This is a genomic window from Rickettsiales bacterium (genome assembly GCA_033762595.1).
Taxonomy (GTDB): domain Bacteria; phylum Pseudomonadota; class Alphaproteobacteria; order Rickettsiales; family UBA8987; genus JANPLD01.
Genome location: JANRLM010000003.1, coordinates 1 through 41,332 on the forward strand (window position 1 = coordinate 1; position 41,332 = coordinate 41,332).

General features: G+C 33.7%; 42 protein-coding genes, 1 tRNA gene and 2 other RNA genes. 11 read left to right on the forward strand and 34 right to left on the reverse strand.

All coding sequences use genetic code 11. The features are described from left to right. Both SFT90_00070 and SFT90_00075 read right to left on the reverse strand, forming a co-directional pair. The coding region (locus SFT90_00070) for a hypothetical protein (GenBank protein ID MDX1948881.1) at positions 1-393 on the reverse strand (393 nt) is incomplete at its 3' end. A gap of 11 nt (positions 394-404) precedes the next feature. Further along, a complete protein-coding gene (locus SFT90_00075) occupies positions 405-1,868 on the reverse strand; it encodes a YdiU family protein (protein MDX1948882.1) in 1,464 nt (487 codons plus the stop codon). Between the two features lie 55 nt (positions 1,869-1,923). Here SFT90_00075 and SFT90_00080 point away from each other — a divergent pair, with 55 nt between their 5' ends. Beyond that, on the forward strand, positions 1,924-3,213 hold the full coding sequence (locus tag SFT90_00080) for a M23 family metallopeptidase (protein MDX1948883.1): 1,290 nt from the start codon (positions 1,924-1,926) through the stop codon (positions 3,211-3,213). A gap of 162 nt (positions 3,214-3,375) precedes the next feature. Here SFT90_00080 and SFT90_00085 read toward each other — a convergent pair whose 3' ends face one another. Continuing rightward, the gene (locus tag SFT90_00085) at positions 3,376-4,308 is read right to left on the reverse strand and encodes a hypothetical protein (GenBank protein MDX1948884.1); all 933 of its coding nucleotides are present in this window, start codon (positions 4,306-4,308) and stop codon (positions 3,376-3,378) included. Further along, positions 4,305-6,575 (reverse strand): glycosyltransferase, encoded by a 2,271-nt coding sequence (locus SFT90_00090; GenBank protein ID MDX1948885.1) that lies wholly within the window; start codon positions 6,573-6,575, stop codon positions 4,305-4,307. Before SFT90_00090 ends, SFT90_00085 begins: the two co-directional genes overlap by 4 nt. Before the next feature lie 23 nt (positions 6,576-6,598). Between SFT90_00090 and SFT90_00095 the strand changes: the two genes are divergently transcribed. From SFT90_00095 to ubiG, 3 genes are all read left to right on the forward strand, one after another. Beyond that, positions 6,599-6,940 carry a DMT family protein gene (locus SFT90_00095; GenBank protein MDX1948886.1) on the forward strand — a complete coding sequence of 114 codons (342 nt, stop codon included), beginning with the start codon at positions 6,599-6,601 and terminating at the stop codon, positions 6,938-6,940. A 64-nt stretch (positions 6,941-7,004) separates the two neighbouring features. Further along, positions 7,005-7,101, forward strand: an RNA gene (ffs, locus tag SFT90_00100) — signal recognition particle sRNA small type. A 117-nt stretch (positions 7,102-7,218) separates the two neighbouring features. Continuing rightward, a complete protein-coding gene (gene ubiG / locus SFT90_00105; protein MDX1948887.1) occupies positions 7,219-7,932 on the forward strand; it encodes a bifunctional 2-polyprenyl-6-hydroxyphenol methylase/3-demethylubiquinol 3-O-methyltransferase UbiG in 714 nt (237 codons plus the stop codon). Here ubiG and SFT90_00110 read toward each other — a convergent pair. From SFT90_00110 to SFT90_00125, 4 genes are all read right to left on the reverse strand, one after another. After that, entirely contained in the window at positions 7,929-8,747 is an 819-nt protein-coding gene (locus SFT90_00110) for a DUF1365 domain-containing protein (protein MDX1948888.1), read from the reverse strand. The genes ubiG and SFT90_00110 overlap by 4 nt on opposite strands. Then, a complete protein-coding gene (obgE, locus tag SFT90_00115) occupies positions 8,716-9,744 on the reverse strand; it encodes a GTPase ObgE (protein ID MDX1948889.1) in 1,029 nt (342 codons plus the stop codon). Before obgE ends, SFT90_00110 begins: the two co-directional genes overlap by 32 nt. A gap of 62 nt (positions 9,745-9,806) precedes the next feature. Then, positions 9,807-11,669 carry a hypothetical protein gene (locus tag SFT90_00120; protein ID MDX1948890.1) on the reverse strand — a complete coding sequence of 621 codons (1,863 nt, stop codon included), beginning with the start codon at positions 11,667-11,669 and terminating at the stop codon, positions 9,807-9,809. A 68-nt stretch (positions 11,670-11,737) separates the two neighbouring features. Continuing rightward, a complete protein-coding gene (locus tag SFT90_00125) occupies positions 11,738-12,538 on the reverse strand; it encodes a prepilin peptidase (GenBank protein ID MDX1948891.1) in 801 nt (266 codons plus the stop codon). Here SFT90_00125 and SFT90_00130 point away from each other — a divergent pair, their 5' ends adjacent. Next, a complete protein-coding gene (locus tag SFT90_00130; GenBank protein MDX1948892.1) occupies positions 12,539-12,841 on the forward strand; it encodes a FliM/FliN family flagellar motor switch protein in 303 nt (100 codons plus the stop codon). 14 nt (positions 12,842-12,855) lie between these two features. On the opposite strand, the gene SFT90_00135 is transcribed toward SFT90_00130, so the two are convergent. From SFT90_00135 to SFT90_00160, 6 genes are all read right to left on the reverse strand, one after another. Next, positions 12,856-14,091 carry an FAD-dependent oxidoreductase gene (locus SFT90_00135; GenBank protein MDX1948893.1) on the reverse strand — a complete coding sequence of 412 codons (1,236 nt, stop codon included), beginning with the start codon at positions 14,089-14,091 and terminating at the stop codon, positions 12,856-12,858. 4 nt (positions 14,092-14,095) lie between these two features. Continuing rightward, positions 14,096-15,154 (reverse strand): HAMP domain-containing sensor histidine kinase, encoded by a 1,059-nt coding sequence (locus SFT90_00140; protein ID MDX1948894.1) that lies wholly within the window; start codon positions 15,152-15,154, stop codon positions 14,096-14,098. Positions 15,155-15,156: 2 nt separating this feature from the next. Next, a complete protein-coding gene (locus tag SFT90_00145) occupies positions 15,157-15,846 on the reverse strand; it encodes a response regulator transcription factor (GenBank protein ID MDX1948895.1) in 690 nt (229 codons plus the stop codon). A 260-nt stretch (positions 15,847-16,106) separates the two neighbouring features. Continuing rightward, the gene (locus SFT90_00150; GenBank protein MDX1948896.1) at positions 16,107-17,171 is read right to left on the reverse strand and encodes a saccharopine dehydrogenase C-terminal domain-containing protein; all 1,065 of its coding nucleotides are present in this window, start codon (positions 17,169-17,171) and stop codon (positions 16,107-16,109) included. Continuing rightward, positions 17,168-18,445 carry a DUF1338 family protein gene (locus SFT90_00155; protein MDX1948897.1) on the reverse strand — a complete coding sequence of 426 codons (1,278 nt, stop codon included), beginning with the start codon at positions 18,443-18,445 and terminating at the stop codon, positions 17,168-17,170. The genes SFT90_00150 and SFT90_00155 overlap by 4 nt, the downstream gene beginning before the upstream one ends. 1 nt (position 18,446) lies before the next feature. Then, positions 18,447-18,788 carry a hypothetical protein gene (locus tag SFT90_00160; protein ID MDX1948898.1) on the reverse strand — a complete coding sequence of 114 codons (342 nt, stop codon included), beginning with the start codon at positions 18,786-18,788 and terminating at the stop codon, positions 18,447-18,449. A 64-nt stretch (positions 18,789-18,852) separates the two neighbouring features. Here SFT90_00160 and SFT90_00165 point away from each other — a divergent pair, with 64 nt between their 5' ends. From SFT90_00165 to SFT90_00175, 3 genes are read left to right on the forward strand one after another with little or no spacing between them, the layout of a single operon-like run. Beyond that, on the forward strand, positions 18,853-19,818 hold the full coding sequence (locus SFT90_00165) for a cytochrome-c peroxidase (protein MDX1948899.1): 966 nt from the start codon (positions 18,853-18,855) through the stop codon (positions 19,816-19,818). Further along, positions 19,818-20,801 carry a porphobilinogen synthase gene (hemB, locus tag SFT90_00170; GenBank protein ID MDX1948900.1) on the forward strand — a complete coding sequence of 328 codons (984 nt, stop codon included), beginning with the start codon at positions 19,818-19,820 and terminating at the stop codon, positions 20,799-20,801. The genes SFT90_00165 and hemB overlap by 1 nt, the downstream gene beginning before the upstream one ends. Then, positions 20,794-21,972, forward strand: coding sequence for an SEL1-like repeat protein (locus tag SFT90_00175; protein ID MDX1948901.1), 1,179 nt, complete (start codon positions 20,794-20,796; stop codon positions 21,970-21,972). Before hemB ends, SFT90_00175 begins: the two co-directional genes overlap by 8 nt. A 97-nt stretch (positions 21,973-22,069) precedes the next feature. Here SFT90_00175 and ccoG read toward each other — a convergent pair whose 3' ends face one another. The 8 genes from ccoG to SFT90_00215 all read right to left on the reverse strand — a co-directional run bounded on the left by ccoG (position 22,070) and on the right by SFT90_00215 (position 29,914). After that, positions 22,070-23,494, reverse strand: a complete 1,425-nt coding sequence (ccoG, locus tag SFT90_00180; GenBank protein MDX1948902.1) for a cytochrome c oxidase accessory protein CcoG — start codon at positions 23,492-23,494, stop codon at positions 22,070-22,072. Positions 23,495-23,873: 379 nt separating this feature from the next. Further along, the gene (ccoP, locus tag SFT90_00185; protein MDX1948903.1) at positions 23,874-24,761 is read right to left on the reverse strand and encodes a cytochrome-c oxidase, cbb3-type subunit III; all 888 of its coding nucleotides are present in this window, start codon (positions 24,759-24,761) and stop codon (positions 23,874-23,876) included. Next, positions 24,758-24,904, reverse strand: a complete 147-nt coding sequence (locus tag SFT90_00190) for a cbb3-type cytochrome c oxidase subunit 3 (protein ID MDX1948904.1) — start codon at positions 24,902-24,904, stop codon at positions 24,758-24,760. Before SFT90_00190 ends, ccoP begins: the two co-directional genes overlap by 4 nt. Positions 24,905-24,946: 42 nt before the next feature. Then, positions 24,947-25,666, reverse strand: a complete 720-nt coding sequence (ccoO, locus tag SFT90_00195) for a cytochrome-c oxidase, cbb3-type subunit II (protein ID MDX1948905.1) — start codon at positions 25,664-25,666, stop codon at positions 24,947-24,949. A gap of 71 nt (positions 25,667-25,737) precedes the next feature. Then, entirely contained in the window at positions 25,738-27,147 is a 1,410-nt protein-coding gene (gene ccoN, locus SFT90_00200) for a cytochrome-c oxidase, cbb3-type subunit I (protein MDX1948906.1), read from the reverse strand. Positions 27,148-27,154: 7 nt separating this feature from the next. Continuing rightward, positions 27,155-27,895 (reverse strand): sulfite exporter TauE/SafE family protein, encoded by a 741-nt coding sequence (locus tag SFT90_00205; protein ID MDX1948907.1) that lies wholly within the window; start codon positions 27,893-27,895, stop codon positions 27,155-27,157. Positions 27,896-28,000: 105 nt separating this feature from the next. After that, on the reverse strand, positions 28,001-28,642 hold the full coding sequence (locus SFT90_00210) for an OmpW family outer membrane protein (protein ID MDX1948908.1): 642 nt from the start codon (positions 28,640-28,642) through the stop codon (positions 28,001-28,003). A 63-nt stretch (positions 28,643-28,705) separates the two neighbouring features. Next, entirely contained in the window at positions 28,706-29,914 is a 1,209-nt protein-coding gene (locus SFT90_00215) for a PAS domain-containing protein (GenBank protein ID MDX1948909.1), read from the reverse strand. A 107-nt stretch (positions 29,915-30,021) separates the two neighbouring features. On the opposite strand from SFT90_00215, the gene SFT90_00220 reads away from it, so the two are divergent. Beyond that, entirely contained in the window at positions 30,022-30,723 is a 702-nt protein-coding gene (locus tag SFT90_00220) for a Crp/Fnr family transcriptional regulator (GenBank protein ID MDX1948910.1), read from the forward strand. Positions 30,724-30,732: 9 nt separating this feature from the next. On the opposite strand, the gene SFT90_00225 is transcribed toward SFT90_00220, so the two are convergent. From SFT90_00225 to SFT90_00240, 4 genes are all read right to left on the reverse strand, one after another. Further along, positions 30,733-31,560 (reverse strand): universal stress protein, encoded by an 828-nt coding sequence (locus SFT90_00225; protein MDX1948911.1) that lies wholly within the window; start codon positions 31,558-31,560, stop codon positions 30,733-30,735. A 102-nt stretch (positions 31,561-31,662) separates the two neighbouring features. Then, positions 31,663-32,664, reverse strand: coding sequence for a pyruvate dehydrogenase complex E1 component subunit beta (locus tag SFT90_00230; protein MDX1948912.1), 1,002 nt, complete (start codon positions 32,662-32,664; stop codon positions 31,663-31,665). A gap of 63 nt (positions 32,665-32,727) precedes the next feature. After that, positions 32,728-33,513: a lysophospholipid acyltransferase family protein gene (locus tag SFT90_00235; protein ID MDX1948913.1), complete on the reverse strand. Its 786-nt coding sequence runs from the start codon at positions 33,511-33,513 to the stop codon at positions 32,728-32,730. 13 nt (positions 33,514-33,526) lie between these two features. Then, positions 33,527-34,339 (reverse strand): GNAT family N-acyltransferase, encoded by an 813-nt coding sequence (locus tag SFT90_00240; protein ID MDX1948914.1) that lies wholly within the window; start codon positions 34,337-34,339, stop codon positions 33,527-33,529. A gap of 121 nt (positions 34,340-34,460) precedes the next feature. Here SFT90_00240 and SFT90_00245 point away from each other — a divergent pair. Further along, positions 34,461-34,535: transfer RNA gene (locus tag SFT90_00245), tRNA-Met, on the forward strand. 2 nt (positions 34,536-34,537) lie between these two features. Here the strand turns inward: SFT90_00245 and greA are convergent. Then, the gene (gene greA / locus SFT90_00250; GenBank protein MDX1948915.1) at positions 34,538-35,011 is read right to left on the reverse strand and encodes a transcription elongation factor GreA; all 474 of its coding nucleotides are present in this window, start codon (positions 35,009-35,011) and stop codon (positions 34,538-34,540) included. Between the two features lie 68 nt (positions 35,012-35,079). On the opposite strand from greA, the gene yihA reads away from it, so the two are divergent. Next, positions 35,080-35,691: a ribosome biogenesis GTP-binding protein YihA/YsxC gene (gene yihA, locus SFT90_00255; protein MDX1948916.1), complete on the forward strand. Its 612-nt coding sequence runs from the start codon at positions 35,080-35,082 to the stop codon at positions 35,689-35,691. Here yihA and lpxK read toward each other — a convergent pair. The 7 genes from lpxK to SFT90_00290 all read right to left on the reverse strand — a co-directional run. Further along, a complete protein-coding gene (lpxK, locus tag SFT90_00260; GenBank protein ID MDX1948917.1) occupies positions 35,684-36,703 on the reverse strand; it encodes a tetraacyldisaccharide 4'-kinase in 1,020 nt (339 codons plus the stop codon). The two genes, yihA and lpxK, sit on opposite strands and share 8 nt — an antisense overlap. Beyond that, on the reverse strand, positions 36,696-37,961 hold the full coding sequence (locus SFT90_00265; protein ID MDX1948918.1) for a 3-deoxy-D-manno-octulosonic acid transferase: 1,266 nt from the start codon (positions 37,959-37,961) through the stop codon (positions 36,696-36,698). The genes lpxK and SFT90_00265 overlap by 8 nt, the downstream gene beginning before the upstream one ends. Then, the gene (locus tag SFT90_00270) at positions 37,961-38,653 is read right to left on the reverse strand and encodes a lysophospholipid acyltransferase family protein (protein MDX1948919.1); all 693 of its coding nucleotides are present in this window, start codon (positions 38,651-38,653) and stop codon (positions 37,961-37,963) included. The genes SFT90_00265 and SFT90_00270 overlap by 1 nt, the downstream gene beginning before the upstream one ends. A gap of 33 nt (positions 38,654-38,686) precedes the next feature. After that, positions 38,687-39,077, reverse strand: an RNA gene (rnpB, locus tag SFT90_00275) — RNase P RNA component class A. Between the two features lie 43 nt (positions 39,078-39,120). Beyond that, positions 39,121-39,999, reverse strand: a complete 879-nt coding sequence (locus SFT90_00280) for a fumarylacetoacetate hydrolase family protein (protein ID MDX1948920.1) — start codon at positions 39,997-39,999, stop codon at positions 39,121-39,123. Next, complete coding sequence (folD, locus tag SFT90_00285) at positions 39,996-40,856, reverse strand: bifunctional methylenetetrahydrofolate dehydrogenase/methenyltetrahydrofolate cyclohydrolase FolD (GenBank protein ID MDX1948921.1); 861 nt, start codon at positions 40,854-40,856, stop codon at positions 39,996-39,998. Before folD ends, SFT90_00280 begins: the two co-directional genes overlap by 4 nt. Next, positions 40,853-41,332 (reverse strand): tryptophan synthase subunit beta (locus tag SFT90_00290; protein MDX1948922.1); only part of this gene is annotated, 480 nt, incomplete at its 5' end. The genes SFT90_00290 and folD, both read right to left, overlap by 4 nt.

Below are 41,332 nucleotides of genomic sequence, written 5' to 3' on the forward strand. Positions count from 1 at the left end.
GATAAAATTTTCTAATTCTCCTCGCCAAATCTCCGCTTTTTTTATCGGCAATTTAATATCATTTAAGGCTGAAAAGTTAAGAGTTTCACAATTTTGTAGATTGATAGAAATTAATCTATCAAAATTATTCATATCTAAAACGGCTTCATTTAACGCCCTTTGAGATGAGACTAAACCAGTATTTCCAGCAAAAATAACTGCTGAAATTTTAAGCTGATTGAGAATTTTTATTGCAGATTGTAATTCATCTTTGTTGCTTGGAATTGTTGCAAATAAAGGCTTTGCAGACTCACCCCTTTCAATATTGATATATTTTTCAATAGAGTTTTCTTCCGCTGAAATTACTTTAAGCGAAGGGTTTATTTTCAAAATTTGTTCCTTAAAATTAGTCATAAGATTTACCCCTAACTACTACACGAAATGCAAATATCCTTTGACCAATCAGGCGGTGGGGCAGCATAAACTTCAAACTCCGCTTGTTCATCAAATGGTTTTTTTAGGATTTGCCTTAGTTTTTTAACCTCAGAATAATCTTCCGCGTATGTTGCTTGTCTGATTGCAGTTTCCGCAAGGTAATTTCGTAAAATAAACTTAGGGTTGATTTTCTTCATTTCTAATTCTCTTTCTTTTTCAAGCTTAGAGGGGTTTTTGTTATAATCCGCCCAGTTTTCAAGCATTATACGCTTTTTATATTTTTCTTCCCACTCTATAAAATATTCTGGCTTCTTAAACATTTTATGAAGGTTGGAATTTATTTCATTGATTTTAAGCTCACATAAATGTCTAAAGAAAATTGTGTAATCAACTTCAAAATCATTAAGTAATTGCATCAAGCCTTGAATGAGTTGTAAATCCTCAGGTTTTTTCTGTTTTAACCCAAGTTTTTGACGCATAATATCAATATATTCCCTAGAGAAAATATCAGAATATAAACTCAAAATTTCCTTCGCAAGATTAAGCGGAAGCACTGGCTCTAAACCATAAGAGAGTGCAAATAAATTCCAATGTGCAATTTGCGGTTGGTTCATATAGCTATATCGCCCAGTGTGATCAGAATGGTTTGGCACATAGCCATAATCAAAGCCATCAACAAAGCCATAAGGGCCATAATCAATACTTATGCCAAGAATGCTCATATTATCAGTATTCATAACGCCGTGAGTGAAGCCAAAAGCCTGCCATTTTGCCATTAATTTTGCGGTTTTATTCATCACTAAATAGAAAAATTTTTCATATTTATTTTGAAATGAAAGTGCATCTGGATAAAATTTTTCAATAATATAATCCGCTAAAATTCTAGTATTTTCTGGTTGCTTATTATGAGTGAAAAATTCAAAATGCCCAAACCGCACAAAACTTGGCGAAACACGCGTTACCATAGCAGCTTTTTCAACGCCTTCACGCATAACATTTTCATCACTGCCGATTAAACATAAGGCTCTAGTAGTTGGAATTCCAAGATAATGAAGGGCTTCACTGGCTAAATATTCCCTGATAGATGAACGCAAAACAGCTTTGCCATCACCAAATCTTGAGTAAGGGGTTTTGCCACTTCCTTTTAATTGAATTTCATATGAGGAATGATTTTTGGCGTCAATTTCACCAAGTAAATGAGCTCTGCCATCACCTAATTGTGGCACAAATGAGCCGAATTGATGTCCTGCATAAACTGAAGAAATAATTTCACTGCCACTAAATAATTTTTGCCCGCTGAAATATTCTTTTACCTCATTTTCATTAAGGTTTAAGCCTAATTCTTCGGCAAGCTCTGTGTTGTAATCAATCAAAATGGGGTTTTCAAAGGCTTCAATTTCAGTTTTACTAAAAAAATCCTTACCTAGTTTTGAATATGTATTTATAAACTTCATTTATATCTTATACTTTTTTTATAATATCATACACACAAATCTGGCAAATATGAAAATGTATTTTACTATAATATTTTTAATTTTATTTGCGTTTGATGCGAATTCTCAAACCTCAAGCAACCCAAATATCAGTAACATTAGAATTGATGGGAATTTTAACCCGGGCGGGTTGGGCGGAGAGCCAAATTTTGATGATAGAAGAAGGCCAAGTGCTAACCCAGAGAAAGCTCAGGATAAAAGTGAAATTATCAATCTTGAGAAGCAAAATGATGGCAACCAAGTAAAAATTATTCAAGCCGATAACCCCTTTGAGATTAAGCTCGGAAGCCAAAATTCTAACCAGCCTGAAGTTATTAATGTTGATGAGAATGGTAATAGCCAAGTTAATCAAACGGAGAATTTTAAGCCGTTTAATAATTATGAATTTACTAAGGAAAACTTAGCAAAACCAGCCAATACTTACGGCACAGATAATTATAATAATCCGCAAAGTGAGTTATATCAAAGGGCTAAGAACCCTAATTTTATTGATGCACAGCAACCCTCGCAAAAGTTTGAGGAGGTTAAGGAATCTTGCGATGACAGAAAGGAAATTTGTATAAAATATTTTATCTCGCCAGAGATTATTGTTTTTGAAGCAGCAAATAAATCGCCTACCACTAAAACAATTTCAATGATGATTTGGAATAGTAATTCTGTGCTGAAATATATGGTGAGAAGCCCAGAGAAAATTATTTTGCGAGGTAAAGAAAATATAAAAATCGCTGAAATCTATGTTAATCAAAATGGTGAGGAAGCTAGCTTCAACTTCAATTTCAAGGCTACAGATGGGTTTATTGATGCTATTCACGATAATTCTTATGTTTATGCTTTACCGTTTGAGCCGGGCAAAACTTTTAAGATGATTCAAGGTTATGGTGGAAAGTTTTCGCACACTGATGAAGAAAATTATTTTTCTTACGATTTCAGAATGCCAACCGGAACTCCTGTTTTCTCAGCTCGTGAAGGGGTGGTGGTGAAGGTGCGGGAATATTACGCAGATGGTGGGCTTGATGCAAGGCTTAGGGAGAAATCTAATTTCGTTCACATTGAGCATGAAGATGGAACTATCGGAATTTACGCTCACTTGGCAAGGGGCGGTGCGAGTGTGAATATAGGTGATTATGTTCAGAAGGGGCAGATGATTGGTTTTTCGGGCAATACTGGCTATAGTGGCTCACCGCATTTGCATTTTGCGGTCGCAAAGGTGAAGAAGAACGGCAAGATGCAATCTCTACCGATAAGAATGCAAACCCAAACCGGTGTTTTTGATAGATTAAAGGAAGGCGAGTATTTGGTTAGGTAGTTGGTTGATGGTTGATGGTTGATGGTCTTTGGAAAATATTCCTCCCCCTGTTTACGGGGGGAGGTTAGGTGGGGGGCTTGATTGGTTGATGGTTGATAGTTGATGGTTGATTGGTTTGCGATAAGCTTAAATCTTCTCCCTTAACCAGTTTATGTTTTATCATTAATTAAAAAAAGGGAAAATATTATTACTTGGTTGCAAATATATTATATTTTTCATACTCTTAATTTGCTCAATATCCTGTTTATATCTTAAAGAAAGTAGATCATATTCTTGATTGGAAAATAGGCTAGGTTTATTATAGCCTTGCTTGGTTGAAAAGTTTTTGGTTAAGAAGGCTCTAACTTTATTCTTGTCTTCTTTTTTTGATAAAATGCTATTTGCTGCTATAGCTATTTTTAGGGCTTCTTCTGAGTATGAAGGATTTATTTTTTTGTCTTGTATTAAATAGAATGATTTAGGATCAATATTAAATGCTATTTTTGATATAATTTTTTTCTTAAAATTATCATCGCTACTAAAGCTTTCATAATCCCATACTACAAGCTCTACATTTTTTGAGCTGTCTAAAATATTTTGCAAAATGCTTAACCAGCTTAAATTTTCTAAGACTTCTTTAGAAATAAAACTCTTAAAGCTATAAGAAACTCCCATCTTAACAAGCTGTAAATAGGCAGATTCAATAAAGCTTGCATAATTTCTAATACAAAAAAATATTTTTATTTTATAATTCTTTAACTCAGTATTGATAAAATTGAGGTACTTACCAACATCATTGTAAAGATATTTAGTTACTTTTAAGTTTAGTGAACCTGAAATTTCTTCATCAGAAATAATTATCTTATTTTTTAACAAATATTCATTTTCAAAACTTTTTAATTCCTTTCTAAGTTGGGTTGAATCTAGTTTTTGTAAATTTCCAGTTACCCCTTCAATTCTTCTTAAAATATTCCAGTTTAACTTTTTGGTATATTTAAGTCTTGAACAATAAAATATATTTTTATTTTCTAATAATGAAATATTTTTTTCTAAAGTTTCTTGAATGAAAGTGGTAGCTGTTTTATGAGCACCTATGTGTAAATTAATTTCTTTCATTTCGGATTACCTAATATTGGTTTAACTAGTTTAGAATCTCTAAAAAACTTAATCGGAGACTTCATTAGCTTTCGCAATTTTCTTCTTCTAATACTTAACTTATTATCATCATTTGTATTGCTTACTTTATTATTTTCTGCGATATTTTTTAATATTTTCTTTTTAGAAATTGATAAAAGTTCTTCGTTTGTAATCTGGTTTAATCTTCCCCAGAAATAAGAATTTTTTGAATTATTCAATAATAAATTAGAATATAAGTTTACTGACTTTCCATCAAAAGATATTCTTGGTAATTTTATATCGCTATAATCGTGAGCAGCTCTATCAGAGAATTTTTTTATTACATCGACTCCACTAAAAAATGAATATTTTTCAGTAATAATCCAGTTCAAGTAATTTATTACTTTTTCTGATAAATTATCTATTTTGTATCTTTTTTTTAAGAAATCCTTGATATCATCGATTGACTTAATGCTTTTTGCTAAACCAGCTTTTGAGTAAAATGAGTTTCCTAGAGTATAAACTGGCTTGTTATGTATTGCAGATAATAACCCAACGCCTGAATTATAACATAAAGTTGCATCTGAAATATCGATTAACTTATGGACATTAATATCATCTACAATAATAATATTTTTTCCTTTCTCATTAATTTTAAGATTTGTGAGGGGGTGATTTTTAATTAAAAATAAAATATTCTCGTTTAACTTTGCAAATTCTAATAGTTTTTTAGTAAATTCTTCATACTTTATGTAGCCATAATTATAATATGTAACTGCCATATCATTATGCAACTGAAGAGGAATAAAAATTTTCTTACCTTCAAAGCTGTGAATTTTATTTATTTTACTATTTTCATCATTAGCCTTTGGGTTTTTTTCAAGTGTTACTTCTCCTTTTTTAATTTCTTCAATATACTCTTGAATTATTTGTCTATTTTGTAAATTAGGTGAATACTTGTCTAAGTTAATATTTATGTAATCTTTATCGTTGTAAGCTACCGTGTTTGAATAATATATTGTATTTGGTAACGCCCCTCTTTCAATTACAAGAGGTTTGATTTTAAGGCTGATTCCATAATCAAAAATTTTTCTTATATCTTTATGAGATTTCATGTAGGGGTTGAATATGCTAATAAAATCTATTTTGTTTTCTTTTATAAGTTTTTTGGCTCTGTTTTCTTCGTTCTGAGAATATTTATAAATCGGCATTAATTTATATCCAAGCGATCTTAGAAAAATAAAATATTTCCAGTTATTAAAATGTTCAATTAGACAAATAATATTTTTTTCTTTATGAATAAAATCTATTGAAAGCAATTTTTCGTTATTTTCTATATATTCGTTAAGTTCTTTATAGAACTTAGATCTTTTCCAGTCATTTGATTTTACCCAAGCTAAATTATTTGGTTTATCGTGATGAAGGTGAAAAGTTGCATACCCATTTATTTCAGCGTGGAAAGAAATAAGCGAGAAAAGTTGTCTAAAGCCTTCGTAGGTTTTTAAGCTATAAAAAGAAGATTTGAGTGGACCATAAAAGTCTTTATCAATTTTTTCTGGTTTTTTCCATATATCAGAAATTATTGCATATCTAATTAAAAACTCAAAATCTTCTGAGCCGTGTCCTCTAAAATTTTCATTATAACCGCCAACTACTTCAAATAATGTTTTATGGCAGAAAAAAATATTTGAATAAGGTGCAACAAAGTCAACAAGCTTATTTGAAAAATCTAAGGTTGCCTGAGTTTTTATTTTTATAAATTCTTGAGATTTTTTACTATTATCATTGTAATTATTAATAATATCAGTTGATTTTTTGCTAAGATGGTAAACTGGAAAATTCAACATCATCATTCTATTATTATGTAAGTCTAATGCGTTAGCATCTTTTACTAAGCGAGCAAATACATCCTTTTCAAAAAAACAATCTGCATCATTAAATAACACTAAATCTGTTTTTATATTTTCAAATCCTCTATTTTTTGCAATACTTGGGGAAAAAACTCCTTTATCATCTATGTAATGATATGTTATTCCCTTTTTTTTACATAAATTTTTTAATCTAATTTGATAATCGTCATTTGATCCAAAATCTACTAATAAAATTTGAGGTTTAGGTTCATAATAATCTGCTGTAAGCTCAATTCTATCAAATAGATATTCATTGAATTCGTGGATTCTAACTGCAATTAAAAGCGTGATATCATCTACTGAATAAATTTTGCTTTTATTGTATAACTTAGAAGCTATTTCTAATAAATTATTCATTACTAACCCCAAAATTAAAATTTATGCCGATACAAATAACAACAATTTTGCTTCTTGTCGCCTCAAATATATTCATGACTTTCGCTTGGTATGGGCATTTGAAATATAAATCTGCCCCCCTCCTATTAGTCATTTTTATAAGCTGGGCAATAGCTTTTTTTGAATATTGCTTGCAAGTACCTGCAAATAGGCTTGGTTCTAGCGTTTTTTCAGCAGTTCAGCTCAAAACCATACAAGAAATTATTACCCTGATTGTTTTTGCGGTTTTCTCAGTTTACTATCTGGGGCAGGAAATTAAGTGGAATCACCTGCTTGGCTTTCTTTTCCTTGTTCTTGCTGGGTTTTTCATCTTCAAAAAATGGTGATTTGGGTGGTGAAATATATTAAAACAATTTATATTGAATAATTTACAATTTGGCTTAATTATCCAGTTGGTCGTAGGTGGACGGAAAACCCGCTAACCCGGACAGATTCGAAAGAAAGCACCCGTAACGGAATTTTTTCGGGTCATCTACGGCTAACTAGTTATTTGGGCTTAGGGTTTGTCATTCTGAGTGTTAGCGAAGAATCTAGATCTTTCGCTTTGCTCAAGATGACAATATTTCAAAATCTAACCCCTTAGCCCTAACCCCCCAATCTCTCTATGAAATCAATAAACCCCCAAGAAATTGAGAAATTCTCTCGTATAGCTGATGAATGGTGGAATCCCAACGGCAAATTTAAGCCTCTGCACAAATTTAACCCCACTAGGCTAGAATATATTGTTAAAGTAATCTTTGAAAAACCATCAACCATCAACCATCAACCATTAACCATATTAGATATCGGCTGCGGTGGTGGGTTGCTTTCAGTGCCTCTTGCAAGGCTTGGGGCGAAGGTTACGGGCATTGATGCTTCTGAAAAGAATATTCAAGTTGCCTCACTTTATGCGGAGAGAGAAGAGATTGAGATTGAGTATCTCTGTACCTCTGCGGAAGAATTATCCGCCCAAAATCGCAAATTTGATGTTGTGCTTAATATGGAAGTGATTGAGCATGTGGCAGATGTAGAATCTTTTATGCAAGCTAGTTGTAACCTTGTTAAAGAGGGTGGTTTGATTTTAATCGCGACGCTAAATAGAAATTTGAAATCCCTCGCTTTTGCAAAAATCGGGGCGGAATATATCTTAAATTGGTTGCCAAAAGGAACTCACGATTGGAATAAATTCTTAAAACCTTCTGAAATTCATAATCTATTGGAAACTAATAATTGCAAGCCTCTTGAAGCAAAAGGTGTAACTTACAAGCCATTCAAAGATAAATTTGAACTCTCAGATGATTTATCTGTAAATTATATGATTCTAGCAAGGAAGGGTTAGTCTTGTGCCATACTAATTTTTTCTTCAATCTGCTTGGGTTTTCTAATATATTTTATACCCTTAAAAATTAATTTTATAGCTTGGTAGTGAATCAAAAAAATAGTTTTGAAGGTAATAAGAGGGTTTGAAATAATAGTTTTTCTAAGGTTTTTCTTATTTAGTGGAATAATTTTTCCATTCAGAGAAGTTATAAGATTTGCTTGGCTTTCATCATTAAAATAATCAATAATTATTGAAATTTTATCATCAATAATCTTAAAGCAAAATTTATAATAGCCCTCCCTTGTAAAAAAAGGTGAGACGAAAAAAAGTTTTTTGGCAGAGATAAAATCATCAGGCTTTATTTCAGAAAAATCTTCTTTGGTGCAAATATATGAGTGCGTTTCACCGAAGGTATTATTTACCTCAGAAATAACACATTTTAATTTTTCATCTTCATCAAAACACAAGAAAAAACTCACCGGATTAAACACAAAGCCGAGAATTCTTGGGTGAGTAACTAAAATTATTTTTGGATTTTTTATCTCAATATTATTTTCGCTAAGAATTTTGATAACCCAATTTTTGATGGGTTTTCCATCTCTTTCAGCGTGATCTTTATCATAAAAGCTTAAAAAACCAAATTTATTATATGGCAGAAAATCTTTTAGATTTTCAATTTCATCTAAAGGAATTGTTAAATAATAAACATTATAGACAAAGCTATTTACCCTAGGTGCAAACCTTTTATGCATTACCTTTGCATTGTAAATATTAAAATTATTTATCAGGTTATTTTGCAATTTATTCTTCAGCAACTGGTTTTTGTTCTTCAATTACAGCTTTATATTTATCAACCACTTCTAATAATTTCCTTTGAACATCAATAACGCCTTTTCCAGTTATGCCAGATATTGCAAAAACTTTACTTCCGCATTTTCTTTGCAAAGATTTTTGCATTTTAGAAATTTCATTTTCAGGGATTGCATCAATTTTATTTATGCAAACTACTTCCTCTTTCTCCGCAAGATTTTCACTATAATTTTTTAGTTCATTTCTAATAATTGTATAGTTTTTTAGGAAGTTTTCATCAGTGCCATCAACTAGATGTAGGATAACTCGGCTTCTTTCAACATGTTTCAAAAAGCGATGTCCAAGACCATGACCTTCTGAAGCACCTTCTATTAAACCCGGAATATCAGATATTACAAATTCTCTATTATCAACATAAGAAACGCCAAGTTGCGGTTTTAGCGTTGTGAAAGGATAATCAGCAATCTTTGGTTTTGCACGAGTGGTTGCTGCCAAAAAGGTTGATTTTCCAGCGTTTGGAAGCCCAACAAGCCCAACATCAGAAATTAATTTTAGCTTAAGCCAAACCCACATTTCCTGCCCTTTCCAACCCGGTGTTGCTTTTCTTGGTGCGCGATTAGTTGAAGATTTGAAATGCACATTTCCGAAACCGCCATCACCACCTTTTAGGAAAACCCCATCAAAAGATTCATCTAAAATATCCATTAGAAGGGTTTTTCCATCTTCCATAAATATTTGCGTTCCGATTGGGACATTCAAGATGATATCCTTGCCATCTTTACCATTTTTAATATTTCCTTTGCCATGTTCGCCATTATTAGCCCTAAAATGTTGTGTGTAGCGATAATCAATAAGTGTGTTTAAGTCTTTATTAATTTTGATGATGATATCACCGCCTCTGCCACCATCGCCACCATTGGGGCCACCAAATGGAACGTTAGCCTCTCTTCTAAAGGCAACACAACCATTTCCACCATCACCGCTTTTTACAAATATTTTTGCTTCATCAATAAAGTGCATATGCGGAAATATTTAGTATTTGTTCGTTAGTTTTTAGGTAATAGAAAATAGAACTATCTTAATTACTCATCATTAAAAAATTTTCTTTTGGTTTTACCAAATTTATCATAAAATTCCCTATCTTCAACGGTAATGCCTTGTCCTGGAACTATAGTTGGCTTGATTAAAATAACAGTTTCAGTAAGGTTAGTCTTCTTAATTACGCTTTTGAAAGCATTGCCAAATAGAGGAATTGAGCTAATACCTGGAACGCCTTGATCAGTGTTTTCGCCTTTATCTTCAAGTAAGCCACCAATCATCATGACATCGCCACTTTTAGTGCGAAGAACTGTATCAAGCTCTTTCACTTCAACTACTGGAATCCTAGAGTTAATTGCTGTTGAGCTATCTAGCCTATCTTTGATAAGAATTATACTTGGGTCATCAACTCTATCAGAAACTTTGGTAAGGGTAGGGCGAACATGCATTGTAATTTCATTTCTTTGCAGATCAATTGAAGGCTGGATTGTAAGAATCATACCGATTGGAACAGTTTTAATTTCACTTGAAATTGAAACATTTCTATTATCAACGCCACCAATGCCAGAATTTGTTTGTTGATCACCAAGGGAAACAGTAAAGTAAACTTCGTTCTTAGAAAAATTTAGAACAGCAGTTTGGTTATTAAGGGTGCTTATTCTAGGGTTTGAAAGGGATCTTGTAACGCCAAAAAGCTGAAGTAAATTTACAGAGTTTTGTAGAGTATTTCCCTCATTTCCAAATAACTCAGAAGGTAAAACAGAAAACTTAAATATATCAGATGTAGCATTGCTTACATTATAATTTAAGTTTAGAGTACCTCCGTCAACAAAATTTCCCCCTGCTGTAACTAATGACCAATTTATACCTGATGAATATTCATCTTTAAGGCTTACTTCTACAACTTTAGCTTCAATTAAAACTTGGGAGGTCATTGAAATGTGAATGCTATCTAAAAATTCCTTTATAGCATCATGTTGTTTTTGATTTGCAAGAATTGTAACTATTCCTGCGTTTCTATTAGCTGAAAGAATTGATGCACCATTTGGAGCAACCATTCCAGCCATACTCATTCCCATTCCTCCTGCACCACCCTGACCGCCTTGCATTCCACCACCCTGCATTCCACCACCCATCATACCGCCCTGCATTCCGCCTGCTCCAGCTTGTTGTTGTATTCTTTTACCTTTTTCATCTCTTTGAACTTCTTGGCCATAAACATTGAGTATTTGGAAAATACCCATTTCTAAATTGCCCCAAAAATTACCATCACCGCCAGTGATAGTTAAATTGTTAGATGAACCACTATTTACTGATGCATTAGCACCGCCAGTTGCACCACTGCCACCAACTGAAATACTTGCATTAACATTTGAGTTTGCGGTTCTGGTTATATCCAACATATTAAAACGATATGTTCTTACAAAAGGATAATCTTTAGTGATTTTTAGAACGCCATTCTCAAATTTATAGTTCAAATCAGCCATTTTTGCGATTCTTTCAATAACCTCAGAAAATGGTTTTTCGTGAGCGATAAATATAATTTTACCATCAATATCTTGATCTATTTCAACATCAACCTCAGCTTTTCTGCATATTTCAAGCAGAACTTCTTTTAACGGAACATTTTCATTAACAGAAACAGAAACTAATTTGTTATTTTCTAATTCAAATTTCTTAGGGCTGGTTGTTAGATTTTTAATATCAGGTAACTTTAGAGTTGGCGATAATAAAGGCGGTAAATTTTTTTCTTTTTCGTTATCATTTTTAGGGCGTGTAATTTTCATATAATCTTCCCTGTCCAACTTGCGATAAGGGTCAATATAATCGCCCTTGTTTCTATCAAAATGCTTGCAAGAAGTTAAGAGGAGTGAGGCAAATAAGATATTTATTAATAATCTTTTCATCAAATTTTTTTTCATTAAAGATTAATACAGATTAATACTTTTTTATACTGAAGTGCAATAATTATTTATCAATTTAGATTTTGTATTAAAAAATAATTTAACCAATTTGTAATTTGAGGAAAAATAACACACAATAATAATGCAAATGATAGACAAGGGCCAAAAGGAAAAATTTCAGATTTCTTAAATAATCGCCAGAAAATTGCGAGAATTAACCCTGAAAAACCAGAAAGAAATAGATAAATTGGAAGTAATTCAATTGACAAAAAAGCCCCGCTAGCAAGGAATAATTTAACATCACCTAAGCCAAGCCCCTCTCGCTTTTTCCATAAAAAAACACTCCATCTTAGCAACAAAGAAATTCCCAAATAAGTAAAGCAATTAATTGCAAAATCTGAAATTTCTAAATTATTTACATATGAATTTATTGCACCTAGAACGAATATAAAAATATTAACCTCATCTGGGATAATATAATGTTCAAAATCAATTGCTGATAAAATGATTATTGCAAATGCGAGAAAGCCTGTAATTAAAGCTTCAGGAATTGTTAAAAAGTAAAAAGAAATGAAAAAACTTATCGCAACTAATGCTTCAATAATAAAATAGGTAAAGCCATATTTAGTGCCGCAATACCTGCATTTTCCACGGCTTATTATATATGAAAAAATCGGGATTAAATCTAAAACTCCAAGTTTATGATTGCAAATTGTGCATTCTGATCTTTTTGAAACCCAATTTATATCTCTTGGTAATCTATAAATTAAAGCAGTTGCAAAACTGCCCATTATAGCACCAAAAATGGTTATAATGCCCAGAAATAAAAATCTCTCTTGAGTTAAAAATTCTGTAAAATAAGATATATTCATATGTCAGAAAATAATACAGAAAATCCTCAAGCTGAAAATAATTCTGAAGAAAATCTTGCTCAAAAATTGAAAGGTTTTTCAGATTTGATGCTTAATTGCCAAGTTCTTCTTGGGAAGATTAGGATTCCCGTTGCACAATTTTTAAGGCTTAGTAGGGGGAGTATTATTGAGCTTCCTATGAAAAAAGCTGATTCCGTTTCAGTTCTCGTAAATAATAAAAAAGTTGCTGATGCAGATATTGTAATAAAAGGAGATAATATTGCAGTTGAAGTAATTAAAGCATACAAAAAACCTAGGGTTTAGATAATTTGACGACACTATCTAATAATCTTCTTACAAACATTAACCGCTGAGGAATAACCATCTTCGTGGAAGCCATATTTTAAGTATGCACCACAATAATAGCTATTGTTTTTCCCTTGTATTTCCTCAATTTTCTCTTGTGCTTGTATGGCTTTTTCATCAAATACTGGGTGTTCAAAAATATATTCATCATAAATTTTATTTTCTGCTGGCCTAATTTTTGAGTTAAGAGTAATAATAATTGGAGTTTTAGTTTTAAGGTTTTGCAATCTGTTCATCCAGTAACTAAGCGAAACATTTTTTTCATTATCACATTTTTCTTGGCTTAGATAAACCCAGCTACTCCAAGCGTTTTTATTTTTAGGCATAAAATTTTCATCAGAATGAACGATAATTTTATTAGGTTGATATTTTATCGCACCGATTAAATTTACTTCATCTTCGCTTGGGTTTTCAAGCATTTTAATAGCTTGATCAGAATGGCAGGCAAAAATTACTTTATCAAAAATATATTCATTATTTTGAGTATCAATAATTTTTATTTTTTCTCCACGAATAACTTTTTTAACACCGCAAGAAATTTTTATTTTATCAGAAAAACCAGCAGTTAATTTCTTTACATATTCACGGCTTCCGCCAGTAACTGTGAACCATTGTGGTTGATCATTAATGGTTAGCAAGCCATGATTTTCAAAGAACCTAATAAAGCTTTTAGCTGGATAATCTAGCATTGCTGAAATAGGTGTACTCCAAATTGCACCTCCCATTGCGAGTAAATAATAATCTCTAAACCATTTGCCAAGTTTGAGTTCAGAAAGGCATTCACCAAGTGATAAATTGGAGTTTAAGTAGTTTTTTGCTTTGCGATTAAACTTCAAAATATCGTAAAGCATTTTATAAAATTGCAGGCGGAAAAAATTTTTTTTCTGTGCGAAAATCGCTTTTGGCTTTGGCGTTCCATATTCTAAAAAACCATTCGCGATAGAAACTCCAAAAGACATATCGGTTTTTTCAACCGCTACATTTAGCTCGTCAAATAATTTAGTTAGGTTAGGATAATTTCTATAGTTGAAAACTATAAAACCAGTATCAACAGGGGTTTTTACGCTGTCAATATCAAGTTCAATAGTTCTGCTGTGGCCACCAATATAATCATTTTTTTCAAAAATAGTGATGTCATAACCATTTTTATTTAAGAGGTATCCAGCACCCAAGCCGGAAATTCCAGCCCCAATTATCGCAATTTTCATATAGTTAATTTTTAGGAAGTTGAATTTTTGTAACTAGTCCATTTGGAATATTATCCGCAACAGAAATTTTGCCTTTATGCAAATTTATAACTGCTTTAACAAGGCTTAATCCGAGGCCGTTTCCCTTAGAGGTTCTGCTGGCTTCGGTGCGGTAAAACCTATCAAATATTTTCTCTTTTTCAAAATCATTTACACCAATTCCAGTATCAGAAATTGCGATATAAATATTAGTTTTATCATGCGAAAGATTAATTCCAATAACACCATTTTCTGGTGTAAATTTTATGGAATTATCAATAATATTGGCAAGGGCTTGAAATAGCAAATCTTTATCAGCTAAAAAATTTATGCTCAGTAAATTTGAGTTTATTTTGATGCTTTTTTCTTGTGCAATAGGTTCGTAAAGTTCAATCACATCATAGATTAAATTTTCTAAATTAGTTAACTCAAAATTACTAAGTCTTTTGCCCTTTTCAATGTTACTAATTCTTAAAATTGCGTTGAAGGTTTGAAGTAAATTATCAGCTTCTTTAATTAATTTATTTGCGAGTTTTGGGTTTTCGGTGGTGAGCTTAAAATTCTCCAAATCGTTTCTAAGCCTTGCTAATGGAGTTCTTAAATCATGAGCAATATTATCAGAAACTTGCTTCACATCGCTTACAAGGTTTTCAATTGTTTCAAGCATCTCATTAAGAACAAAGGAGAGATTACTTAAATCATCCCATTTATTATCAATAGAAATTCTGCCAGATAAATCGCCAGTTACCATAATTTTTCCGGCAGTTTTAGCGATTATATTTATTCTATTAACAACGAAAACGCTTAAGAAAAAACTTATAACTGCAACTAAAAACATTAGGAAAATACTAACACCACCAAGGCATAAAATTTGGTTATAAATTTCTGCACTTATCGCAACTTTATCCTCTGAAATATATTCACCTTTAGAATAACTATAGATAAAATATCCAAGAATTATAGCGGAAAGCCCCAATATTATGGTAAACAAAACCGCCATTTTGAAGCTGGAGCTGTGATAATATTTTCTATTAGAATATGGCACGATTAGGCGACAATTTCATCATCAATTTTGAAGCCAACGCCACGAATAGTTTTTATTAGAGGCTTTGCAAAGCCTGCGTCTATCTTATTTCTAAGGCGGCTCATATGAACATCAATTATATTTGTTTGTGGATCAAAATTATATTCCCAAACATTTTCAAGAAGCATTGTTCTTGTAACAATTTGCCCTTTATTTTTTAGAAGATACTCAAGAAGCTTGAATTCTCTAGCTTGTAAGTCAATCGCTTTGCCAGCACGAATTACATTTCTTGAGATTAAATCAACTGATAAATCATCAAGTGTTAGATTAGTTTGCCTTTCTTTTGTGAAATTATTATTTCTTCTATTAAGGCTTTCTACCCTTGCCAGAAGCTCATCAAAAGAGAATGGTTTTGCAAGATAATCATCGCCGCCAGCACGAAGCCCAGTAACTTTTGCATCAATATCCCCCAATGCACTAAGTATCAAAATTGGGGTGGAAACATTATTTTCTCTAAGGTTTTTGATTATAGAAAGCCCATCTAACTCAGGCAACATTCTATCAGTGATTATAACATCATATTTATCGGATTTTCCTTTTTCAAGGCCGGTTTTGCCATTGTCGCAAATATCAATTTTGTGACCAAAGTCATTGAAGCCTTTTTTGATAAAGCTACAGATATTTTTATCATCTTCAATTAAAAGTAACTTCATTTTCTGCCTATATTTAAGTTTTAATAACTTATATAATATATTGAATTTTCAGCAAATTTATTTTTTGTAATGAAAATAAGAAGATGATTATAATTATAGATTTTATAGCCTTTATGCCGATTTCCACTAAATTTCACCCCGCATTTATTGCGGGGTTAATGGTTGAAAGTTTTTCTAAGGCTCAAGTTAAGAGCTTGTTTTTATGGTTAACCCCGTGACAAGCACGGGGTGACAATTTTTGAATAATTAACTGATATTGCTTAACTATAATAACTCCCACTCTTAGTTTTTAAGAATTCTTGAAGGTCAATTTCCTCTTGTTTTATAAAGCCTTTTTTAGCAAGTTTACCTTTTGCAACCATTTCTATCACGGAAACTATAGAGCAAGCGGTTGTCCAAGAGATTGCTCGCCATTCTTTGCCTGCAATAAATTTTGGATAATAAGCCCGCACAAATTCATCACGATATAATTCTTTCTTCTGCGATTTATTTTTATAACCTTCAACAGAGGCGTGAACATAAACCACATCATCATTTACAGGCGGTTTGGCATTGACCAAAATTTCGCCAGCGAGTTTGCGATTTTCCTTCATTAGTAATTCGTGAAAGTAAAATTTCATCAATTTCATATGGTCGGGGTATCGCATAGTTTTATAGTTTAGGCTTTTAACCTTGCCTTTGAAGGTTTCGCACATTGTGCCAAGGCCGCCTGAAGTTGTAAAGGCTTCTAATATTTTGCCATCAATTACGATTTTTTCTTTATCTTGCATCGCTGGAACATTTTTGATTTCGCCATCTTGAATGACTTGGCAATCATTGAGATATTCATTCACAACGCCTTCCGCTGACCAATTAAAAGCATAGCCCAAATCACCCTTTGGGGATTGCGGTAATGCACCAACACGAAGTTCTATTGAACGAATTTCAGAAAAGTTTTTAGCAAGTGATGCCCCTACAATACCAATAAATCCAGGGGCTAGGCCACATTGCGGGGCAACTACTGAATTTGCATTTTTCGCAAGTTTTATAGCGTGATTTGTAGTTGGAACATCTTCCGTTAAATCAAAATAATGGATTTTATTTGCAACTGCAAAATCAATAACTTTCTTATTGAGATTATAAGGCAAGCAAGAAACTATCGCATCAAAGCCTTTAAGATTTTTGGCGATTTCTGATTGGTTTGAAACATCAAGGGGCTTAGTTTGAAATTGCAAATCATCTCGCTTTGCACGATCAAAGCCAGTAACTTGAAACCCAACTTTCTTGGTAAGCTCTGCAACTAAAGTTCCAACTTTTCCTAAACCTAAAACTGCTATTTTTTTCATATATTTGACTCCATTTTATACAATTCATCGCTCTCAATAATTTTCTTTTCCATTAGAGATTCTAGAAGTTCTTTGGTGTATTTTGGTTTGTTTTCACCTTCAGATTTTGTGCCATATTGATTGAGGTTTGAGGCAAAAATTGCCGCTGCACTAACTGGCAGGAAATCTTCATATCTAATTGGGCTACCATCTTTCCGATAATATGCAAGCCCTGCTGATTTAAGCTCTGCGTGGTTATCAGGGATTTTTGCAAAGCATTTTGCATATTCATTTACATATTCAGAGTAATTTTCTTTCGCTAGTTTTGCAGGCATTTTTTCAGCTTCCGCAAGACATTCATCATATAATTTTCTACCTTTGGGGGTAACTGCAACGCCCCTTTGCTCAATTTCACCAAAACGAGCAGTGTGAGTTGCGATATTTGAACTGCCGTCTAGGTTTGAAAATTCAACTTGCTCATCAAGTGCTTTATAGGAAGTCTGCCTTAGTAATATCAAGGCTTTCCGTGCGGGAGGCCCTTCAATCACATCTTTCATTCCCTTGTGATTTAGCCCACTATATTCTGTGCCAAGGCGTTTTATCATCTCTGCTTGAAGTGCATCAATATCAAGGGTATTGGGGGTTAAGTGGTTTAGATGCGGATTTGGAAAACAAGAAATATCGGCTGCAATATTCACTTTTTTTGCAATTAAATGTTTATATAAATCATAATTTTTTGCTTTGCCACGCCAGCTAAAAAGATTGATTGCCTCAGAGTAAAATTCATTTGCTTGGGTTTCTGAAAGCTCATTTTCTTTTTCAGAAATTTCTATTAATTTTACAAGATTATCAGAAAATATTTTTCTATCTTTCAAATTTTCTTCAACAGCTTTTTGGGTTTCAGGATCAAAATAATTCGTCATTAAAAGGGAGCAAAATATTCTGTGATCCGCATTTTTCAGGGGGCGAAAAGCGGTTGAAATAACTGGTTGACTTTTCGCACCTGCATCTGCGAGATTATAAAAATTGACAGGTTGCATATCAAGGCAGTTGAAAAATCTCGCCATTAATTGCATTTCTTCTGGCTTGCCGAGCCTAATTGCACCGTGCCTCTCCGCACTTAAATTTTCAAGTTCTTCATCAGAAATTTTGAGATTATTTTCTTGTGAAATTTTTTTGTTTACATCGCGATTAGTTTCAAGGAGCTTATCATAAAGTGGAACTTCCTTCGCATACATCTCAGAAAGCCTTGCAAAAAGCTTTTTACGAAGAATGTTTTTTGAAATTTTTTGCATATTATTTTGAAATATATATGTGGCTTGGTCTTTCTAACTGAGATGAAATCAATTTTGCGTCATCGGATTTTTTGTTTTCGCAAGCAAACTGATGAATTTCTTCAGAACTAAATGGATTTTTGGCATTTCCGCCTTTGTAATTTGCGAATTTCCCATAACTTTTACAATGCTCTAAAGCCATTTCCATTGCTTCTGCTGTTAATGTTGGAACTTCATCGTAGGCGTTGTATCTTATTGAAATAAAATTTTCTGTTGCAAAATGTTTCTTGGGTAGTGAGGGTGAACAAGAAATTAAAATTAGTAATATTGGAAACAAAATACTTTTTTTATAAAATTTATTCATATTGAAAATATTTATATGATTGATAATGTGATTATAAATTAATTAAAATTAAAATGTAAGTGGTATGAAAAAATTATTTTTATCAATATTTTGTTCGCTGTGTGTTGTAACTTCCGCTTATTCGCAAGATGATACAGAAATTAAGCCAATTCCAAATAAGGTTGAATATAATAAAGAAAAAGCTGAGCTTGGTAAAAAACTCTATCATGATACTTTACTTTCAGCTGATGGAACAATTTCTTGTGCTTCTTGCCATATGTTGCATAAAGGTGGGGTTGATAATTTGCAGGTTTCAAAGGGTATAAAAGGTCAGAAAGGTGGGATGAATTCTCCAAGTGTTTATAATTCTGCTAATAATTTTGTGCAGTTTTGGGATGGCAGAGCCAAAAACCTTGAGGAGCAAGCCTTAGGCCCTGTTGAAAACCCCGTTGAAATGGGCGATAAATGGGAAAATGTTGTAAAAAAAGTTTCTGCAAATGCAGAATATAAAAAATCTTTTGATAAAATTTACGCTGGAAAAGTTACAAAAGAAAATATCGCAAATGCAATTGCTGAGTTTGAAAAAACGCTCATCACACCAGATTCAAAATTTGATAAATTCTTGAAAGGAAATAAAAATGCCCTTACTTTTCAAGAGAAAAGAGGCTATCAACTTTTCCAAGATTATGGTTGTACAACTTGCCATAATGGCACTTATCTTGGCGGAAATTCATATCAAACTATGAACGAGGAATATTTCAAAGATAGAGGAAATATTACTTCAAATGATTATGGCAGGTTTAACGTTACTAAAGATGAGGCGGATAAATATTCTTTCAAAGTTCCATCGCTCAGAAATGTTGATTTAACTGCGCCTTACTTCCATGATGGTAATGTGAAAACACTAGATGAGGCAGTGAAATTAATGGGTAAATATCAACTTGGTGTTGAATTAAAGCCTGATGAAATTAAAGCTATTTCTGCTTTCTTAAAAACTCTAACAGGCAAATATGAAGGTGTTGATTTAGATAAAGTTAAGGAAGTGAAATAGTGTTAAAACCTAGAAGATTAAGAAGTAGCCAAGCGATTAGAAATCTTGTGCAGGAAACCAGAATTTCGGTAGATGATTTAATTCTGCCTATTTTTACTTGCGATAAAAATTCCGCTTCTGAAAAAATTAAATCTCTGCCTGATGTTTATAGGCTTGGGTTTAAAGAGTTAAAAGCTCAAATTAAGAAAGCTGAAAGGCTTGGCGTTAACGCGGTAATTCTATTTCCATATATAGAACAAATGCATAAAGATGAAAATGCATCTCATGCATTAAGTAAAAATAATTATCTTCTAAAATATATTGCGGAGTGCAAAAAGACTTCCCCTAAAACCCTTGTGATTGCTGATGTAGCTTTAGACCCTTATACAATTTCTGGCCATGATGGGTTGCTCAATAAAAAAGGTGAAGTTGATAATGATTTAACTTGTGAAATCCTCGCAAAGCAGGCGGTTTTATTAGCGGAGGCAGGTGCGGATATTATTTCGCCCTCAGATATGATGGACGGCAGAGTTGCAGTAATTCGTAGAGCTTTAGATGAAAATGGCTTTTCAAATATTCCAATAATTTCATACACGGCGAAATATGCTTCAAACCTTTATACGCCGTTTAGAGAGGCTATAGGCAGCGATAAAAACCTCAAAAAAGCTAATAAAAAAACTTATCAAATGAACCCTGCAAATTGCAGAGAAGCAATTTTAGAGGCTCAGCTTGATTGCTTGGAAGGAGCGGATATTCTAATGGTCAAGCCAGCAATTTTTTATTTGGATATAATAAAAGAATTAAAAAATAGATTTAATATTCCAATTTTTGCTTATCAAGTTAGTGGTGAATATGCGATGCTAAAAAATTTCGCAGGCGAAAATAAAGAATTATTTGAAAATATTCTTTTAGAATCTATTTTAAGCATCAAAAGGGCAGGTGCTAATTCCATAATTACTTATGGAGCGATTGAAATTGCTGAATATATAAAAAATAATGAATAAAATTTTTCAAATAATAATTTTTAGCTGTTTTTTTATTGCAGAAAATTCTTTTGCGCAGCTAAGAATTCCAAAATCTGAAAAGCAATTGGCAGACCCCCAAATGGCTGAGAATTCCGAGGTGCAGGAGTTTAATAAAAATCTAATGATTGATGAATATTCTGATTTTAAGCCAATTTCAAAAACAAGTTTTGAGGACAAGAAAACTGAGGCAATTCAAAATGATGACGCATTAAATATGTTTATTATTGGGCAGATGTATTTAGGTGGCATAAATACTGAGCAAGATTATAAGCAAGCAAAGGAGTGGTTTAAGCTATCTGCGGATTTGGGCAATTCAGATGCGATGCTTCAGCTTTCAAGATTAATGATTTTGGATAAAAATATTTCAGGGCTAGAGATGGAGCCGGACTCAGCAAAAATTTATTTAGAAAAAGCAGTTAGAGCCAGAAATTCTAAGGCTTATATGGAAATTGGCAGGCTTTATGAAATTGGTTATTTATATAATCACAACCCCCAAAAAGCGATTAAATTTTATCAACTAGCTGCACAAGCTGGAAATGTGAATGCTTATGCAAAATTGGCTTCCATCTTCCTTTTTGGTAGGGGTGTTGAGAAAGATTTGAAGGTCGCGGTAAATTATTTAAGGCTTCTTAAAAAAACTTCTAAAGATGAAAATATTATCAAGCAAGCCAATGATTATCTTGCGAATATTTATTTTGATATTGCTTTAACGCTTCCAAATGGAAATACAAAATTTCAATTTTTTATGTTGGCTTGGGATCACGGAAATAAAAAGGCAGGCGATGCAATAGGTGAGATGTATTACAAAGGGGCTGGCATTGGTAAAGATTATTTGCGTGCGAAAGAATGGTTTGAAAAATCTGCCGCTTTGGAGAGTGCTTTTGCTTATGAAAAACTAGGTATGATGTATGTTGAAGCACCGGGGGATATTGAAAGGGATTACACAAAGGCAATGGATAATTTTCAAAAAGCTGCTAGGCTTGGAAGCTCAAGGGGTGCATATATGATTGGTTATTTATATGAAAATGGCTTGGGAGTTCCCAAAGATGAAAATCAAGCGACAATGTGGCGAACACGCTCTGAAACGCTTAGAAAAAGAGCAGGGGATTCCTATAATAGGAAAATTGAAGATACTACCGCGAAGTTTTAATTAGGGGAGTTGGGGGTTTAATATCCTAGATTATTAGGGTAGGTTTTGGTTTCTCTTTAGTCAACCCCGAACTTGTTGCGGGGATGACAATCGAAGTTTAATATCTATCGCTAATAGAGATTGAAGTATTTTTGTCTTGATAACCTGATTTTAATTCTGTGATTTTGAAATCAATATCTTTTCGGCTTTGAGGTTGCTTTTTGGCAGTAACAAAAACCCTAAATTCTGCAACTGAATTAGCCAAAACTTTTATTTTTGATGGCTTGATTTTAGAAGCGGATTGTATTTTTAGAGACTTATATTTCAAGCCTTCAATTTCCAATTTATAATATTTATCATAATGAGTTTTATTGAGGATTTTTATTGTGTAAGTATTTCTTATTGAGCCATCTGAAAGTAGCACAAATAAAGGGCTTCTATCGTGAATAGTATGAATTTCGTGAAGGCTTCTATTAAGAAGTGCATATAAAATTAAGCCACAAACAAAGGATAGTAAGATTGAATAAATGATTGTTCTAGGGCGAATAAACCTGAATTTAGGTGGTATACCTAGTTTTGCTCTCTGCATATTTCTTTCAGTGTCATATCTGATTAAACCGCGTGGTTGGTTAATCATATCCATTGTTTCGTTGCAAGCATCAACGCACAAGCCACAAGCGATGCACTCCATCTGTAAGCCTTCCCTGATATCAATTCCAGCGGGGCAGACATTAACGCACTTCATGCAGGAAATACAATGCCCCCTGCCTTCCATTGAATCGCCTTGCTTATATTTACCTCTTGGCTCGCCCCTTTGTTTATCATAAGTGATGATAAGGCTATCTTTATCAAACATTGCAGATTGAAACCTAGCATAAGGACACATAAAATTGCAAACTTGCTCTCTTGCAAAGCCAGCCATTAGATAGGTTGAGAAAGTGAGGGCGAGTATCCACCCCCATATAGCAAAGGGAACATCAAGGTGGATAATGTGATCAAAAAGGGTGGGGGCATCATTGAAATAAAACACCCAAGCACCACCCGTCATAAGCCCAATTAACAGCCAAATTATATGGGTTAGAGTTTTCTTCCAGATTTTCTTGAAGTTGATTTTGCCATCTTGAAAAAGCTTTTGTTTATCAAGTGCCATTCTATCGTTGCGGTTGCCTTGCACTATGCGTTCAACCCAGATGAAGAAATCCGTCCAGATAGTTTGAAAGCAGAAATAACCGCACCAAACCCGCCCAAACATTGAGGTTACAAAGAAAAGTCCAAGTGCTGCGACGATTAAAATTCCAGTGAGTATGTAAACTTCTTGCGGCCATATCTCAAACATAAAAAAATAACCCCTGCGATTTGCCATATCTATAAGAATGGCCTGATCTGGGGCGTGTGGTCCTCTTTCCCATCTAAGCCATGGGGCGAAGTAATATACAATTAAAGCGATAATTGTTATCACCCATTTTATTTTGCGATATCTTCCCCAAACTCTTTGGGGATAAATTTTCTTCTTTTTCTCAAAATATGTGATGGTTGATGTCATTTATTGGGTGTATTGATTTTGTATAAAATATACATAGTGTTTTTGGAGTGTCTGCAAAAATGCAGAGATTTTCAAGTTCAATTTAATATTTGTATTCAGTATATTATATCAAATTCTCTGCAAAAATGCAGATAACTTAAAAGTTGAATAAATTTTATTTTTGTGGCTAATCTATAATTTTTTCTGCTGAAAAAGGCAGTGTTCATTAATCATAGATTTTAACATCCTAAACACCAATTGTCACCCCGCATTTATTGCGGGGTAAACCATAAAGTAACCACAAAACTTAGTTTTAGAAGAGCTTTCAACCATTAACCCCGCAATAAATGCGGGGTGACATTCAGCGAAAAACTAACTACAATCAACTATCAAACATAAACTATTTTCCACCACCTAGTGAGTGAACATAAATAGTTAGAAGCTTAATTTGGCTTTCGGTGAGTCTTCCCTCCCATTTTGGCATTTTACCCATTTTAGCATTATAAATATATTGCGGAAGCTCTTCCTTAGGATTTTTTATTTTGAGCCATATCGCATCAGAGATATTTGGAGCGCCAAAATCGGCATTGCCTTCACCTTTATTGCCATGACAGGAAGCACAATTATACTCAAAAATTTCAGCACCTTGAGCAAGATATTCAGCTTTCTTATTTTTATTCATTTTAGAAAGTGAAAGGACATAATTTGCAACTTTTTCAATATCTTCCCTTGCAAGAACGCCATCTTTACCAAAGGCAGGCATTGCGGAATCTCTAGTTTCTCCATCATTAGACATTCTAACGCCATGTTTTATTGTGTGAGAAATTGCATCAAATGAACCACCCCAAAGCCAATCATCATCATTTAAGTTAGGATAGTTCAATGCACCTGCTCCACCAGTTTGGTGGCAGGTTGCACAATTATCTTTGAAGATAATTTCACCAGCATTTTTAGCAAATTGAAATAATTCATCAGATTTCCTGATTTCTTCTAAAGATAGTTCTTCAACTTTTGATAAATATTTCTTTTTTCTATCAGTTATTTCTTTTTGTTCGTCAGCTAGTTTTTTATATTGCGTCCAGCCAAAGGTTCCAATTGTAGCATCTTTGATAGTTGGCCAAGATGGATAAACTATCCAATAGCCAACACCCCAAACTATTGTAACTATAAATACAATCAACCACCAACGAGGCATTGGGTTATTAAGCTCCTTTAAGCCGTCCCACTCATGACCTGTGGTTTCAACACCAGAATGTTTATCAATTTCTTTTTTCTTATCGTTATTCATTTATCCTCCATAGGAAGTTTAGCAATTTCTTCAAATTTCTTCTTATTTTTAGGCCTGAAAGCATAAAAAACCGCAATCGCAAAAATTATGACAAAAAATATCAAAGAGAAAATTTTATAATTTATAATTTCTTGTTCGGACATATCTGTTAGTTAATGGTTTATGGTGCTTTACTATCAACAAAATTACTCCCCTTTCTTATAATTTTTCAAATCTGCGAATGTGCCGAGTGCTTGAAGGTAAGCAACTAATGCGTCAAACTCAGAAACTAAATTAGGGTTACCATCAAAATCACGAACATTTATATTTGTGCCATAACCGCTAGTTAAACTTGAAGCGTCAGCCTCAGCGGAAGCCTGCTTGATTGCATCATTATAAGCATTTTCAATCATTTCATCGCTATACGGAACGCCAAGAAGTTTTAGGGCTTTCATTTGCTTGCCAACTTCGGATAAATCAACGCCTCTATCATGCATAAAAGCATAAGCTGGCATTATAGATTCAGGCACTAAATCACGAGGGTTTGTGAGGTGTTCAACTTGCCACTCATCAGAATATTTACCGCCAACACGAGCTAGGTCTGGCCCTGTTCTTTTTGAACCCCATTGGAATGGGTGATCATATTTACTTTCACTTGCTAGGGAATAATGGCCGTATCTTTCAACTTCATCACGAATTGGGCGGATTTGCTGGCTGTGGCAGTTGTAACAACCTTCACGGATATAGATATTATAACCTGCAAGCTCAAGCGGAGTGTAAGGGCGAACGCCTTCCACCTTTTCGTGAGTTACCTCAAGGCGGAATAATGGAACAATTTCAACCAAGCCGCCAATTGATACTACTATCACTATAAAAATGAGAAGTAGAATTGAGTTTTTCTCTAATTTTTCGTGTTTTGAAAGCATTTTTTCTTATTTGTTTTGTTATTATTTCCAACCATTACCCCGCAACAAGTGCTGGGTGACAAGTTGTTATTTTAATCTCTAACCTCAAGCTCTTTGCTAGTTATGGTTTTATAGACATTGTAAACCATAATTAGCATACCAGCGATATAGAGTAACCCACCTAAAGCTCTGATTATATAATAAGGGTGCATTGCCATAACGGTTTCAACGAAAGAATATTCAAGCAAGCCATATTCGTTATAGCTTCGCCACATCAAGCCCTGCATAATGCCCGCAACCCACATTGCTGTGATGTAAAGAACGATACCAATTGTCGCAACCCAAAGGTGAGTGTTGACTAATTTATCAGAATATAGGCCTTTCTTATTCCACAAAACTGGCACAAGATGATATAATGCACCCATTGTGATAAACCCAACCCAACCTAGTGCGCCGCTGTGAACATGCCCGATTGTCCAATCTGTGTAGTGAGAAAGTGCATTAACCGCTTTGATGGACATTAAAGGCCCTTCAAAAGTGCTCATTCCATAAAATGCGAGGGAGATAATCATAAATCTCAAAACGGCATCTTCACGAAGTTTATTCCAAGCACCTGAGAGAGTCATAACGCCGTTAATCATACCGCCCCAAGAAGGCATCCAGAGGATAATTGAGAATGTCATTCCCAATGTTTGCGCCCAATCTGGCAGAGATGTATAAAGCAAATGGTGAGGCCCTGCCCAAATATAAATAAATATTAAAGACCAAAAATGCACAATTGATAATCTATAAGAATAAACTGGCCTTTCAGCACGCTTAGGAACGAAATAATACATAATGCCTAAGAAGCCCGCAGTTAAGAAAAAGCCAACTGCATTATGACCATACCACCATTGAATAAGAGCAGATTGCACGCCACCCCAAACCGGCACAGATTTAATTGATGTTACTGAAAGCGGAATTGTTAATGCGTTAATTATGTGAAGAACTGCAACCGTTACAATGAAGGCTAAATAAAACCAGTTTGCTACATAGATGTGTGGCTCTTTGCGGTTCTTGAGTGTCATCAAGAAAACAATTAAATAAGCAACCCAAACAACGCATAACCATAAATCTGCATACCATTCTGGTTCTGCATATTCTTTACCTTGCGTTACGCCGAATAAATAGCCTAAACCTGCCATTAATATGAATGCTTGATAGCCCCAGAAGGTAAATTCTGCCCATTTATCCCCCCAAAGCCTAGCTTTTGATGTTCTTTGCACCACAAAATAACTGGTGGCAAAAAGTGCATTTCCGCCGAAAGCGAATATCACCGCTGATGTGTGAAGTGGCCTAAGCCTGCCGAATGTAAGATATTCTGCAAAATTAAGCTCAGGAAATGCCATTTGAAGTGCAATAATCAAGCCAACTAAAAAGCCTGCAACACCCCAAAATATTGTAGCGATAGTAAATTTTTTAACGATATCGTAATTATAAAAAGTTTCTTTCTGTGAAATCATTTTTTACCTATTTTTCAAAATGGTTCATAATAATAAAAATCAAAAACACGCAATTGACAAACATCAAATATGGTGAATATTTTTTTATATCTGTTCTAAATTTTTTAACAAAAAAGCCGATTCCGTAATTGCTTAAAGTCAAGGGAATGAAAGTTCCCACCCCAAAAGCAAATAGAGAGAGTGCACCTGTGATAAAATCACCACTTGAAGCTGAAGCTATAAAAGCTGCATATAAAAAAGCACAAGGCAGAAAACCCATCAAAACCCCAAAAATGAAGGAGTTATTGTGAGTTTCCTTAGATAAAATTTTACTAGAGATTTTATCTATGAAATTTGTGAATTTATTAAATGAAAATAATCTTTGAATAGAAAATATATTAAAGGCTGAAATTATCATAATTATAATTGCGAGCGATAATATTATAACTCTAGCGATTTCAAAATATTGTTCAGATATTACTGAAACTGAAACCCAGCCAACAATTCCTCCGATAAGCGAGTAAGTTAAGATTCTGCCGAAATGGTATGAGAGTAGTAAGCTGTTATAAAATCTTTTTATTTCAGAAAATTCTTTTGATGATTTATCGAAGGAAAGTTTTTTAACCGATAACGCAAAAGTAAAAGGGCTACACATCATTGAGCAATGGCTGAAACCTCCAATCAAACCAGCAATAAACATTGCAAATAAAATCCCACCTTCAAGGCTGTATGAAGGCAAACAAAATAGATTTAATGAATGGTTATGCATTTAGTAAAGTTTTACAATACTTGCTAGAGCTGCTTAACTAATAATAATCAACCCCGCAACAAGTGCGGGGTGACATTCGTAATGGTGGAGAAAGATATTATAAAACTAAAATTTATAAGTTACACCAACGCCGAATACCCATGGGTCAAGGTCAACATCACCTCTAATAGCACCATTATTGATTGATACATCAGTGTTGAGATAAATTTTCTTAACATCAAGGTTTAAGCCCCAATGCTCATCATACATAAAATCTGAACCCATTTGTAGGGCATATCCAAAGCCATCTTCATATTCAACTCTATCAAGGCCAGCACCTTTCTCAACATCATAGAAGAAGGTATAATTAACACCTGCACCAACATATGGTTTAATTGTTTCGCAGATATCAAGGTGATATTGTGCTGTTAAAGTAGGAGGCAAAACATTAACTTTTCCTAAATCAACATAAGAACCAAGCGAAGAACCTTTTGCAGACATTTCGTGTTCAGTAGTTGCAAGGATTAATTCAAATGCAAAATTTCTATTTACGAAATAAGTTATATCTAACTCTGGAACTGTATCTGGTTCAGCATTAGCAGCACCGCCAATAGAAAGTGTTGAATCAGCATCGCCAGCATTAACTTGAATTGTTCTCAACCTAACTTGCCAAGGGTTGGAATAATCATTGCTAGTTTTTTCACCAGCAAAAGCCGAAGCGGAAATTAAAGAGGAGGAAATTAGCAGAGTAGATAAAAGTTTTTTCATATTATTAAAGATTAGTTGCGAGTTACAACTAACTCATTTCAAGCGGGGTTTAATTGATAAAAATCAAGAGAATGCTTGTTTTTTTGAAACTTGATTTACAAGAATATTAATATCGTAATCAACAGATTTATTAAGTGTTTCTATAATTTTTAGATTAGAGGAGATTTCTTTTTGAAGATTATCTAAATCAGACATTAATTCTAATAAACCTATTTTTTCTCCAACAACTCTGGAGCTTTCAACCTTCCCCATAACTTTAGTAACCTGCAAGCCAGAAGATAACATTTTTATATTAGAATAATCAGATTGAAATTTTTTTAGTAATCTTGAAACTTGGGAAAGGCTTGCAATTGCTTGTTCAAAGTAAGATTTTTCAATTTTTTCAAGTAGCTCAACTTCTATAATTTTTGAATTATCTTTTTCAGTTTCTGTTCTAAAAACTTGTAAAATTTCTTTCTGCACTAAAGTTGTAGAAACTAAGAATAACGCGTTATTTATTGAGTTAAAGACCTCTTGTGCGGAATCAAGAAATGAAATTATGCCCTTTTTAATTTCATTTGTAATTGAGTTATAATTATTCGCAATTACTGCAATGGTCTTACCTTCATCACCTAATTGTGCTGATTTTACTTGAAGGTTGAGCGGAATATAAGCCCCTCTTTGATACATCGTAAAAACATTTTTTGAATTTGAAAGTAAAGAGTTTGCAGATTTTATAACTTCTTCAAACCTAATAATTGCATCATCATTTGGAATGTTTAAGTTTGTATTGCGAGATTTAGTTTCAGCCGCAAGTGCTATAGCCATAAAATCTTCATAGCAAGAAAAACCAAACTCTTTAAGTTTGACTAATAAAATATTAGCAGATTTTTCAGGTGATAATTTTTCTGAAAATTCAATCTCAAGTAAATTTTTATATTCAGTTTTTATAATATCAAAAATCGCACTGCTTGGCTTTAGCCTAACAGAGAGGAAACCACCATCAACTGGTGTTACAATTGCAAAAACCCAGTAAAATTTGCCATCTTTTGCTTTGTTTTTTACATAAGCACCAATGGGCTTACCAGATTTTATGGTTTTCCAAAGTAACCAAAAAACCGCTTTTGGCATATCTTGGTGGCGAATAATATTGTGAGGTTTTTTAATTAATTCTGCCCATGAATATTGGCTAATACGCTGAAAAACATCATTTCCTGAGAGGATAATCCCTCGTTCATCAGTTCTTGAAAAAAATAATTCGTCAAAAGAAAATGGAGCTTCAAGATTATTCATTTTTATAAATTTAGGTAAAAACTTTGTATTATAATGTTTTTGAGTTGATTATTAATTGACCAAAATCAAGAATTTGATATTTATTCGTTAATAATATTATTATTGTTATGAACTTATTTGATAATGATTTATTTTCTGAAATTTCTTCCGATACAAAATTAAAATTTGAAAAGGCGGCAATTACGAAAGCTTGTAAAAAGGGTGAAATCATTTTTTTGCAAGAAGAAGATGCAAAATATTTTTATATAGTGAAATCTGGTTGGATTAAGCTATTTAGGGAAACTATAGATGGTGAAGAAGCAATTGTTGATGTTGTAACGGAAGGCCATATTTTTGGAAACCACTCTGCGTTTGATGAGCTAAAATATTCTTATAGTGCTGAAGCGGTTGAAAATGCAATTTTATATCAAATTCCAATTAGTTTAATAATTGATAATGTTTCATTGGATCAAAAATTTGCACTGAATTTTATTAAATTAATTTCAACCAAGCAAAAGAAAAATAGAAGGGAGATTGAGCATTTAACGGTGCAAACCGCTCCACAAAGAATAGGTTGTTTTTTGCTAAGGCTTTGTAATAAAAAAGATAATAAAAATGTTAAATTATTCCTGCCTTATGATAAATCTTTAATTGCCTCTAGGCTTGGAATGAAAGCGGAAACTTTCTCAAGGGCATTAACTAAGTTAAAAGAGGAAACTGGTATAATTATCAATGGCCCTTCAGTTATTATCCCCGATGTTTCAAGGCTTTCAACATATACTTGTAATGCTTGCTCTGATATTTACCCTTGCGAAGATGTTAAAGTTTAAGAACATTGCCTAATGCTTAAGCATTACTGGAATATTAGCATTTGCTAGGATAAATTTTGTTGCACCGCCTAAAACAATTTGCCTCATTTTGCTGTGAGTATAAGCCCCCATAACGATAAGATTTGCATTTCTTTTTTCAGCTTCGCTAAGAATTTCATCACCAACGCAACGATGAACTTTTGCAATATTTTTATGAATTGCAGTTATGTTATAGGTTGCTAAATAATCAAGCAAATCTTTAACTGATGACATATCTTTTTGTGATTCATCAATGGTTAAAATTACGATCTCTTTTGCTTTCTCTAAAAATGGAATTGCAGTTTTTACAGCCCCTGAAGCTCTAAAGCTTCCATCCCAAGCTATAATAATTCTTTCCATTCCAGAATAAACTTGGTTTTCGGGCATTAAAATAACAGGTCTACTAGTTTCAAAAAGGGCAGTTGCAACTACATTTTCAAAATCAATGCTGAATCTATCTATATCTTTATAGCACATAATAATATCAGTAAATTTGCCCCAATAAGCTACTATTTCTTTAGGATTGCCAATCTCTGAGCTAAATTTTAATTTACTAAAATTATGCTTATCAAAACTTTCTTTTATTTTATTTTGTGCAAGTTTTATATCTCTTTGAACGCTCTCTAAATATTTAGCATAAAGCCCCATAGTGCCTTCGCCTAAGTAATTTGAGATGGAGGGAACATCAGCCTCAGGGCAGAGCGTTAAGCATTTTGCGTTAAGGGAAAATTCCTCAGCTAAAGAATCAGCAAAAAATAAACTATCTAATTCCTGCTTCTCGCCAGCATATAAAACTGAAAGATTTTTTGGATTAGGCATAGATAATAGATTTTGATTTGGAATAATAGTAAATCAAAACCTAAAAAATATAATTGATTTTAATCAATAGTGTGGGGGTTATTTTTCCAATCAAAACTTGGTTTATTTACCCCTAAAGCAAGTTTTTTTAGCCGCTTTTATTATGTCTGCTACTTGCGGTAGGGCGAGTTTTTCAAGGTTGGCAGCGTAGGGTAGGGGAACATCAACCCCGCATACTCTTTCAACTGGTGCGTCTAGATAGTCAAATGCTTCTTCCATAATGGTTGAAGAAATTTCACTCGCAACGCCTGCAAAAGGCCAGCCTTCCTCAACGGAAACAAGGCGAGAGGTTTTCTTAACTGAGTTTATAATAGTTTCTTTATCTAGTGGGCGGATTGTTCTTAAATCTATAACTTCCGCAGAAATACCATCTTTTGCAAGTTCTTCAGCAGCTAGAAGTGCATTATCAACTTGCAGAGAAAACGCTGTGATTGTAACATCTGAGCCTTTTCTAACAATAGCTGCCTTGCCAATTTCAACAACAAAATCGCCTGAGTTGAATATTTCTTCCTCTGGAATGTCATAAGATTTTCCATAGGAAATTTCATTTTCCAAGAAAATTACAGGGTTAGGGTTTCTAATTGCTGCTTTGAGCAAACCCTTTGCAGAAGCCGAATCCCAAGGGGCAAGCACAATAAGCCCAGGGCAGTGGGCATACCAAGAGGCATAACACTGACTGTGTTGCGCACCCACACGAGCGGCTGCGCCATTAGGCCCTCTAAATACAATCGGGCAACGAACTTGACCGCCACTCATATAATTTGTTTTTGCTGCTGAATTGATAATTTGATCAATCGCTTGCATTCCAAAATTCCAAGTCATAAACTCCACAACTGGCTTTAAGCCTGCCATTGCAGAGCCAACTGCTATACCTGCAAAGCCGTGTTCAGTAATTGGGGTATCAATAACTCTTTTTTCACCAAATTCTTGAAGTAAACCTTCTGTAACCTTGTAAGCGCCTTGATATTCGGCAACTTCCTCACCCATAACATAAACATCTTTATCGCGACGCATTTCTTCAGCCATTGCATCTCTTAAAGCTACTCTAACGGTTTGTTTTGGCATAGTTTTATTTGTTAAATTTTAGTGATATTTATAATATTTAATAAGAAAATGAAAGATAAAAATTTAAGAAGAAAACCCCTCATTTATTACATTTTCGCAATGTTTGCTGAGTTCTTTGCGACAACCAAAATCAGAAAATTTAACACCTTGGTGATAAATCAGCTTAACTTCTGCACCCTTAACGCCAAGCAAATTCCAGAAATGTGGAAGGAATTTCATATCACCATACCAAGCAATTTTATCAAGGTTTTTAGCATCTGCTGGCATTCCATCAATTTTAGTATAAACGATTGAAATTGGCTGAACGCATATATTTTTATCATCATCACGGGTGCTGGTTTCCTCATCTAAATTGGGTTCTGCAACGCTAAAAAGTGAGGTTTTGAATGGCAAAACCTTAGTGCCATCATTCGTTGTGCCTTCTGGGAAAAGAACAATGCTATCACCTGATTTTATAATATCTTGAATGGTTTCCTTCTGTTCAAGCGATCGCAAAGCATCTCTTTGAATATAAACTGGTAAAGAAAGATTAACCAAAACATTGATAATCGGCCATTTTGAAACTTCAATTTTTGGCGTATATCTAGCAGAAATTTTTGAGCCAAGCACTATAATATCTAAGTAAGATGTATGGTTGGAAACATATAGAACTGAATCATCTGGCAGGTTTTCAAAGCCCTGTTCGTGAACTTTAACGCCAAATATTTTTAGAACAAAATTAAAATAAAACTTTAGAAGTTTTTCGTGAGTTGGAACTGAAATTCTATAAGTAAAACCTCCAATAAGAAGGCATAAAATTGTAAAAGAAACAAATAAAATAAATTTTATTGAAGCTCTGAAATTATGCATTTGTAAAAATAAATTACTTAACAAAATGTTCTGAATATCTCTTAACAATTTTTTGCGTATCCATAATGGTGCAAACATCAGTGGTTTCGCAGATTTTATCAATTACAGCACCTTCACCAATCATACAGCCAGTTCTAATATAACCTTTAATGAGTGATGGCAGATTAGATAAAGCCTTCTTTTTATCAATATTTTCAAGTGGGAGGACATTAATATCCGCCCTAAATTTTGGTAGTGCGATAGGGCAAATCTCATCTGGTGCTTTGTGAAAATGCATTAAATATGAAATTGATTCCTCGTGTAGTTTTGCATCAATTCCGTTAAAACTTGCACAGCCAAAGAGGTAATTAATTTTATGAAACACAATAAAAGCACCAATTCCTCGCCATAAAAGCTGAATTGCTTTACCATCGCGATATTTTGGGTGAATGCAAGAACGGCCAAGCTCAAGCAAATTATATTTTGAATTTTTTAGTTTTGAAATATCAAATTCACCCTCAGTATAAAATTTGGAAGGGGTTTTAGTTTCATTTCTTCTAAGCAGGCGATAAGTGCCAACAACCTTGATATCTGAGGGGTTTTCATCATCAACTACAAGCAAATGCTCGCATTCTTTATCAAACTCATCTTGATCAATTTTACCAGAGGGCGTGGAAATATTTTTAGGCTCTTCAAAGAAAACAAATTGCCTTAGAATCTGAGATTTAACAAGCTCTTCATTGGTTTCAGCGAGTTTTAGGTGAAGCGAGCCGATTCTGCAATCAGATAAATCAGGAAAAACCGATGTATTAAGAGGCATTTTTAGCAAATTAGTTCTATTTTGCATTAGATTATTTTAAGCCTTAAATCAACTAATGATTTTAATGCAATAAAATTTCACTAATTTATTGACAAAAGCATTGCAAATAAACTATTTAGTGCGTGATTAATTTTCTATCTAAGAATTTGGCTCGGTAGCTCAGTGGTAGAGCAGGAGGATCATAATCTCTTGGTCGGGGGTTCAAATCCCTCCCGAGTCACCAATTTACTTATAACTCACTTTAGTGATTTCATATTTTCTTTTGCCGCCGGGGGTTTGGATTGTTACAATATCTCCTTCTTCCTTGCCAATTAAGCCGTGTGCGATAGGTGAGGTAACGGAAATTTTATGATTTGTAATATCGGCTTCATACTCACTAACTATTTGATATTTCTTTTTTTCTTCAGTTTCATCATCAATTAATTCAACAATTGCACCAAAAACAATTCTCTCACCAGAAAGTTTAGAAACATCAATAATTTCAGCATTTGCGATGATGTTTTCAAGCTCTTGAATTCTGCCCTCTATAAAGCTTTGCTTCTCTTTTGCGGCGTGGTATTCAGCGTTTTCCTTCAAATCTCCGTGAGATCTCGCCTCGGCAATTGCTTCAATAATTGCTGGCCTATCTTCAAATTTCATCTTTTTATGCTCTTGCTCTAGCTTTTCATATCCTTGTTTGGTGATTGCAATTTTAGACATAGATATTATGTGTTTGTTTTTAAGCGATGTAGTCTATATAATTGAAATCTTATTACAACTAATTTTTAATGAAAAATATAAATCGCAAAATTAGAAATTGGAGCAATGCCGAGTTCAAAATAGGTGCAAATTCTATTGAGGCAATTCCAGCTACAAGCCTTAATGAAATTGCTTTTGCTGGTAGATCTAATGTTGGAAAATCATCTCTAATTAATTCTCTCACCACAAGAAATTCTTTAACTAGGGTTTCAAAAACGCCCGGTTGCACCAAGCAATTAAACTTTTTTTTGCTAGAAGAAAAAATTTATTTGGTGGATATGCCGGGTTATGGTTTTGCTCAAATTAGTAAAAAAGAGCAATTAAACTGGGGAAAACTTATCAAAGATTATCTTTGTGGTAGGCCATATTTGAAAAGGGTTTATATTTTAATTGATGCTAGAATTGGCTTCAAACCTGTTGATTTTGAGATTATGAAATTGCTTGATACAAGTGCGGTTAGTTATCAAATAGTGTTCACTAAGGCTGATAAAATTAGCAAATTAGATGAAGAAAAACTTCAAAAATCCTTTGAGGCAATTGGTAAAAAACACCCAGCCTTGCACCCAAATTATATTATTACAAGCTCAGTAAATGAAGCTGGAATTGATAATCTCAGGCAAGAGATTGAGGAGTTTATTTAACTAACTCATTTATTTTAGCCAAAAGATTTTGAGAAGAAATATTAATCCGCATTTTTGTATAATCTGTAATTTTTTTCATTTCATCAGAGAGTTTTATATAATCTTTTTCGGTAGTGATTAGTTGAGATTTTTCAGCTTCCGCAAGGGTTTTGAGGTGATTAAAATCATCTTGATAATATTTATGGTGATCAGGAAAAATAACTTTTTCAACCACTGAAAGCCCAATATTTTCAAGTGTTTTGAAAAATTTTTCAGGGTTGCCTATACCTGCAAAGGCGGTGTATGCTATCTCTTTATTATGGTTAGAAGTAATTTCAATATATGCATTGTGAAACTCAAGCTTTTTGCGAGATAATTTTTCAATTCTTTTTGGTAAATCTTCTGAATGTTCACCAATAATTAAAATATCATTTACATCTTTTAAGCAGAAATCCAGCCTATCACGCAAAGGGCCTGCGGGCATAACCATACCATTTCCAATGGCATAATTTCCATCAAAAACGCAGAGAGAAAAATCTTTTATAATTCTTTCATCGTGCAAGCCATCATCTAAAATAAGAATTTCATAACCAAGTGATTCCGCGTATTCACAAGCTTGCAGGCGGTTTTTGCACATTATGCAATCGCCAGTTTGAGATAGTAAATAAGCCTCATCACCTACTTCACTTGGTTTATGGTTTTTATTATCAACTAAAACTGCACCATATAAAATGCCTTTGTAACCCGTGTTTATGAAAGCAATTTTCTTGCTTGGGTTATTCAATTTTAGAAAATTATAAATTGCGATTGCGGTTGGTGTTTTGCCTGCTCCACCTGCTATTGCGTTGCCGATGCAAATTATTTTTGCATTAAAGTTTTTAGGATTTTTACATTTTGGAATTAATCTTTTTACTAAAAAATAAATCAGTGAAAATGGAAGTAGTAATTGAGCAATATCATTTTTCTCACGCCAAAAGCTCGGTGCTTTTGAGGGTAAAATATTTTCAGATATAAATTTAAGAAATTTATTCATTTCTAATAAATCCCTCAATATGATTTAGGTAATTTGCTAGAATGCCTTTTTTGCTCTCAACATATTCAAATGCTAGGTTGGCAGCTTGTTTTTGCAAGTTATAATCAGCGATTAAATTTTTAACATTCTGAAAAATTGCTTCACTATCTTTAACTAAAATTACAGCTTTTTTGATTTTCATTTCAGTATAAACTTCTTGAAAATTAAAATAATTTTTTCCTGAAATAATTGCGCAGCCTAGTCTTGCAGCTTCAAGCGGGTTTTGCCCACCATGAGTAATTAATGAGCCACCCATAAAAACAATATTTGCAACGCGATAAAAAACCCCAACCTCACCAATAGTATCTGCAAGATAAATATCCGTTTCAGGTTTTATTTTTTGATTTTTACTTCTAGTAGCAAATTTTAGATTTGAATTTGAGATAAGTTTTTCAATATCTCTGGCTCTTTTTGGATGTCTTGGCATTATTATTGTTAGAATATCTGGATAAACTTCCTGCAATTTTTTGTGGGCTTCAATAATAATTTCCTCCTCACCAATATGGGTGCTGGCACAAAGCCAGATATTTCTATTACCTATTTGAAGGATCAGATTTCCAAGCGCTTCAGGGTTGCTTGGCAGGGTGGGGGCTTCATATTTCAAATTACCTGCTATAATTGTTTTTGGTGAGCCAATATCGTTATATTTGAATTTATCATCTTCAGTTTGCACTAAACAGAGAGAAAAATTTGAGATTATTTTTTCAGCAAATTCAAGATTGTTTTTCCATTTTCTAAAAGATTCATCAGACATTCTGCCATTTATAAGTAGTAATTCACAATTAGATTTTTTAGTTTCAATTATAAGGTTTGGCCATAATTCTGATTCCACCCAAATTGCAAGATTCGGTTGCCAATGGCTTAAAAAGCGGTGAACGGAATCATATGTATCAACTGGAATAAATTGATGGATTACATTGTTAGGAAGTCTTGAAGCCATTAATTTTGAAGAAGTTAGCGTGCCGGTTGTCATCAAAATATTAATGTGCGGAAATTTTTTTGAAATTTCAGATATTAACGGCACAACACTAACTGATTCTCCAACGCTTGCTGCGTGAAACCAAATTAAAAAACCCTCTTTTCTATCAGCGGAGGCGTAACCTAACCTTTCATAAAATCTCTCAGAGTCTTCCTTGCCCTTAAATAGCCTGTAATTTAGGTATAACCTAACTAAGAATGAAAAATATCTAGTGATAAATCTGTATAATTTTAATAGCATTATTTTTTATAAACTAAATCTGATTCATCAGTTATTTGGTTAAGTGTTTCTTCAACTTTATTAGTAAATTCAATTTCATTCTGATAAATATTTTTATCATAAATAATTTCATCACCGAATATAATAGTAATTTTTGAAAAGGGCAGGGGGAAAATAAAATTATCCCAAGTCTTAAATCTGATGGCATTTGAGCAAGAAAAACTCATTGGTAAAATAACCGCATCTGCTCGAGAAGCCACAGCAAAAAAATTACTTTTTACTTTTCTAGCTGGCCCTTTGGGTCCATCAGGTGTTATAGCTATATTATTTCCGTTAGATAATTCTTTTAAGGTTGCTTTTAGAACATAAGCCCCACCACGATTTTTGGCGGTTTTATCTTCACTTGCCAGCCTATTTGTTGAGCCTCTGATTGCACCAAATCCAAATTTTGCGATGATTCTTGCGATAATTTCCCCATCATTATGGCGAGAAATAATTGCAGAAAATTTTTTATTTCCAGTATCCATAAAAGCGAGTGGAAATAGCCTGCCGTGCCAAGTGCAAACAATACAAGGCTTTTTACTTTTTAGAAAATTATTGTAAGCAGAAATATTTTTGAATTCTATTCTTGAGGTTTTGAAGCAAACCCAAGCTATAAAAGCAATTATGCTAGCGATTATTTCAAACAAAAAAATTCTAAAAAAATTTCTCATTAAAGTATGTTTGGTTTTTAATATTTAAATTTGAAAAAGGGATAATCTATAAGCCGAGTTCTGTTCAGGCGTAAGCCTTCTGCAACCATTCATCTGGAGGTAAAATCACTTTTACCCTCTAGCAACTTACCCGAATATTAGTGAGTTTCCTCAAAATTTCAGAAAATAATTTGACTTGAAGCCAAGCCCTAATATCCCTACTTAGTTTTGCTTCTGGTGAGGTTTTGCGTGCCTTGTTTGTTGGCAAACAAGCGGTAGGCTCTTACCCTGCCTTTTCACCCTTACCTTAAATTGCTTTAAGGCGGTTTGTTTTCTGTGCCACTTTCTCTAAGGTTACCCCTGCTAGTAATTACCTAGCACCATTTTCTGTGAAGCCCGGACTTTCCTCTCAAGTTTAACCCCAAGCGGTTGCTCGATTATCCCAAGCAAATTTGTTAAACCAACAATGCAAATATTCAAGTGATATTTTAGGCTTCGCTTTTTACGATGTTTTTTAATCTGCCGATTGATTCTATTTCAATAATAATCTCATCATTATTTTTCATAAAAACTTTTGGATCTCTTGCAAAGCCAACGCCTGCTGGTGTTCCAGTAAGAATTACATCACCAACATTTAGGGTCATAACTTTGCTGAGTTCCGCAATTAGAAAACCCAAATCATAAATCATATCCGTGGTGTTGCCATCTTGCATTAGATTTCCATTAAGGTAGGAGCGAACTTTAAGACCTTTGGCTTTTGCAGGCAATTCATCTTTTGTAATAATATAACCACCAAGTGAACCAGATTTATCAAAGTTTTTACCGAGCGTCCATTGTGGGGTTCGCTTCTGAAAATCACGCACTGAGCCATCATTAGCAAGAGTATAGCCGAGGATATAATCTTCCGCATTAGCCTCATTAATATGCCTACCTTGTTTGCCGATAACAATTGCAAGCTCAGCCTCATAATCATATTTATCAGAAACTTTTGGCAGGATTAAATTTTCACCATCTGCAACAAAGGATGAATTGAGGCGAATGAAGAAAACTGGGTGTTTGGGAACTTCCTGAAAGCCTTCTTTTGCGTGTTCAAGATAATTCAAGCCAACGCAAATTACTTTAGAATTTTGCGATAAAGGAAGTGCGAAACTCGCTTTATCTAGGGGCGTTAAATCTTTTTTATCAAGTTTTTTGAGATTATTTTCAACTTCAGAAAAATTTTCAGAAACATAGCCTAAAAAATCAGAAAAATTTTTGAGTGGTGCATCAAGATTGCTAATTACTTTTGAATATTCAGCATAACCATTCTCATTTGCAACTGCATATATTGAAGTGTTTTCAGACGTTTTTAAGTTAAATAATTTCATATAATTTTATTCACATTCTTAAATGCTTGCAGTGTATTATTCAGCAAGCAAGCGATTGTCATTGGCCCAACGCCGCCCGGAACAGGGGTAATTGCACTTGCAATAGGTGAAACATCTGCAAAATCTACATCGCCAACTAGCTTATTTTCAACTCTATTAATCCCTACATCAATAACAACTGCACCTTGTTTAACCCAGTTTTTCTTAACAAGCAGAGGCTTACCAACTGCAACAACTAGAATATCTGCGGTTTTGCAAACTTCTTCAATGTTTTTTGTTTTGGAATGGCATATTGTAACGGTGCAACCTTCATTAATTAACAAGTGAGACATAGGCTTGCCAACGATATTACTTCTGCCAATTACCACTGCATTTTTGCCAGAAATATTTTCACCTAAAACATCTTTTATTAACATAAGAGAGCCAAGCGGAGTGCATGGTATAAGAGCTTTTTTATTTCCAGTTACAAGCAACCCACGATTAATAACATTAAAACCATCAACATCTTTTTCAGCGGAAATGCTTGAGATAACTGCGTCTTCAGAGATATGTTTTGGTAGTGGAAGCTGGACTAAAATTCCATTTACTTCAGGGTTTTTGTTTAGTTCATCAATTTTAGAAATTAGCGTTTTTTCGTCAATGTTATCAGGATATTTGAATTCAAAGCTTTGCATTCCAACTTCTAAAGTTTGTTTTGCTTTGTTGCGAACATAAACTTGGCTTGCAGGGTCTTCACCCACTAAAATCACCGCTAAACCAGGGGTTTTGTTGGTTTTTTTCTTTAATTCTTCTACTTCAGATTTAATTTTTTCTCTGAGGTTTTCTGCAAATTTCTTTCCATCAATTATTTTTGTCATAATCTTTCCATAATAGTAAAAATATCTTTATCACCCCTACCGCATAGATTCATTATAATAAGCTCAGAGGAATGATTTTTTGCCTCACGGATTATATATCCCATTGCGTGAGAAGGCTCTAAAGCAGGGATTATACCTTCTGTTTTAGCAAGGGTTTGGAAGCCTTTTAGGGCATCTTCATCAGTTGCACTTTGATAATCAACCCTGCCAATATCGTGTAAATATGAGTGTTCTGGGCCAATACCTGGGTAATCAAGCCCTGCTGAAATTGAGTGAGATTCTAAAATCTGCCCTTTATCATCTTGTAGATAATATGTTTTATTGCCGTGCAGAACCCCAACTGAGCCCTTAGCAATAGATGCGGCGGTTTCTTGGGTGTCAACACCCTTACCAGCGGCCTCAACGGCGGTCATCTTAACATTTTCATCATTGATAAAATTATAGAAAAGCCCTAAAGCGTTTGAGCCACCGCCAAT

Coding starts and splice junctions, on each gene's coding strand:
- SFT90_00075 (MDX1948882.1), bottom strand. CDS start 1,868: ATGAAGTTTATAAATACATATTCAAAACTAGGTAAGGATTTTTTTAGT.
- SFT90_00080 (MDX1948883.1), top strand. CDS start 1,924: ATGTATTTTACTATAATATTTTTAATTTTATTTGCGTTTGATGCGAAT.
- SFT90_00085 (MDX1948884.1), bottom strand. CDS start 4,308: ATGAAAGAAATTAATTTACACATAGGTGCTCATAAAACAGCTACCACT.
- SFT90_00090 (MDX1948885.1), bottom strand. CDS start 6,575: ATGAATAATTTATTAGAAATAGCTTCTAAGTTATACAATAAAAGCAAA.
- SFT90_00095 (MDX1948886.1), top strand. CDS start 6,599: ATGCCGATACAAATAACAACAATTTTGCTTCTTGTCGCCTCAAATATA.
- ubiG (MDX1948887.1), top strand. CDS start 7,219: ATGAAATCAATAAACCCCCAAGAAATTGAGAAATTCTCTCGTATAGCT.
- obgE (MDX1948889.1), bottom strand. CDS start 9,744: ATGCACTTTATTGATGAAGCAAAAATATTTGTAAAAAGCGGTGATGGT.
- SFT90_00120 (MDX1948890.1), bottom strand. CDS start 11,669: ATGAAAAGATTATTAATAAATATCTTATTTGCCTCACTCCTCTTAACT.
- SFT90_00125 (MDX1948891.1), bottom strand. CDS start 12,538: ATGAATATATCTTATTTTACAGAATTTTTAACTCAAGAGAGATTTTTA.
- SFT90_00130 (MDX1948892.1), top strand. CDS start 12,539: ATGTCAGAAAATAATACAGAAAATCCTCAAGCTGAAAATAATTCTGAA.
- SFT90_00135 (MDX1948893.1), bottom strand. CDS start 14,091: ATGAAAATTGCGATAATTGGGGCTGGAATTTCCGGCTTGGGTGCTGGA.
- SFT90_00145 (MDX1948895.1), bottom strand. CDS start 15,846: ATGAAGTTACTTTTAATTGAAGATGATAAAAATATCTGTAGCTTTATC.
- SFT90_00150 (MDX1948896.1), bottom strand. CDS start 17,171: ATGAAAAAAATAGCAGTTTTAGGTTTAGGAAAAGTTGGAACTTTAGTT.
- SFT90_00155 (MDX1948897.1), bottom strand. CDS start 18,445: ATGCAAAAAATTTCAAAAAACATTCTTCGTAAAAAGCTTTTTGCAAGG.
- SFT90_00160 (MDX1948898.1), bottom strand. CDS start 18,788: ATGAATAAATTTTATAAAAAAAGTATTTTGTTTCCAATATTACTAATT.
- SFT90_00165 (MDX1948899.1), top strand. CDS start 18,853: ATGAAAAAATTATTTTTATCAATATTTTGTTCGCTGTGTGTTGTAACT.
- SFT90_00175 (MDX1948901.1), top strand. CDS start 20,794: ATGAATAAAATTTTTCAAATAATAATTTTTAGCTGTTTTTTTATTGCA.
- ccoG (MDX1948902.1), bottom strand. CDS start 23,494: ATGACATCAACCATCACATATTTTGAGAAAAAGAAGAAAATTTATCCC.
- ccoP (MDX1948903.1), bottom strand. CDS start 24,761: ATGAATAACGATAAGAAAAAAGAAATTGATAAACATTCTGGTGTTGAA.
- SFT90_00190 (MDX1948904.1), bottom strand. CDS start 24,904: ATGTCCGAACAAGAAATTATAAATTATAAAATTTTCTCTTTGATATTT.
- ccoO (MDX1948905.1), bottom strand. CDS start 25,666: ATGCTTTCAAAACACGAAAAATTAGAGAAAAACTCAATTCTACTTCTC.
- ccoN (MDX1948906.1), bottom strand. CDS start 27,147: ATGATTTCACAGAAAGAAACTTTTTATAATTACGATATCGTTAAAAAA.
- SFT90_00205 (MDX1948907.1), bottom strand. CDS start 27,895: ATGCATAACCATTCATTAAATCTATTTTGTTTGCCTTCATACAGCCTT.
- SFT90_00210 (MDX1948908.1), bottom strand. CDS start 28,642: ATGAAAAAACTTTTATCTACTCTGCTAATTTCCTCCTCTTTAATTTCC.
- SFT90_00215 (MDX1948909.1), bottom strand. CDS start 29,914: ATGAATAATCTTGAAGCTCCATTTTCTTTTGACGAATTATTTTTTTCA.
- SFT90_00220 (MDX1948910.1), top strand. CDS start 30,022: ATGAACTTATTTGATAATGATTTATTTTCTGAAATTTCTTCCGATACA.
- SFT90_00225 (MDX1948911.1), bottom strand. CDS start 31,560: ATGCCTAATCCAAAAAATCTTTCAGTTTTATATGCTGGCGAGAAGCAG.
- SFT90_00230 (MDX1948912.1), bottom strand. CDS start 32,664: ATGCCAAAACAAACCGTTAGAGTAGCTTTAAGAGATGCAATGGCTGAA.
- SFT90_00235 (MDX1948913.1), bottom strand. CDS start 33,513: ATGCATAATTTCAGAGCTTCAATAAAATTTATTTTATTTGTTTCTTTT.
- SFT90_00240 (MDX1948914.1), bottom strand. CDS start 34,339: ATGCAAAATAGAACTAATTTGCTAAAAATGCCTCTTAATACATCGGTT.
- greA (MDX1948915.1), bottom strand. CDS start 35,011: ATGTCTAAAATTGCAATCACCAAACAAGGATATGAAAAGCTAGAGCAA.
- yihA (MDX1948916.1), top strand. CDS start 35,080: ATGAAAAATATAAATCGCAAAATTAGAAATTGGAGCAATGCCGAGTTC.
- lpxK (MDX1948917.1), bottom strand. CDS start 36,703: ATGAATAAATTTCTTAAATTTATATCTGAAAATATTTTACCCTCAAAA.
- SFT90_00265 (MDX1948918.1), bottom strand. CDS start 37,961: ATGCTATTAAAATTATACAGATTTATCACTAGATATTTTTCATTCTTA.
- SFT90_00270 (MDX1948919.1), bottom strand. CDS start 38,653: ATGAGAAATTTTTTTAGAATTTTTTTGTTTGAAATAATCGCTAGCATA.
- SFT90_00280 (MDX1948920.1), bottom strand. CDS start 39,999: ATGAAATTATTTAACTTAAAAACGTCTGAAAACACTTCAATATATGCA.
- folD (MDX1948921.1), bottom strand. CDS start 40,856: ATGACAAAAATAATTGATGGAAAGAAATTTGCAGAAAACCTCAGAGAA.